Origin of the sequence: Pseudomonas sp. B7(2017) (assembly GCF_002112745.1) — a bacterium.
GTDB classification, from domain to species: Bacteria; Pseudomonadota; Gammaproteobacteria; order Pseudomonadales; family Pseudomonadaceae; genus Aquipseudomonas; species Aquipseudomonas ekonensis.
This window is the reverse complement of record NZ_NEIP01000017.1, coordinates 57480-113609: the sequence shown is the minus strand read 5'-3', so window position 1 is coordinate 113609 and position 56130 is coordinate 57480. Positions and strand designations below refer to the sequence as shown.

The window sequence follows — 56130 nt, the reverse complement described above, 5'->3', positions numbered from 1 at the left end:
TGATCGACGCCGCTGGAGGGCGCAACGTTCTCGACGACGTCGAAGCGAGCTGGACCCGGATCAACTGGGAAACCGTGGTCGAGCGCAATCCGCAGGTAATCGTCATCGTCGACTACAGCGAAATCACCGCCGAGCAGAAGATTGAATTCCTGCTGAAGAACAAGGCCCTGCAATCGGTGGACGCGATCAAGAACCAGCGCTTCATCGTCATCCCCTACGTGCAGGCCACGCCGGGGATCGACAACGTGCTCGCGGTTGAAACCCTGGCCAAAGGGTTCCACGGCGAATGATCAGTCGTCGTTACGGCTGGCTGCTGATCGCCCTCGGCGCGGCGCTGCTGGTGTCATGCGTGGTGTCACTGGGCTTCGGCCCTGCGCGGGTGCCGGTGGACGTGGTGTGGCGGATCCTGCTGCACAAGCTGTTCGCCGTCGGCGTGCCCGACTGGAGCGCCGGCCAGGAGCACATCGTCTGGCTGATCCGCGTGCCGCGCATGTTGCTCGGTGCGCTGGTCGGGGCCGGACTGGCATTGATCGGTGCGGTGCTGCAGGCGGTCACGCGCAATCCGCTGGCCGATCCGCACCTGCTCGGCGTCACTTCCGGTGCAACCCTCGGCGCAGTGATCGTGGTGCTGCACGTCGGTGAAATCGTCGGTCTGCTGACCTTGCCGATCGCCGCGTTCATCGGCGCGTTGTCGAGCATGTTTCTGGTACTGGGCATCGCCAACCGTCAGGGTCGGCTGGACAGTGATCGCCTGCTGCTGTGTGGCGTGGCGGTGTCGTTCGTGATGATGGCGATCGCCAATCTGCTGCTGTTCATGGGCGATCATCGAGCCAGTTCGGCAGTCATGTTCTGGATGCTCGGCGGCCTCGGTCTGGCGCGTTGGGATTTGTTGGCGGTGCCGGCGCTCAGCGCCCTGCTCGGGTTGATCCTGCTGCTGGGCATGGCCCGACCGCTGAACGCCTTGATGGCCGGCGAACAGACGGCCGTCACCCTCGGCCTGAACGCCCGGTCGGTGCGTCTTCGGGTGTTCGTGATTGCTTCGCTGATGACCGGGGTGCTGGTGTCGATCAGCGGCTCCATCGGCTTTGTCGGACTGATGGTGCCGCACATCGCCCGGCGTCTGATCGGTGCAGAACATCGGCGCCTGCTGCCGGTGTGCGTGTTGCTCGGCAGTGTGTTTCTGGTGTGGGTCGACGTCGCCGCACGCACGCTGATCGCTCCCGAAGACCTGCCCATCGGCATCGCCACCGCGGCCCTCGGCGGACTGTTCTTCATCGGCCTGATGCGCCGCCGCTGAGCCTGCCTTAGACTGCGCACCCGATTTTTCTCAGGATGAGCGTCATGTTGAAAACAGCTGTTGTCGCGTTGCTGTTTGTGGGATCCAGCGCGGTGCTGGCCGATACGACCGTCGATGTCTCGAAGGTCTACGGCAAGATCAAATTCGTCGACAGCTTCCCCGATTACAAGGTGAAGGTCGTGGACTCGTTTCCCGATCTCAAAGTGAAGAGAGTCGACTCGTTCCCGGACTCGGCCGGCAAATGGAAAACCGTCGACAGCTTTCCCGACTACAAAATCCAGATCGTTGATTCCTTCCCTGATTTCACCATCAAGTACGTCGATTCGTTCCCCGGCGTGAACTGAGTTGCAACCGACACCGCTGCCGCCTGGCGGCAGCACCACGATGAAGCACTTCCTTGCACCACACCCTGCCGCCTGTCCCCTCCTGGTGCGCCGCCTCTGCGCGCAACCGCTCTAGACCGACATTTTCCTGCCCGATCCAGACCGGGCACAGCCCTTGCAAAACACCCTTCAGTCGTCCGCATCTGCCAACCATAAAAAACTTTAACGTTCATGGAGATCGCACAATGAAGCGTCGCAGTTTGATCAAGGCTTTCACACTCTCGGCAAGCATTGCCGCGATGGGCATGACCTGGACGGCCCAGGCCGCCGAGACCATCAAGGTCGGGATTCTGCATTCGTTGTCCGGCACCATGGCGATCTCCGAGACGTCCCTCAAGGACATGGCGCTGATGACCATCGACGAGATCAACGCCAAGGGCGGCGTCAACGGCAAGCTGCTGGAGCCGGTGGTGGTGGACCCGGCGTCGAACTGGCCGCTGTTCGCCGAGAAGGGCCGGCAGTTGCTGACCCAGGACAAGGTGGCAGTGGTGTTCGGCTGCTGGACCTCGGTGTCGCGCAAATCGGTGCTGCCGGTGTTCGAGGAGCTCAACGGGCTGCTGTTCTACCCGGTGCAGTACGAAGGCGAGGAAATGTCGCCGAACGTGTTCTACACCGGCGCCGCGCCCAACCAACAGGCGATCCCGGCGGTCGAGTACCTGATGAGCGAGGACGGCGGCGGCGCCAAGCGCTTCTTCCTGCTCGGCACCGACTACGTCTACCCGCGCACCACCAACAAGATCCTGCGCGCGTTCCTGCATTCCAAGGGCGTGGCCGACAAGGACATCGAAGAGGTCTACACCCCGTTCGGCCACAGCGACTACCAGACCATCGTGGCCAACATCAAAAAGTTCTCGGCCGGCGGCAAGACCGCGGTCGTCTCCACGGTCAACGGCGACTCCAACGTGCCGTTCTACAAGGAACTGGCCAACCAGGGCCTGAAGGCCACCGACGTACCGGTGGTGGCGTTCTCGGTGGGCGAGGAAGAACTGCGCGGCATCGACACCAAGCCGCTGGTGGGCAACCTTGCGGCGTGGAACTACTTCGAGTCCGTCGAGAACCCGGTGAACAAGAAATTCGTCGATGACTGGAAAGCCTACGCGAAGAAACACAACCTGCCGGGCGCCGACAAGGCCGTGACCAACGACCCGATGGAAGCCACCTACGTCGGCATCCACCTGTGGGCCCAAGCGGTGGAGAAAGCCAAGTCCACCGACGTCGACAAGGTGCGCGAAGCCCTCGCCGGCCAGACCTTCGCCGCGCCGTCAGGCTACACCCTGACCATGGACAAGACCAACCACCACCTGCACAAGCCAGTAATGATCGGCGAGATCCAGCCGGACGGTCAGTTCAACGTGGTCTGGCAGACCGAAGGCCCGGTCCGCGCCCAGCCGTGGAGCCCGTTCATCCCGGGCAACGACAAGAAGCCGGAGTATGCGGTGAAGAGCAACTGACCCCTTGAACGTCAGGCTTGGGCACGACGCCTGAGCCTGACACCGATCCTGTGGGAGCTGGCTTGCCAGCGATGGCATCACCTCGGTTCGCCAGGTGCACCGAGTCGCCTGCATCGCCGGCAAGCCAGCTCCCACACAATCCAAGCAAGGCGCCTCTCTATGCCCACTGCCCTTATCCGCTTGATCCTGGCCGTCGCACTGTTGCTGCCGATGGCCACCCACGCCGGGGATGCCGAAGACTTCGTCGCCGCCAACCCCGCGCAACAGGCCAAACTGCTGGAAGCCTGGGCCGCGCAGCCCGATCCGGCGCGCATCGAACTGCTCGGCGCCCTGCAGCAAGGCGAACTGACCGTCGCCGGCCAGACCAAGACCCTGCGCCTGAACAACCGCCTGCGGGGCCTGACCGACACCGCCCTGGCCAGTCACCAGTTGCTCGCCGCCGACGCGAAGATCCGCCTGGGCGCTGCGCAGCAATTGCAGAAGAGCGCCAAGCCCGCCCAACTGAACTTCCTCGACCGGCAACTGGCCGGCGAAACCGATGAGCACGTCCACGCCGCCCTGAGCCTGGCGTTGGCCAACCTGCAACTGGCGGACGCCGACCCGGCGGTGCGCCTGGCCGCCGTGCGCCTGCTCGGCGAGACCGGCGACCCGCTGGCCCGCACCCGCCTCGAAGGCGTGCTCGAACCCGGCGCCGAAACCGACGCCGGCGTGCGCACGGCGGCCGAAACCAGCCTGGGCCAGGTCAAGCGCAAGCTGCTGGTGGGCGACCTGCTCGGCCAGGCGTTCAGCGGACTGTCCCTGGGCTCGATCCTGCTGCTGGCGGCGCTGGGCCTGGCGATCACCTTCGGCCTGCTCGGCGTGATCAACATGGCCCACGGCGAAATGCTGATGCTCGGCGCCTACTCGACCTACGTGGTGCAACTGCTGATCCAGCGCCACGCGCCGCAGGCCCTGGAGTTCTATCCGCTGATCGCGCTGCCGGTGGCGTTCTTCGTCACCGCCGCCATCGGCATGGCCCTGGAGCGCACGGTGATCCGTCACCTCTACGGCCGGCCGCTGGAAACCCTGCTCGCCACCTGGGGCATCAGCCTGATGCTGATCCAACTGGTGCGCCTGGCGTTCGGCGCGCAGAACGTCGAGGTGGCCAACCCGGCGTGGCTGTCCGGCGGGATCCAGGTGCTGCCGAACCTGGTGCTGCCCTACAGCCGCATCGTGATCATCGCCTTCGCGCTGTTCGTGGTGGCGCTGACCTGGCTGCTGCTGAACAAGACGCGCCTGGGCCTGAACGTGCGCGCCGTCACCCAGAACCGCAGCATGGCCGCCTGCTGCGGCGTGCCCACCGGACGGGTCGACATGCTCGCCTTCGGCCTCGGCTCGGGCATCGCCGGCCTCGGCGGCGTGGCGCTGAGCCAGATCGGCAACGTCGGGCCGGACCTGGGCCAGAGCTACATCATCGACTCGTTCCTGGTAGTGGTGCTCGGCGGCGTCGGCCAACTGGCCGGCAGCGTGTGCGCCGCCTTCGGCCTCGGTGTGGCCAACAAACTGCTCGAACCGCAGATCGGTGCGGTGCTCGGCAAGATCCTGATCCTCGCGCTGATCATTCTGTTCATTCAGAAGCGTCCGCAAGGCCTCTTCGCTCTCAAGGGACGGGTGATCGACTGATGAACCAGCCACTGTTGCTCACGGCCACGCAAAAGGCCGGCCCTACCATCACCCTCGCCGTCGGCGCCGCGGCGTTCGCCCTGTTGATCGCCCTGGCGCTGCTGTCGCTGCTGCCGGCGGACAGCGCGCTGCACGTCTCGGCCTACACCCTGACGCTGGTCGGCAAGATCCTCTGCTACGCCGTCGTCGCCCTGGCGCTGGACCTGGTCTGGGGCTACGCCGGCCTGCTGTCCCTGGGCCACGGCCTGTTCTTCGCCCTCGGCGGCTACGCCATGGGCATGTACCTCATGCGCCAGGCCGCCGGGGACGGCTTGCCGGCGTTCATGACGTTCCTGTCGTGGAACGAGTTGCCCTGGTACTGGAGCGGCACCGACCACTTCCTCTGGGCCCTGTGCCTGGTGGTGCTGGCGCCGGGGCTGCTGGCGCTGGCGTTCGGCTTCTTCGCCTTCCGTTCGCGGATCAAGGGCGTGTACTTCTCGATCATGACCCAGGCCCTGACCTTCGCCGGCATGCTCCTGTTCTTTCGCAACGAGACCGGGTTCGGCGGCAACAACGGCTTCACCAATTTCCGCACGATTCTGGGCTTCGGCATCACGGAACCCGGCACCCGCGCGGCGCTGTTCCTGGCTACGGTGCTGTTGCTGGCGGCGAGCCTGTTCATCGGCTGGAAGCTGGCCCGGAGCAAGTTCGGCCGGGTGCTGACCGCCCTGCGCGATGCGGAGAACCGCCTGATGTTCTGCGGCTACGACCCGCGCGGCTTCAAGCTGTTCGTCTGGGTGTTGAGCGCGGTGCTGTGCGGATTGGCCGGCGCCCTGTACGTGCCGCAGGTGGGGATCATCAACCCGAGCGAGATGTCGCCGACCAACTCCATCGAAGCCGCGGTGTGGGTCGCCCTCGGCGGGCGCGGCACCCTGATCGGCCCACTGTTCGGCGCCGGCCTGGTCAACGGCATGAAGAGCTGGTTCACCGTGGCCTTCCCCGAATACTGGTTGTTCTTCCTCGGCGCGCTGTTCATCGGCGTGACCCTGTACCTGCCCAAAGGCGTGATCGGCCTGCTGAAAAAACGAGGTGAGCCATGAGAGTGACCGCCAGCGCCGAGTTCATGCTCGAACCGGCCTTCTTCCCGCCCCTGGAACCGAACCGCGACGCCGGCACCGGCCGCGATGCCCTGGGCCTCGGCCAGCGTGTCGGCCCGGGGCTCGACACCCGCCACGGCACGATCCTGACCCTGGAAGACATCAGCGTCAGCTTCGACGGCTTCAAGGCGCTGAACGACCTGAACCTGTACATCGGCGTCGGCGAGCTGCGCTGCATCATCGGCCCCAACGGCGCGGGCAAGACGACGCTGATGGACGTCATCACCGGCAAGACCCGCCCCACCCGCGGCAAGGCCTGGTTCGGCGAAACCCTGGACCTTGCGCAGATGAGCGAGGTGCGGATCGCCCAGGCCGGCATCGGCCGCAAGTTCCAGAAGCCCACGGTGTTCGAAGCCCTGAGCGTGTTCGAGAACCTGGAGCTGGCGCAGAAGACCGATAAGTCGGTGTGGGCCAGCCTGCGGGCGCGCCTGAGCGGCGAGCAGAAAGACCGCATCGCCGAGGTGCTGGAGACTATCCGCCTGAGCGCCTCGGTCAACCGGCCGGCGGGCCTGCTGTCCCACGGCCAGAAGCAGTTCCTGGAGATCGGCATGCTGCTGATGCAAGACCCGCAGTTGCTGTTGCTCGACGAACCGGTGGCAGGGATGACCGACGCCGAGACCGAGTTCACCGCCGAACTGTTCAAGTCGCTGGCGGGCAAGCATTCGCTGATGGTGGTAGAGCACGACATGGGCTTCGTCGGCGCCATCGCCGACCGCGTCACCGTGCTGCACCAGGGCAGCGTGCTGGCCGAAGGGTCGCTGGAGCAGGTGCAGGACAACGAGCGGGTGATCGAGGTGTACCTCGGTCGCTGAACCTTGCGAATACAAATCCTGTGGGAGCTGGCTTGCCGGCGATAGCGGTGGGTCAGGCACCCGCCATGTCGAATGTGCCGGCCCTATCGCTGGCAAGCCAGCTCCCACAGGGGCAGAGTGATACTCAAGGAACTTGAAGATGCTGCAAGTCGACAAGCTGCACCAGTACTACGGCGGTAGCCACATCCTGCGTGGCCTGAGCTTCGAGGCGAAGGTCGGTGAAGTCACCTGCCTGCTCGGGCGCAACGGCGTGGGCAAGACCACGCTGCTCAAGTGCCTGATGGGCCTGTTGCCGGCCAAGGAAGGCACGGTGAGCTGGGAAGGCCGGGCGATCACCGCGCACAAGCCGCACCAGCGGGTGCACGCCGGCATCGCCTACGTGCCCCAGGGCCGGGAGATCTTCGCGCGGCTGACCGTGGAGGAGAACCTGCTGATGGGCCTGTCGCGCTTTCCCGGCCGCGAGGCCAAAGAGGTGCCGGCGTTCATCTACGAGCTGTTCCCGGTGCTGCAGCAGATGAAGCAGCGGCGCGGCGGCGACCTGTCCGGCGGCCAGCAGCAACAGCTGGCCATCGGCCGCGCCCTGGCCAGCCGCCCGCGCCTGCTGATCCTCGATGAGCCCACCGAAGGCATCCAGCCGTCGGTGATCAAGGAAATCGGCGCCGTCATCAAGCGGCTCGCCGCCCGCGGCGACATGGCGATCCTGCTGGTGGAGCAGTTCTACGACTTCGCCGCCGAACTGGCCGACCAGTACCTAGTGATGTCCCGCGGCGAGATCGTGCAGCAGGGCCGCGGAGAAAATATGGAGGCCGAGGGTGTGCGCGGGCTGGTAACGATCTAGTCTGTAGCGTCCCGGCGATCATCGAAGAACATGAACTCACCCGTCCCCACCGCCCTGTTCACCCCGAGCTGGCACGCCGAGCTGGAGCTGGCCTACGCCCGCTTCGGCGACTGCACCCGCCCCACACGGCGCCGCCACCTCGGCCCGCTGCGCGTGCAGAAGCACCTGTACGCCGAAGGGCCCGAGGTCTGCCAGCACATTATCGTGCACCCGCCGGGCGGCATCGCCGGCGGTGACCGGCTGAACATCGGCGCCCATGTCGAACGGGACGCCTGGGCCCAGATCACCAGCCCCGGCGCGGCCAAGTGGTACCGCGCGGCCGGGCCGGCCTTCCAGCGGCTCGACCTGCGCGTCGGCCCCGGGGCGACCCTGGAATGGCTGCCCCAGGAGACCATCGTCTACAGCGCCGCCCAGGCCGAACTCACCACCTCGATCGACCTTGAGGACGACGCCCGCCTGTTCTACTGGGACGTGGTGGCGCTGGGCCGCCCGGCCGCCGGGGAGCGCTTCGACCGCGGCCACTTCCAGGCGCACCTGGACATCCGCCGCGACGGTCGGCCGCTCTGGCACGAACGCCAGCGCATCGCCGGCGGCGACGGCCTGCTGGACTCGCCGATCGGGCTGGACGGCCATCCGGTGTTCGCCACATTGCTGGTCACCGGCGAGATCGACGCCGGGCTGCTGGAGCGCTGCCGCGCCCTGGACCCTGGCGTGCGCGGCGACCTGACCCAACTGCCGGGGTTGCTGGTGGCCCGCTGCCTGGCCGCCGAGGCGCTGCAGGCCCGCGCCTGGCTGATCGGCCTGTGGCGCCTGCTGCGCCCGGTGCTGCTGGGCCGCGAGGCCGTGCCGCCACGGATCTGGAACACCTGAATGAAGCTTTTGTGCGGGAACGGGCTCGCTCCCGCAAGGATCGGCATCCGCCGCTCCGACACCTTTTCGAACTGCCCTGACGGATGTCTACGATGGACCTGACCCCACGCGAAAAAGACAAGCTGCTGATCTTCACCGCCGGCCTCGTCGCCGAGCGGCGCCTGGCCCGCGGCGTGAAGCTCAACTACCCCGAAGCCATGGCCTACATCTCCGCCGCGCTGCTCGAAGGCGCCCGCGACGGCCAGACCGTGGCCGACCTGATGCACTACGGCACCACCCTGCTGACCCGCGAGCAGGTGATGGAAGGCATCCCGGAAATGATTCCGGAGATCCAGATCGAAGCGACATTCCCCGACGGCACCAAACTGGTCACCGTCCACCAACCGATCGCCTGAGGCCGCGCCATGACCTACACCCTGCGCGATGCGCTGCACGCCGACCTGCCGGCGATCCGCGACATCTACAACGACGCCGTGCTCAACACCACGGCGATCTGGAACGAACAGGCGGTGGACCTGGGCAACCGCCAAGCGTGGTTCAGCGCCCGCCAGGCCCAGGCCTACCCGATCCTGGTGATCACCGACGCCGACAACACCGTGCTCGGCTACGCTTCCTTCGGCGACTGGCGGCCGTTCGACGGTTTCCGCCACACCGTCGAGCATTCGGTCTATGTGCGCAGCGACCAGCGCGGCAACGGCCTGGGGCCGAAGTTGATGACGGCGCTGATCGAACGGGCGAAGGCCTGCGGCAAGCACGTGATGGTCGCCGCCATCGAAAGCGGCAACGCGGCGTCGATCCGCCTGCACGAGCGCGCCGGCTTCATCGTCACCGGGCAGATGCCGCAGGTGGGCACCAAGTTCGGCCGCTGGCTCGACCTGACGTTCATGCAACTGACCCTCAATCCCGGCGCGCAGCCACCGGCCGCCCACAAGGAGTGACACCGATGAACCCCGCCCAACTGCGACGCGTCAATGCCGAAAGTTTTGCGCACTACCGCCAGGGCCTGATCGACCTGCTGCTCGACGCGGTGGGTTACGGCGCCAGCGTCGGCTTCATGGCCGGCCTCGACGCCGCCCAGGCCCGTGCCTATTTCGACGATGTGCAGGACAGCGTGAACAAGGGCAGCGTCCTGCTGTGGGTGGTGGTCAAGGACGAGCAGGTGCAGGCCAGCGTGCAACTGAGCCTGTGCCAGAAGGCCAACGGCCTGAACCGCGCCGAGGTGCAGAAGCTGCTGGTGCGCGAAAACGCCCGCCGCCGCGGCCTCGGCCAGCAACTGATGGACGCGCTGGAGCAGACCGCGCGCCAGCACAGGCGCGGCATGCTGTACCTCGACACCGAGGCCGGCTCGCCGGCCGAAGACTTCTACCGGGCGCAGGGCTACACCAAGGCCGGGGAGATTCCCGACTACGCCTGCGGCCCGGACGGCACCTACCGCCCGACGGCCCTCTACTACAAGATCCTGCAAGGAGCGAACGGATGATTCCCGGCGAATACCAGATCCGGCCCGGCGACATCGAACTCAACGCCGGCCGCCGCACCCTCAGCCTGACGGTGGCCAACCGCGGCGACCGGCCGATCCAGGTCGGCTCGCACTACCACTTCTTCGAGACCAACGACGCCCTGGCCTTCGACCGCGCCGCCAGCCGCGGCATGCGCCTGAACATCCCGGCCGGCACCGCCGTGCGCTTCGAGCCTGGGCAGAGCCGCGAGGTGGAGCTCGTCGAGCTCGCCGGGCTGCGCCGGGTGTTCGGGTTCGCCGGCAAAGTCATGGGCGACCTCGACTGAGGCCCTGTGGCGAGGGAGCTTGCTCCCGCCCGGGTGCGCAGCGCCCGCAATCCGGGCAACGCGCAATGGGTGAAGACAATCATCGGCAGGTTTTGGGGCTGCTGCGCAGCCCGACGGGAGCGCGCTCCCTCGCCACAACACATTCGTGCAAGGAACTGGAATGAAGATCTCGCGTCAAGCCTACGCCGACATGTTCGGCCCCACCGTCGGCGACAAGGTGCGCCTGGCCGACACCGAGCTGTGGATCGAAGTCGAGCAGGACTTCACCACCTACGGCGAAGAAGTGAAGTTCGGCGGCGGCAAGGTGATCCGCGACGGCCAGGGCCAGAGCCAGCGGCTGGCCGCCGAGGTGGTCGACACCGTCATCACCAACGCGCTGATCGTCGACCACTGGGGCATCGTCAAGGCCGACGTCGGCCTCAAGGACGGGCGCGTCAACGCCATCGGCAAGGCCGGCAACCCGGACATCCAGCCCGGTGTCACCTTCGCCATCGGCGCCGGCACCGAAGTCATCGCCGGCGAAGGCATGATCCTCACGGCCGGCGGCATCGACACCCACATCCACTTCATCTGCCCGCAGCAGATCGAAGAGGCGCTGATGAGCGGCGTCACCACCATGATCGGCGGCGGCACGGGACCGGCCACCGGCACCAACGCCACCACCTGCACCTCGGGGCCGTGGCACCTGGCGCGGATGCTCCAGGCCGCCGACGCGTTCCCGATGAACATCGGCCTCACCGGCAAGGGCAACGCCAGCCTGCCGGAGCCGCTGATCGAGCAGGTCAGGGCCGGCGCCATCGGCCTCAAGCTGCACGAGGACTGGGGCACGACCCCGGCGAGCATCGACAACTGCCTGAGCGTCGCCGACCGGTTCGATGTGCAGGTGGCGATCCACACCGACACCCTCAACGAGTCCGGCTTCGTCGAGACCACCCTCGGCGCGTTCAAGGGCCGCACCATCCACACCTACCACACCGAGGGCGCCGGCGGCGGCCACGCGCCGGACATCATCAAGGCCTGCGGCTTCCCCAATGTGCTGCCGAGCTCGACCAACCCGACCCGGCCGTTCACCCGCAACACCATCGACGAACACCTGGACATGCTGATGGTCTGCCATCACCTGGACCCGAGCATCGCCGAAGACGTGGCGTTCGCCGAAAGCCGCATCCGCCGCGAAACCATCGCCGCCGAAGACATCCTCCACGACCTCGGCGCGTTCTCCATGATCAGTTCCGACAGCCAGGCCATGGGCCGGGTCGGCGAGGTCATCACCCGCACCTGGCAGACCGCCGACAAGATGAAGCGCCAGCGCGGCCCGCTGCCCCAGGACGGCGAAGGCAACGACAACTTCCGCGCCAAGCGCTACATCGCCAAGTACACGATCAACCCGGCGATCACCCACGGCATCAGCCATGAGGTAGGTTCGGTGGAAGTGGGCAAATGGGCCGACCTGGTGCTGTGGCGTCCGGCGTTCTTCGGGGTCAAGCCGACGCTGATCCTCAAGGGCGGCGCCATCGCCGCCAGCCTGATGGGCGACGCCAACGCGTCGATCCCCACGCCGCAGCCGGTGCATTACCGGCCGATGTTCGCCAGCTACGGCGGCTCGCTGCACGCCACCAGCCTGACTTTCATCAGCCAGGCCGCCCACGAGGCCGGATTGCCCGAGGCCCTGGGCCTGAAAAAGGCCATCGGCGTGGTCAAGGGCTGCCGCGACGTGCAAAAGACCGACCTGATCCACAACGACTACCTGCCGGCCATCGACGTGGATCCGCAGACCTACCAGGTCAAGGCCGACGGCGTGCTGCTGTGGTGCGAACCGGCGGACACCCTGCCGATGGCGCAGCGGTATTTCCTGTTCTGATCCGGTGCTCCGCAGGGGCTGTGGCGAGGATCCCGGGGGACGGCTTTGCCGTCCAGCGGGAGCAAGCGCCCTCGCCACAGCAATTCATCCCGTTTTTCGCCAGACGGACTACGCTTCGAGACGCTCCCCTGTGAATCGCATCAGGTAACCGTTCATGCGTCTTTCCGAATTCATCGTGGCCAACGTCGATCCCATCGTCGAAGAGTGGGAGACCTTCGCCCGCACCATCACCCCGGCGGCCGACTACCTGGACAGCCCGGCCCTGCGCGACCACGCCCGCTCGCTCCTGCTGGCCGCCGCCCGGGACATGGACAAACCGCAGACCGCCGACGAACAGGCCGACAAGTCCAAGGGCGAAGGGCCGCCCAAGACCCCGAGCCTGGACCAGGCCGGCGCCAGCCATGGCGAAATGCGCCACTCGGTGGGCTTCGACCTGGTGCAGATGACCTCCGAGTTCCGCCACTTGCGCGCCTGCGTGATCCGCCTGTGGGTCGACAGCCTGCAGACGCCGGACCGCACCGGCCTGCGCGACATGATCCGTTTCAACGAAGCCATCGACGAAGCCCTGGCCGAGTCCACGGCGGCCTACGCCGAACAGGTCAACCGCTCGCGGGACATCTTCCTGGCCATTCTCGGCCACGACCTGCGCGCGCCGCTGCAGGCCGTGACCATCTCCACCGAAATGCTGCTGCGCAAGGCCGCGCTGCAGGACGACGCCCTGCCCTTCGTGCAGAACATCAAGGACGGTTCGCGGCACATGGCGGCCATGGTCAGCGACCTGCTGGAACTGGTGCGCAGCCGCCTGGGCAAGAGCCTGCCGATCGAACCGGCGCCGATGGACCTGGCGGACACCGCGCGGGCGGCCATCGCCGAGGCCTTCGCCGGCAATCCGGACAGCGACACGATCCTGAAGGTCGAGGGCGACACCCACGGGGTGTGGGACGCCGGACGGCTGGCCCAACTGCTGCAGAACCTGATCGGCAACGCCTTGCAGCACGGCACCGGCCCGCAGGGCGTGGTGGTGAGCCTGCACGGGGAAGCCGACAGCGTGCGCCTGACCGTGCACAACCACGGCGAGCCGATCTCAGAGGACGCCATCGGCACGATTTTCGACCCGCTGGTGCGCAGCGCCGACGAAGTGCTCGGCCAGACGTCCACCAGCCTCGGGTTGGGGCTGTTCATCGTCAAGGAAGTGGTGACCGCCCATGGCGGAACCATCGAGGTCAGTTCGAGCGGGGAGGAAGGGACGCTGTTCAGCGTGGTGTTGCCGAGGAAGGCTTGACCTGAGAGTCCGCGTGACCGTTCATCGCGGGCAAGCCCGCTCCCTCAGGGGAATGCGGTCAACAGTGGCATCGGGCTCGCTCAGGGCTGCGAGCCGACGAAGAGGCCGATGAAGTCAGCGCAAGGATCACTCGGCCACCAACCGCGCCAGGCGCTGGCGCAGCATCCGGTTCTCCGCCCGCAGCGCCTTCACCTCCTCCAGCAGCTCCATCGCCAGCGCCACCCCTTCCCACTCAAGCTCCAGGTCGCGCCGCAGCTTGGCCGCGCGCCGGGCCAGGGTCAGTTCGACATCGGTGAAGCGCCACTCCCGGGGCTGCGCGCCCTGAGGTTCGAGGATGCCGTGCTCGACGATCTCGATCACGTAGGCGTCCGTCAGGTCGGTCGCCTCACAGAATTCTGCCATGTCCAGTTGAACGATCAGGGGGCTGCTCATGCCGGGCTACTCCGTCGCTGGGTTCAGAAGTTCTCTCGCGGGTTGAAGGCGGCTTTCTTGGCCAGTTCCTGCCACAGGGCCTTGACGTCGTCGCCCGTCGCCTTCGGCATCACGGCCTTGAGCTGGACGAACAGGTAACCGCGCTCGCCGGCCTTGTTCTTCAGGCCGTGGCCCTTGGCGCGCATGCGCTGGCCGTTCTGGCTGCCGGCCGGCACCTTGAGGTTGATCTTGCCGGTCAGGGTCGGCACCGCCACCTCGGCGCCCAGCGCCAGTTCCCACGGCGCCAGCGGCAGGGTGATGATCAGGTTGTCGCCTTCGACGTCGAACTTGGGGTGCGGCGCGAAGCGGATGGTCAGGTACAGGTCGCCGTTGGCCCCGCCGCCGACGCCCGGTGCGCCCTGGCCCTTGAGGCGGATGCGCTCGCCGTCGGTCACCCCCGCCGGGATCTTCACGTTAAGGCTCTTGCTGGTGTTGCTGACGTGCTGGCCCGCCGCGTTGTGCTGCGGCACCTGGAAGGTGACTTTCTTCGACTCGTTCGACAGGGTCTCCTCAAGGAAGATCGGCAGTTCCATTTCCACGTCCTGCCCCCGGCGCCCGGCGCTGCGCGATTGCCGGCCGCCACCGCCGAAGCCGGGGCCGCGGTTGCCGAAGATCGAGCTGAAGAAATCGGAAAAGTCGCCGCCGTCGGATCCGCCGCCGAAGCCGCCGCGGCTCTGCCAGCCCGGAGGGCCCTGGAACGGCTGGCCGTGCTGGCCGTAGCGGCGCAGGTCGTCGTACTCGGCGCGCTTGTCGGCGCTCTTGAGCGCCTCATAGGCTTCCGAGGCGTCCTTGAACTTGGCCTCGGCGTCCTTTTCCTTGCTGACATCGGGGTGGTACTTGCGCGCCAGCTTGCGATAGGCGGCCTTGATCGCCTTGTCGTCCGCCGTCGGCTCCACGCCGAGTATCTTGTAATAGTCTTTGAAGTCCATCTAAGGAGTCACCATCGTCATCGGTTTCGCGCCAGTGTCAGCTTGCGCCGATTCGCGCAGGCCGGTTTGACCGATCTCAACTTTGTGACCGATCGGCGCAGCAGAAGTTTATCGGCAGTGGACGGCGGTTCTTGCGACCGCCGGTGATCTGCCGGCCCATGCCAGCAAGTTTGGGGCGATGCGCAGGCTTTCAAGGCATCCGGGCGGCAAATTGCGGATGACCGGCCTTCGAATCTGCCGCGCACTGGCATACACTGCGCGGCCGTTTTTTTGACCGGAACCGAAAGACATGAAAGACGCCTCTCCAGCCCGTGCCTGCGGCATCGACTTCGGCACGTCCAACTCCACCGTCGGCTGGCTGCGCCCCGGCATGGAAACGATGATCGCGCTGGAAGACGACAAGATCACCCTGCCGTCGGTGGTCTTCTTCAATATCGAAGAACGCCGTCCGGTGTACGGGCGCCTGGCGCTGCACGAGTACCTGGAAGGCTACGAAGGCCGCCTGATGCGCTCGCTCAAGAGCCTGCTCGGTTCCAAGCTGATCAAGCACGACACCAGCGTGCTGGGCACGGCCATGCCGTTCAAGGACTTGCTCGGGCTGTTCATCGGCCAGCTCAAGGGCCGCGCCGAGGCCTCCGCCGGCCGCGAGTTCGAGCAGGTGGTGCTGGGCCGCCCGGTGTTTTTCGTCGACGACGATCCGCTGGCCGACCAGGAAGCCGAAGACACCCTGGCGGAGGTGGCGAAGAAGATCGGCTTCAAGGACGTGTCCTTCCAGTACGAGCCGATCGCGGCGGCGTTCGACTACGAGTCGACCCTGGAACGGGAAGAACTGGTGCTGATCGTCGACATCGGCGGCGGTACGTCGGACTTCTCCTTGGTGCGCCTGTCGCCCGAGCGCCGGGGTGTGGACAACCGTCACGACGACATCCTCGCCACCGGCGGCGTGCACATCGGCGGAACCGACTTCGACAAGCAGTTGAGCCTGCAGGGCCTGATGCCGCTGTTCGGCTACGGCAGCCGGATGAAGAGCGGCGCGTTCATGCCCACCAGCCACCACATGAACCTGGCGACCTGGCACACCATCAACTCGGTGTACTCGCAGAAATCGACCCTGGCCCTGGGCAGCATACGCTACGACATCGAGGACACCGGCGGCATCGACCGCCTGTTCAAGCTGATCGAGCAGCGCGCCGGCCACTGGCTGGCGATGGAAGTGGAAGAGACCAAGATCCAGCTGACCCACAGCGACAGCCGCCAGGTGGCGCTGGACCGGATCGAGGCCGGGCTCAACGTGGAACTGACCCGGACGCTGTTCGAGTCGGCCATCGACCCCCAGCTTGAGCGCGTGCGCGCCAGCGTCACCCAACTGCTGGCCGACGCCGGCGTGGCGGTGGGCCAGGTCGACACGGTGTTCTTCACCGGCGGCTCCAGCGGCATCCCCGCGCTGCGCAACAGCGTCGCGGCGATGCTGCCCAACGCGCGGCATGTGGAAGGCAACATCTTCGGCAGCATCGGCAGCGGGCTGGCGATCGAGGCGATGAAGCGCTACGGCGCGATGAACTGACCCCACTGCCCTCGCCACAACTGACCGGGCAAGCCAGCCAGGCTCGCCCGGTCAGACCATCCCCGCGAGCTTCAGCTCGCTCTTCAGGTACGCATAGTAGATCGGCCCCGCCACCACCCCCGGCAAGCCGAACGCCGCCTCGAACACCAGCATCGCCAGCAGCAGTTCCCAGGACTTGGCGCTGATCTGCCCGCCGACGATGCGCGCGTTGAGGAAGTATTCCAGCTTGTGGATGAAGATCAGGTAGCCCAGCGCCGCGATCGCCACCCAGATCGACAGCGACAGGCCGACGATAGTGATCAGGGTGTTCGACATCAGGTTGCCGATCACCGGCAGCAGGCCGAGCAGGAAGGTCAGCACGATCAGGGTCTTGGTCAGCGGCAACTTGATGCCGAACAGCGGCAGGATCACCGCCAGGAAGATCCCGGTGAAGAAGGTGTTGAGCAGGGAAATCTTGATCTGCGCGAAGACGATGTTGCGAAACGCCTGGACCAGCAGGTGCAGGCGGTCGAACAACGCGGCCGCCAGCGGCTTGCGCTTGGTGACGTCCGGCACCCGCTGCAGGGCGATGATCGCGCCGAGCACCATGCCGATCAGCAAGGTCACGAACATGTGCGCCGCGTCCTTGCCCACCAGTTGCAGATCGGCCAGGTGCTTGCTCATCCACTCGCCGATGGCCACCCGGAACTCAGCGGCGCTGGCCGGCAGGTAGGCGTCGACGAAGGGCGGCAACTGGCCCCGCGCGCGGTCGACCACGCCCATGAACTTGTCGAGGGAAGCGCCGGGGTTCTCCGCCTCATGCAGCAGGAAACTGATGGCGCCGGCGAAGATCAGCGCCAGCACGCTCACCACCAGCGTGCCGAGCAGCGCCACCGCCAGCCAGCGGGCGCGCCGGCCTTCGATCAGCCGCTGCAGTTGCGGGGTGAGCATGTTGACCAGTTCGAACACCAGCAGCCCGGCCAGCAGGCTGGGCAGCAGACGCAACGGCAACACCAGCAGCAACCCGCCGAAAATGATGATCCAACTGGCCCACAACACGACATGACGCTCAGAAAACGTTGGCATACAGCCTCAAAACGAACGGCGTAAAAGGATTGGCAGTCTGCCAGCGATCCGGGGTGAGCACTAGGGATATGCACATCGCCAGCAGGCTGGTTCCCACAGGGGGAGGTTGGATGCCAGCCTCTGCGTTCTCCTTGCCACGGGCGGCGATCCGATTAAGTCCGCACGCCCGCCGCAAGCCTCAGCCGATCATTTTTTCTTCAGGCAATCGCTCATGAAGGTCTTGCGCGCATCGCCGGTCAGGGCCTTGGTCGCCGCATCGGCGTTGCAGGTCTTCATCTTCTGCTGCTGCGGGGTCAGGGCCTTGGCGTCGTTGGCCGCCGGCGCCGCTTTCAGGCAGGTGCTCATGAAGGCCTTGCGCTCGTCGCCCTTGAGGCTCTTGGCCGTGGCGTCGGCGTTGCAGGTGGTCATCTTGTTCTGTTGCGCCGTGGCGGCGAACCCTTGGGAGCACAGCAGCAGGCCGATCATCAGCAAAGGGACACGCAACATCTTCATGGAGTTTTCTCCTGGTCGCCGCACCGACGGGTGCGGCCTCTCCGGCAGTGTAGTCAAAGCTTGTTACACCTTCCTGCCGTCCAGGTGGCTACGCCGGTACTGCTCCGGCGTGCACCCGGCCTGGCGGGCGAACATGGCGATGAACGCCGAGCCGCTGCTGTAGCCGAGGTCGAAGGCGATTTCCTGCACGCTGCGCGGGCTCTCCAGCGCTTCGATGGCCGCCAGGTAACGCAGGCGCTGGCGCCATTCGCCGAAACTCATCCCCAATTCGCGCACGAACTGCCGCGCCAGGGTGCGCTCGCTCACATGCACCTGCTGCGCCCAGTGCGCCAGGGTCTGGTTGTTGCCGGGCTCGGCCTGCAGCGCGTCGAGGATCGCCAGCAAGCCCGGGCTGCTGGCGTAGGGCAGGTAGCACTCGTGCACCGGCGCCTGGCGCAACTGGTCCACCAGCACCTGGGCCAGGCGCCGGTCGGCGTCGAGGTCGGGGATCTTCACGTCGCGGGCGGCGAAGTCCTTGAGGATCGCCTTGAGGATGTCGCTGATCGCCAGGGTGCAGGCCCGCGCCGGCAGGTCGGCGCACACCGAAGGGGCCAGGCACACCGCCCGGTAGTTGACCGGCTGATGGCTGTAGAAACTGTGCTCGACCTGCGGCGGCACCCACACCGCGTACTGCGGCGGAGACATGAAGCGGCTGCCGTCGACGTCCATGTGCAGCACGCCATGGGCCGCGTACTCCAGCGTGCCCCAAGGGTGGCGGTGCGGCGCGGCGTATTCGTGGGCGTTGAAGTCGGCGTAACGGAAGTACACCGCCGACGGCAGTTCGCTGAAATCCAGCAGGTCGATGTGTTTGCTGCTCATGCTGTCCGTCATCAGGGGCAGGTTGTCCGGTTCGCAGTATAGGGCTGGATCCGGACAGAGGATAATTGGCCATCCTTCAACGTTTCGGTTTTTCCCCATGCAATACGCGTTTCCCCTGCTGGCGATCTTCATCTGGGCCGGCAACACCGTGGTCAACAAGCTCGCGGTCGGTGCGATCTTCCCCGCCGAGATCGGCTTCTACCGCTGGCTGCTGGCCGGGCTGTTCTTCACGCCTTTCATGCTCAAGGGCGTGATCGCCCACTGGCCGCAGATCCGCCCGAACCTGGGCAAGATCTTCGTGCTCGGCGTGCTGGGCATGGCGGTCTACCAGAGCCTGGCCTACTTCGCCGCGACGATGACCAGCGCCACCAACATGGGCATCATCCTGTCGCTGATGCCGCTGATGTCGCTGGCCATGGCCATCGCCAGCCTCGGCCAGCGCCTGACCGCCGGGGCGCTGGTGGGTGCGGTGCTGTCGTTCGCCGGCGTGCTGGTGGTGGTGTCGTCGGGCAGCCTCGGCGCCCTGCTGCAGCACGGCGTGAACCTGGGCGACGCGATGATGCTGGTCGCCACCCTCGCCTACGCGGTCTACAGCACCTTGCTGAAGAAGTGGCAGCTGCGCCTGCCGCCGCTGGTGCTGCTGTACCTGCAAGTGCTGGTGGCGGTGGTGGTGCTGTTTCCGCTGTACGCCGCCTCGCCGAAGACCGGCCTGACCCTGCACAACCTGCCGCTGGTGCTGTACGCGTGCCTGCTGGCCTCGATGCTCGCGCCGCTTGCTTGGATGCAGGCCGTGCAGCGCTTGGGCCCGAGCCGCACGACCCTGTTCTTCAACCTGCTGCCGCTGATCACGGCGCTGATCGCCGCGGCGGTGCTCAAGGAGCAACTGGCGATGTACCACCTGGTGGGCGGGCTGCTGACGCTGGGCGGGGTGATTCTCTCCGAGCGCTGGACCACCGTGATCGGCAGCAGGGCGAGCCTGGCCTGATCCCTCACCACACATCAGAGCCCGGCGGCCTTCAGGCGCGCCGCATGCTCGACGAACAGCCGCACCGGATCCGCGCCCTTGCCCACCAGCCCCAGCGACTGGTTGACGATGTCGAAGTGATCCATCGGGTAGTCGTCGCCGATCACCGTGCCCAGGTGCGAGCTGCAACGCCCGACCATGCCGTCGCACTGCCCGGCCTCGCGCACGAAGGTTTTGGCGAACAGCCGGCAGCTGCGGTGGGTGCCGTCGAACAGGTTGCCGCCCCGGTCGGTCTTGCCTGGCTGCAAGGTGCCGGACCAGGAGTAGTAGCGCACGCCGTCGACGACCTCCGGCCCCTGCCCGCCCCAGGTTTCGGGCAGCCCCTGTGGATAACTCCGGTTGAACAGCGCCACGCCCTCGGTCGTGAGCGACTGGTGCGACGCGTGGATGTCCACCGGCAGCTTCGGCCCGCGGTAGCCGGTCTCCAGCACACCCATCAACCAGCCGACGAACCGCAGCAGCACCTCCAGCAGTCGGCCCCGGGCGCTGTCCGCCGGGTAGTGGCGTTCGAGGTAGTCCGCCAGCTCCGAACCATGGTTGGGCCCGGCCACGGACGTCACCGACGCCACCCGGTCCGGCCGTTTGGCCGCCGCGTAGCGGGCGGTCAGCGAACCCTGGCTGTGGCCGATCAGGTTGACCTTCTCGGCGCCGGTGTCGCGCAGGATCTCGTCGATCCGCGCCAGCAACTGCTCGCCGCGCACTTCGGTGGAGTTGAGCGGCGACACCTGCACGGCGATCACCGTGGCGCCGCCCCGGCGCAGCGCAGACACGATCCCGTACCAGTACGGGTACAGCACCAGGCGAATGAACCCGAGCATGCCCGGCACCAGCACCAGGGGATATCGGGTGGCCGAGGCTTGCGACATGGGCGGACTTCCTTGTGAAGGTTGAGGGGATGCGGGGCCAGCAAAACGCCCGCCCAGCATCCGCGCCGAAGATGACAACTCAACCGGCAGCCTACTTCAGCCCCGCCACCCCCGCCACAATCAGCCCCACCGACAGCAGCTTGACCAGGGTCAGGCTCTCGCCCAGCAGCACGCCCCCGAGCAGCACCGTGCCCAGCGACCCGATGGCCGTCCAGACCGGGTAGGCGACGCTCACCGGCAGCTCGCGCATCGCCAGCGTCAGGAAATACACCCCGCCCACCGCCGCAGCCACCGTGATCAGCGACGGCCACAAACGGGTGAAGCCGTCGGCGTACTTCATGCCCATGGCGAACGTGACTTCGAACGCCGCCGCGACCATCAACAACAGCCAGGCCACCTAGAACGCCCGGGCCAGGCCGAGCAGGCGCTGCTCGGCCTCGGCCACCGACACCGCGAAGGTGCGTTCGGCGGATTCCTCGCCCTCGGCCGCCACCACCGTGACGTCGTTGATGCCGATGAAGCCCAGCGCTGTGCGCAGCCACGGATCGGCGTGGTTCAGGGCCTCCAGCTCGCCGCCCGGGCCGAAGCCGAAGCCGCCGCGGGTGGTGACGATCAGCGCTTTCTTGCCTTGCAGCAGCGGCGTGTACTGGGCGATGCCGTTGTCCAGCGTGTGGTCGAAGGTCAGGCCCAGCCGCACGATCTGGTCGACCCAGGCCTTGAGGCCGCTGGGCACGTTGAAGTTGTACATGGGCGTAGAGATCAGCAGCAGGTCATGGTCGAACAGCTCGCCGACCAGTTGGTCGCTGAGCGCCAGGTCCGCCTGCATCGTCAACGGCCGCGCCTCGGGCTCCGGATAGAACGCCGCCGCGACGAACGCCTCGTTGACCGCCGGGATCAGCGCCCGGCCGACTTCGCGGCGGGTCACCTGGGCCTGCGGGTGGCGCGCCTGCCAGGCACTGAGAAACCCCTCTGCCAAGCGCCGCGAATGGGAACGCTCGCCCCGTGGGCTGGCATGGATCGCAAGAATTTTGCTCATCTGTATATCCTCCGGACTAGAATCGAACTGCTTGTGGCTTGCAGCTTGAGGTTCGCAGCCGCCTCTCTTCAAATGAGCAAAAATCAGTCTGGATGAATCCATTTCATCCATGGAGTGTTCCCATGTTCGCCTCGTTGCCGTTGACCGCCCTGCGCGCGTTCGAATCCGCCTCGCGCCTGCTGAGCTTCAAGGCCGCCGCCGAAGAGCTGGCGGTGACGCCCACGGCGATCTCGCACCAGATCCGTTCCCTGGAGGACTGGCTGGGCGTCGCCCTGTTCGAGCGCCTGCCGCGCCAGGTGCGCCTGACCGAAGGCGGCGAGCGACTGTTCCGCAGCCTCCACGGCGCCCTGCTGGAGGTGGCGCAGAGCGTCGACACCCTGCGCCCGCAGCGCAGCGGCAGCAGCCTGACGCTGTCCACCACCGCCGCGTTCGCCGCGCTGTGGCTGGTGCCGCGCCTGGGCCGCTTCTATGCCCGCCACCCGAACATCAACGTGCGCCTAGACACTCACTGCGAAGTGATCGACCTGCACCAGGACGCCAGCGTCGACCTGGTGCTGCGCTACAGCCTGGACGACTACCCGAACCTGTACGGCCTGTGCCTGTTCGACGAGTCGTTCGGGGTGTACGGTTCGCCCGAGCAGGTGGCGCTGGCCGCCCGGCGCACCCCCGCGCTGATCAGCGTGCGCTGGCACAACTCGAAGCTGTACGCCCATGGCTGGGAGGCCTGGTGCGCGATGTCCGGCGAAAACTGGCTGAAGCAGCAGCCGGCGATCCGCGAATACGACGAAGAGCATTACGCCCTGCAAGCCGCCATCGCCGGGCAGGGGCTGGTGCTGGCGAGCAACATCCTGGTGTCGGAGAGCGTCGCCGGCGGCCTGCTGGTGCCGTACAAGGGCACCGTGCAGGTCGACGGCGCCGGCTACAGCGCCCTGTGCGTGCCGGGGCGCGAGCGGCATCCGCCGGTGAAGGCATTCTTCGCCTGGCTGCAGGAGGAGGCCCGATTGTCGGGACACCTGCCGCGCTGAAATCCGATAAAACTTTTTGCCTCGCCCGACACTCACAACCTGGGAAGCGACCGCGTCGGCAGAACGCGGCGCACAAACGGATTAGCCTCCAGGAGACCGACATGAGCGACCTGCATTTATCGGATGTGCAAACCCTGCGCGAACGCGCACGGCAACATGTGGAAAACGGCGCCGTCACCGAAACCTACAGCGCCGACCGCCAGGAAGTGCTGCGCCTGCTCAACGAATCGCTGGCCACCGAACTGGTCTGCGTGTTGCGCTACAAGCGCCATTACTTCATGGCCAACGGCCTGAAGGCCAATGTGGCCGCCGACGAATTCCTCGAACACGCCACCCAGGAAGCCGCCCACGCCGACCGCTTGGCCGAACGCATCGTGCAGTTGGGCGGCGAGCCGGAATTCAACCCCGACCTGCTGTCGAAGCTGTCCCACGCCCAGTACGTGGCCGGCAAGACCCTCAAGGAAATGGTCTACGAGGATCTGGTGGCCGAGCGGATCGCCATCGACAGCTACCGCGAAATCATCCAGTACCTGGGCGAGAAAGACCCCACCACCCGACGCCTCTTCGAAGACATCCTGGCCCAGGAAGAAGAACATGCCGATGACATGGCCGACATCCTGAAAGACCTGTAGCGCCAGCACCGCACCCGAAGACCTGTAGGAGCCAGCCTGCTGGCGACGGCGTCACTCGCAGCACCGCAAGCCACTGTTTTGCCTGGCTATGCGCCGCGCTTGCTGACGTCATCGCCAGCAGGCTGGCTCCTACAGTTTTGAGCTGCAGGCCCTACGGCTTGGTGGGCTTGACGGTGACAGGCGCCTTGCCCGCCTTCATCTGCTCCAGCAACGGCGCGCACTGGTTCGGCTCCCCGCCGCTGGGCGCCACCAGCGCCAGCAGGCCCGCCGCCGGCGCCGCGATCACGCCCAGCGCCACCATCCCCGCCCCGCGCAGCATCAACGGCACGGCCTTGACCCCGGCGTCCGGCTTGATGAACTTGCCGCGCACGTACAGCGGCGAACGCAGCGAGATCAAGCGCCAACCCTTCGACTCCGGCGTGACGGTCAGGTCCAATTGCTCGGTGGCCATGTTCGCCGTGCCGTCGATGTAGACGATGGCGTTCTCGGTGTCGAACACGAACAGCCGCGTGGTGGCCAGGCCGGTTTTGATGTCGAAGTCCGCCGCCGCGCAGTTGATCTTCACTTCCTTGTCGCCGAACACCTTGCCGACCACATAGTTGCCGACGTTGAGTCCCGCCAGCTCCATCAGTTCGCGGCTGATGGCGCCGTCGTTGATCAGCATCTTCAGGTTGCCGTTGGCGCCGCCCAAGAGCTTGGCCACCGAGTTGCCGCGGCCGCTGAGGTCAGCGTCGCCGTTGAGTTCGCCGAAGCTGGTCTTCATCGGCTCGAAGGTCGGGAACAGCTGCTTGAGCTTGAACTTGCGCGCCGTCAGCTTGGCCCGGCCCTCCAGCGGCTCGCTGCGCCCGTTGAGGCGGATCTGCGCGTCCAGGTTGCCGCCGGCCACGCCGAAGCGCAGCGGTTCCAGGCTCAGTTCGCCGTCGTTGAGCTTGAGGTGGGTGTAGAGGTCGCTGAACGGCAGTTTCTCGCTGTGGACGATGCGCTTGCCGGTGAATTCGACATCCGCGTCCATGTCGCGCCAGCGCTCGGTCTTGAACTCCTCGACCGGCAGCACCTTGTCCGCCGGCTGCTTGCTCTCGCCGCCCCGGGCCTTTTGCTTGGCGTTGGAGTCGGCGCCGATCAGCGGCGCCAGGTCGCTGAACAGCAGTTGATTGGACAGCAGCGCGCCGCTGAGCTTGGGACGCGGCTGGCTGGCGACGTAGGCCAGGTCGCCGTGGATGTCGCTGCTGCCGATCTTGCCGTTGAACTGCTCATAGCGGAACTGCGCGCCGCCGGGCTCGTGCAGCTTGGCGATGAGGTGGCCGTCGGTGGCATAGGGCGGGGTGTCCGGCAAGGTCACGCCGGTCAGCGGGTAAAGGTTGCCGAGGCTGGTGCCGGCCAGTTTCAGGCGCAGGTCCAGGGCGCCGAGGTTGAGCGGGTCGGTGAGGGTGCCCGCCAGCTCGACGCTGGTTTCGCCGATCTTCGCCTGGGCCTGCAGCGGGAACGGCTTGGCGGCGTCCTGCAGGGCCAGCAGTCCGCCGATCTTGCCTTGCCCGGCGAGCGCCTGGCCGTGATACTGGCCGGTGACTTTCAGGCCGAACGCGTAGTCCTGCGGCGCGGCGCCCTTGTCCTGGGCGGTCTTCGCCGCTTTTTCGCCGACGATGTCGCTGAACGGGATCGGCTTGCCCAGCGGATCGATCAGCACATCCAGCCGGGTCTTCAAGTGTTGGTCGTCGAGGGTGACGTGGCCCTTGTCGAAACCGATGGCGCCGATGTCCACCACCCAGTTCGACGGTTCGGCGTCCGGATCCTTCGGATCGAACGTGAATGTCCAGTTGGCGCGGCCGTCGGCCAGCCGCTGCAATTGGGCTTCGGGCCCGGTCAGGTCGATGCGCGGGATCACCACCCGCTGCGCCAGCAACGCCAACGGCGATAGGCGCAGCTCGACGCGCTTGAGGGTGACCATCTGCGGCTGCTTCGACCAGTCCGGGTTGCCCAGGCTCAGATCCTCGGCCACCACGTGCGGCCACGGCACCCAGGCGCGCCAGCCGCCCTCGTCCGGCTCGCGCCGCCAGACCACCGACAGATCGCCGTTGATGGCGAACGTACGGTGCAGTTCCTCCGAGACCTTGGCGTTGAGCGGCGGCTTGATCCGGTTCCAGTCGAAAAACACGATGATCAGAACCAACACCGCCAGCAGCAAGGCAAGGGTGGCGAAGGTCCAAGTAACGATCTTTTGGGTGCGCGTCATTGCACAAAGCTCCTGAAGACGGCGGCGGGCCACAAGAGGCCCTACATGGAATCTACGACTGGCAAACCGGACGCAGGTTTAATCGAAAGGCTGTCGGCGGCGGAAAAAACGCGCCGATCCTGACCGATCGGTCGAGGAAGCGTTACCGCCCCCGCACTTTTGCGAGGCAAGAGTGGGTGGAAAATACCCACCGCGGTGCAAAACCGATCGGCTGAAAGGCCCGGGCTAGAGCCTCCCGTCCGAACAATCAATTCTGTTGATTATTACCATTGTGTTTATGAACTTTTATATCGACTTATCGAGAGTAGCATTGCCCTCGTACCCACTTTATCGCCCTCCCAAGGAGCAACCCATCATGAAACGCCAATTACTCTTCAGCCTTACCCTGTCCATGCTGGCCAGCACCGCTTTCGCCCTGCCGGCCGCCGACCAAGCCACTCCGCAAGCCAAGGCCAGCCATTCGGTGTTCAGCCAGACCGTGGCCGCCGACGGCTCCGACCGCACCCCGCAAGGCCAGACCCTGGCAGAAAACGGCCGTAACCGCCTGGAAGAGAAAGGCCTGGTGCAAGACGGCTACGACAAGACCCCTCAAGGCCAGTTCGTCGCAGAAGGCGGCCGCGACCGTCTGGAAGAGAAAGGCCTGGTTCAGGACGGCTCCGACCGTACCCCACAAGGTCAAACCCTGGCAGCCGACGGTTCCGACCGCACTCCACAAGGCCAGACCCTGGCAGCTGACGGTTCCGACCGCACCCCACAAGGCCAGACCCTCGCAGCTGACGGCTCCGACCGCACTCCACAAGGCCAGACCCTGGCGGCTGACGGTTCCGACCGCACCCCACAAGGCCAGACCCTCGCCGAAGGCGGTGGTGACCGTGTGATCGAACGCAACGCCGCGCTGAGCTGAGCCCATGACGGCCCGGAAAAAAAGCCCGATCAACCGATCGGGCTTTTGACTTTTCGGCCCCAGGCACCCAAGTCCCTGCCCCTTCCTGCGCAACATCCCCGCCATCGTTCGACGCCGGCAAAGCCGATTTGCTAGAGTGCGGCGCTTGTCCTGCCCAGAACCCACCTTTGATGCTGCCCCGCGCCGAACAGAAACAACAGACCCGCAACGCCCTGATGGACGCTGCCCGCCACCTGATGGAAAGCGGCCGAGGATTCGGCAGCCTGAGCCTGCGCGAAGTCACGAAAACCGCCGGGATCGTGCCCACCGGTTTCTACCGGCATTTCGCCGACATGGACGAACTGGGCCTGGAACTGGTGCGCGAAGTCGGCCAGACCTTCCGTGAGACCATCCGCCTGGTGCGCCACAACGAATTCGTCATGGGCGGCATCATCGATGCGTCGGTGCGCATCTTCCTCGACGTGGTCAGCGCCAACCGTTCGCAGTTCCTGTTCCTGGCCCGCGAGCAGTACGGCGGATCGCTGCCGGTGCGTCAGGCCATCGGCCGCCTGCGCGAAGGCATCAGCTCGGACCTGGCGGCGGACCTTTCGCTGATGCCCAAGCTCCAGCACCTCAACGCCGCGGCGCTGAGCGTGATGGCCGACCTGATCGTCAAATCGGTGTTCGCCACCCTCCCGGACATCATCGACCCGCCGGCCGACGCCTTGCCGGAACACCTGACGCCGCAGGCGAAGATCACCCAGCAGCTGCGCTTCATCTTCATCGGCCTCAAGCACTGGCAAGGCCTGGGCAGCACCGAATAATCCCCGCCGCTCCGCCCTTCTGCTCTGGGAGCCAACCTGCTGGCAATGGCGCCCGCCATGACGCCGTAGCCCGGATCAATACAGTTGCCTCCAAAAACGCGGCATCACGGCCTTCATTTGGTGCATGTAAAAAACTTCACGCACCAAAACGCCTCACATTTCTGCAACATCTTGAAACATCCACTACGCTCCGACAGGGTTTTCCTACGCCTCGGCCGATTGGCAAGCCCCTTGCTCTAGCCTGAGCATTGTCCACTGCCGGAAGCGCTCCAATGCTGGTGATCCATCGCCGAATCGCCCCTCAGCCCGCCTGGGCCGCCGAGCTGCACCTGACCTTCGAGGCCCGCAGCAAGAGCCGCCTGCGCTGTTTCAGTGCCGACGGCGAGGACGTCGGGCTGTTCCTGGAGCGCGGCCAGCCGCCGCTGCACGACGGCGAATGCCTGGAGGCCCAGGACGGCAGGATCGTGCGGGTCTGCGCCCGCCCCGAACAACTGCTGCACGTCACCTGCGCCAGCGCCTTCGAACTGACCCGCGCGGCCTATCACCTGGGCAACCGTCATGTCGCCCTGCAAGTGGGCGACGGCTGGCTGCGCCTGCTCGACGACTACGTGCTCAAGGCCATGCTCGAACAGCTCGGCGCACAGGTCCAGGCCATCGAAGCGCCGTTCCAGCCGGAGCACGGCGCCTACGGCGGCGGCCATCACCATTCGCACCACGGTGACGCGGACTTCAACTACGCGCCGAAACTCCACCAGTTCGGCGTGCGCCTGTGAACCCGGCCTGGGCGCTGCTGCGCCTGGCCAGCCCGCAGTTGCCGATCGGCGGCTACAGCTATTCCCAGGGGCTGGAAATGGCGGTGGACAACGGCCGTGTCGGCAGCCCCGACAGCGCCCGGCGCTGGATCGGCGACCAACTGCTGCTGAACCTCGCCCGGTTCGAGGCGCCGCTGCTGCTCGCCCACTGCCAGGCCGCCGCCGACGAACGCTGGGACGACCTGCTGCACCTTGGCGACGCCCACCGCGCCAGCCGCGAGACTCGCGAGCTGCACCTGGAGAGCCGGCAGATGGGCTATTCGCTGCAGCAATTGCTCAGCGGCCTGCCGGAGCTGGATGCCCCGGCCCGGATCGTGCTCGAGCGCTGCGCTGAACCGCACCTGGCCCTGGGCTGGGCCTTGGCCGCCCGCGCCTGGCGGATCAGCCCCCAGGACGCACTCGCCGCGTGGCTGTGGGCCTGGCTGGAAAACCAGCTGGCGGTATTGATGAAAACCCTGCCGCTGGGCCAGCAAGCCGCCCAGCGCCTGACCAGCGAACTGCTGCCGCTGCTGCAACAGGCCCAGCAGGACGCCACCCGCATCGACCCCGAACGCCTCGGCAGCGCCGCGTTCGGCCTGTCCCTGGCGTGCATGGCCCATGAGCGCCAGTACAGCCGTCTGTTCCGTTCCTAGGGCCTTTCAATTTGGAGAACCGCATGAACACACAACCTTTGCGCGTCGGCATCGGCGGCCCGGTCGGCTCCGGCAAGACCGCCCTGACCCTGGCCCTGTGCCTGGCCCTGCGCGAGCGCTACAACCTGGCCGTGGTCACCAACGACATCTACACCCGCGAAGACGCCGATTTCCTGGTGCGCAACCAGGCGCTGGCACCGGAACGCATCATCGGCGTGGAGACCGGCGGCTGCCCGCACACGGCGATCCGTGAGGACGCCTCGATCAACCTCGAAGCGGTGGATCAGCTGAACCGGCGCTTTCCGGGGCTGGACCTGATCTTGGTGGAATCCGGCGGCGACAACCTGTCCGCCACGTTCAGCCCCGAGCTGTCGGACCTGACTATTTACGTGATCGACGTCTCGGCCGGCGACAAGCTGCCGCGCAAGGGCGGCCCCGGGATCTGCAAGTCCGACCTGCTGGTGATCAACAAGATCGACCTGGCGCCGCTGGTCGGCGCTTCGCTGGAGATGATGAACAGCGACACCCAGCGGATGCGCAACGGCAAGCCGTTCGTGTTCAGCAACCAGAAGACCGGCCAGGGCCTTGAGGAGATCATCGCCTTCATCGAACGCCAAGGGCTGCTGACGGCGGCCTGATTCATTCAACGACAAGGAAGCTTATCCATGACGCTCAAACGCATTTTCGCTGCCGCAGCCCTGCTGCTCGCCCCGGCCCTGGCCTTCGCCCATCCGGGCCACGGCGACAGCGGTCTGGTGGCCGGCATCAGTCACCCCACCGGGGGCCTCGACCATTTGCTGGCGATGCTGGCCGTCGGCCTGTGGGCCGCCCAGCAACGGGGCGCGGCCCGCTGGGCACTGCCGTGCACCTTCGTCGGCACCATGCTGATCGGCGGCCTGCTCGGCTTCGAAGGCCTGGAACTGCCGGCGCTGGAAAGCGGCATCGCCGCCTCGGTGCTGGCGCTCGGCCTGGCCGTGGCGCTGGCGGTGCGTCCGCCGCTGGTGATGGCGGTGGCGGCGACGGCGCTGTTCGCCCTGTTCCATGGCGTGGCCCATGGGCTGGAACTGCCGGACATGTCGAGCCCATGGGCGTATGCCGCCGGCTTCGTCGTGGCGACGGCGGCGCTGCATGCGGCGGGCTATGGCGTGGTGCGCGCGCTGCCTCAGGCCGCGGCGCCACTGGTGCGGCTGGCGGGTGCGGCGTCGGCGGCGACCGGGGCGTGGCTGTTGGCGGGTTGATCCTAGCGGCCGGATCGGGCCTCATCGCCAGCAGGGCTGGCTCCCACAGGTTTCGGGCTTGCGCTGAACCCATGCGGGAGCCAGCCCTGCTGGCGAAGGCGGCCTGACAGACACCGCGCAACTCAGGCCGAGCTCTCTGCTACCATGTCGCGCAATCGCCCCAGCCGTGACGACGTCCGCCCATGCCGCAAGCTTCCCGTTCCGCCTCCCTGCCTGAATTGACCGCCCTGTTCGGTCAGGTGCAACAGCACTTTCTCGACGTGATCGTGCCGCTCTGGCAAGGCCCTGGCTGGAACGCCGACCTGGCGCTGCCCTTCGAGGCGCTGGACGCCGCGCACAACCCAATGCCGCCGCAGCGCTACCGGGCGATGGCCTGCGCACGGCAGCTGTACCTGTTCGCCGGCCTGATCGGCCAGGTCGAGGGCGCCGAAGCCCATGCAGCGGCGCTGTTCCGCTCGCTGCAGCGGCACTTCCACGACGCCGAGCACGGCGGCTGGTTCTACAGCATCGACCCGCAGGGCAAACCGCTGGATCGGCGCAAGGACCTCTACACCCACGCGTTCATCCTGTTCGCCTGCGCCCATTACTGGGACAAGGTGCGCGAACCGCTGGTGGAATCGACCCTCGACGCCGCCCTGGAAATCATCGCCCGGCGCTTCGCCACCGGTGACGGCCTCTACGAAGCCTGCCTCGAACCGGACTGGATCACCCTGGAGACCGGCCCGCTGCAGAACCCGCTGATGCACCTGGCCGAAGCGTTCCTCGCCACCTTGGCCGTGCGTGAAGACGCCGCCGTGCGGCAGGCGCTGACCGAGTTGTGCACAGCCATGCACGCGCGCTTCATCGACCCGCAGCAGAGTGTGCTGCTGGAGAAGCCGCTGGGCGCTGTGGATAACTGGTATGAGCCGGGGCATCAGTTCGAGTGGTATTTCCTGCTCGCCTCTTCGCCGCTGCTGCGTGGCTCGAAGCTACATGGTGCGCTGGAACAGTCGTTCGCGTTCACCGAACGGCACGGCGTGGAACCCGCCACCGGCGCTGTGCTGGCGATGCTGGATCCGCTGCCGGAACGTCCCGCGAAGGACTCGACCCAGCGCATCTGGGCCCAGGCCGAATACCTGCGGGCGCTGACCTTGCGGGCGGACGGCGAAGCGGCGGTGCTGCGCCAGTTGCAGGCATTGCAGCAACGCTTCCTGCATGAGGGCGGCTGGCACGAGTGCCGCGACGCCAACGGCGACGTCAGCCGCAAGGACATGCCGTCCACCACGCCGTATCACCTGGCGACCTGCTACCGCGGGCTGGCCGACTATCTGCGCTGACGTTCAGTCCTCTATCGCAAGCAGGCTCGTTCCCACACCGGATCTTCGCGACACCGAAGACCTCATGTGGGAGCGAGCCTGCTCGCGAAGAACGATGACGCGGTCTTAAGCCTTGTTGCGCTCGATGGCGAACCCGGCCCAGCTCTGGCTCACCGGCATCAGCTCCAGACGGTTGATGTTGATGTGCGCCGGCGCGTTGAGCACCCAGAAGATGGTCTCGGCGATGTCCTGCGGCTGGATCGGCTCGGCGCCGGCGTAGGTGGCGTCGTAGCGCGCCTGGTCACCGGCGAAGCGCACCAGCGAGAACTCGCTTTCGCACAGGCCCGGCTCGATGTTGCTCACGCGCACGCCGGTGCCTTGCAGGTCGCAGCGCAGGTTCAGGGAAAACTGCTTCACGAACGCCTTGGTCGCGCCGTACACATGGCTGCCCGGGTACGGGTAGTTGCCGGCGATGGAGCCGAGGTTGACGATGCCCGCGCCGCGGCCGTGGGCGATCAGGCGCGGCAGCAGCAGCCGGGTGCTGTACATCAGGCCTTTGACGTTGGTGTCGACCATGGTGTCCCAGTCGTCGAGGTCGCACTTGGGTGCCGGATCCACGCCCAGCGCCAGCCCGGCGTTGTTGATCAGGCCACGCAGAGTGGCGAAGGACGGCGGCAGGTTGGCGATCGCCTCTTCCATGGCCTTGCGGTCGCGCACGTCCAGCACCAGGCCGTGCACTTCGGTCTGTTTCGACAACTCTGCGCACAGGGCCTTGAGGCGTTCTTCACGACGGCCGGTCAGCACCAGTTTCCAGCCGGCCTCGGCAAAACGTCGGGCGCAGGCTTCGCCGAAACCGGAGGTCGCGCCGGTGATAAACAGGGTGTTGGACATCGTGTTCTCCTTGCTTCGGCCGCCGTGGGCGGCCCTTGGAATGGACAATCAGCGGGCAGCATGCCCGGCCTTTACCCTGTGGGCAACCTCCACTCCCTGTACAAAAAACGCTCAATCGCCTGAACACCCCAGCCGTCGTGGCCTGTAGCCGGATGCCCGCACGTTATCCACAATCCCTTCCACAGTTTCCGGGGGCAACTGATCCGGCGCAAAGCCACGCCGCACAAGGCTTTGCGGGCCAAATGCAAAGTTTTTCCCTTGACCCTGGACAAGCACTTGTGCCGCATCGGGCATCCTGCACGACCGCCCGGTCACTACCATGATTGCGCGAGGCCAGTAACCACGGCCCTCTGCGGCGTCTTTCCAGAGATTGCCCACAGAGTTATCCACAGGCTTGCGCACACCCCGACGGGCCCTTTGCCGGGCTGACAAAAAGGTTGACAAACGGGTCATCGCCCCAGCAAAAAATCGCTGATCAAAAAACACCCATCGAGCTGCAAGCCACGGTTTAAAAGGCTTTCAGCCAGCTACTCCCACGTTATGCACAGCCGGTTCCACAGCCGGTGGGGACAAGTCAAAACTGTGCAAAAACAGCCGTTTGCAGCGTCTTTATGTCGCGCTTCGGGAGGTTGGGATTTTGGTTTTCCACAATTGAGGCGTCATCGAAAGTCAACTGCGGGAGCGAACCTGCTCGCGTCAGCGACCTGCGAGGTCGAATGTGCCGCCGCCATCGCGAGCAGGCTCGCTCCCACAGGGTTCAAGGCACCGTCCGGGCATGAAAAAGCCCCGGGGCTTGCGACCCGGGGCTCTGTCTTGCTGTGGAAAACTCAGTGCCCGCCCAGGTAGGCGTTGCGCACCTCCTCGTTCACCAGCAGTTCCTGGCCGGTGCCGCTGAGGCGGATCTCGCCGTTGACCATCACGTACGCCCGGTCGGACAGCTTCAACGCGTGGTTGGCGTTCTGCTCGACCAGGAAGATGGTCATGCCGGTCTTCGCCAGTTCGCGCAGGGTGGCGAAGATCTGCTTCACCACGATCGGCGCCAGGCCCAGGCTCGGCTCGTCGAGCAGCAACAGCTTGGGCCGGCTCATCAGCGCGCGGGCGATGGCGAGCATCTGCTGCTCGCCGCCGGACATGGTCATGGCCCGCTGGCTGCGCCGCTCCTCGAGCCGCGGGAACAGCTCGAACATGCGCTGCATGTCTTCCTTGGCATGCTTGTCGCCGATCGGGATGGTGCCCATCAGCAGGTTTTCCTCGACGGTCATGTCGGGGAACACCCGCCGCCCTTCCGGCGACTGCGCGATGCCGTTGGAGGCGATGTAGTGGGACGACTTGTGGGTGATGTCCACGCCCTGGTAGAGGATCTGCCCGGACTCCGCCCGGGGCTGGCCGAAGATCGACATCAGCAGGGTGGACTTGCCGGCGCCGTTGGAGCCGATCAGGCTGACCGTCTCCCCTTCGTTGATGTGCAGCGAAACGCCCTTGAGGGCCTGGATCGGCCCGTAGTACACGTTCAGGTCCTTGAGTTCGAGGATCGGTCGGCTCATACCACTTCCTCTTCGTCGGCGCCCAGGTAGGCGGCAATCACTTTCGGATCGTGACGGATGTCTTCAGGGCCGCCCTCGGCGATCACCACGCCGTGGTCCAGCACCACAATGTGGTCGGAAATGCTCATCACCATGCCCATGTCGTGTTCGATCAGCACCACGGTCAGATCGTGCTCGTCGCGCAGCAGCCGGATCATCGCGCTCAGCGCTTCGGTTTCCTGAGGGTTGAGGCCGGCGGCCGGTTCGTCGAGGCAGATGATCTGCGGCCGCGTGCACATGGCCCGGGCGATCTCCAGGCGGCGCTGCTGGCCATAGGACAGTTCACCGGCCAGGCGGTTGGCGCAGTCCACCAGGTCCACCACTTCGAGCCAGTAGAACGCGCAGTCCAGCGCGTCGCTCTCGGCCTTGCGGTAGCCCTTGGTGTTGAGGATGCCGGACAGCATGTTGCGGTTGACCCACATGTGCTGGGCCACCAGCAGGTTCTCCAGCACCGACATCTCCTTGAACAGGCGGATGTTCTGGAAGGTGCGGGCCAGGCCTGCGCGGTTCACCAGGTGGGTGCCGCCGAACATCTTGTAGTACAGGCGGCTGGCGAAGGTCTTCGGCGAGACGAAGTCGGTCGGCTTGAACGACTCGCCCAGCAATTGGATGACGTTGGTCTGCCGCCCGCGCACGTTGAGTTCGATCTTGCCGCCGGAGGCCTTGTAGAACCCGGTCAGGCAGTTGAACACGGTGGTCTTGCCGGCGCCGTTGGGGCCGATCAGGGCGAAGATCGAATTGCGCTTGACCTTCAGGCTGACGTCGTTCAACGCCTTGATGCCGCCGAAATGCATCATCAGTTTCTCGACAGAGAGCACGACTTCACTCATGGCGCAGCCCTCTCATAGTGAATGGCACCTTTGCGTGGGGTGACGCCGGTGCGGCTGATGCGGATCAGCCCCCGAGGTCGCCAGATCATCATCAACACCATCAGGATGCCGAACAGCAGCACACGGTATTCGGCGAAGCTGCGCAGCAGTTCCGGGGCGACGGTGAGCACGAACGCGGCGATCACCACGCCGATGGTCGAACCCATGCCGCCGAGCACCACGATGGCGAGGATCAGCGCCGACTCGAAGAAAGTGAACGAGGTCGGGTTGACGAAGCCCTGGTACGTGGCGAAGAACACCCCGGCCAGGCCGGCGGTGGAGGCGCCGATGGTGAACGCCGAGAGCTTGACCAGCACGTGGTTCAGGCCCATCGAGCGGCAGGCGATCTCGTCCTCGCGCAGGGCTTCCCAGGCGCGGCCCACCGGCATCTTGACCAGCCGGTGCTTGATGTACAGCACGGCCAGCACCACCAGGAACAGCACGGCGTAGATGAAGTAGTACTTGATGTCCGGGTTGTAGGCGATGCCGAAGAACTCGTGGAACGGCACCCCGCCGTCCTTCGCCCGCTTGCCGAACTCCAGGCCGAAGAAGGTCGGCAGCGGCGCCGGCATGCCGTTCGGGCCGCCGGTCAGGGACAGCCAGTTGTTGAGGATCAGGCGGATGATCTCACCGAAGCCCAGCGTCACGATCGCCAGGTAGTCGCCGTGCAGGCGCAGCACCGGGAAACCGAGGATGCACCCGGCGAGGCCGGCGGTGATCGCCGCCAGCGGCAGCACGGTCCAGAAGCCCAGCCCCAGGTACTGGTAGCCGAGCGCCAGGCCGTAGGCGCCGATGGCGTAGAACGCCACGTAACCCAGGTCGAGCAAGCCGGCCAGGCCCACCACGATGTTCAGCCCCAGCCCCAGCAGCACGTAGATCAGGCCGAGGATGACCACGCCCAGCAGGTAGGAGTTGGAGAAGAACGGCAGCGCCACGGCGACGACGATCATCAGCGGGATGATCCAGCGCAGCCGCGACTTGTAGTCCGGCGGCAGCACGTGCACGCCGGAGCCGGTGCTCTCGAAGCCGTCGAGGATGCGCAGGCCCCTGGGCGTCTGCAGGAACAGGCTCAGGGCGAAGCGCCCGGCCATGACGATGGCGATGATCCACGCCACGCGGGTGGGTTCCAGGTTGAAGCTGTAGCCGTCGAGCACGACGCCGACGATCGGGCCGAACACGATCAGGGCGATCAGGCCGGCCAGGATGGCCTCGACCACACTCTTTTTCACATCAATGGATTTGGCAGTGGTTGAAGACATCGCTTACACCTTCGACACAAGAGGACGGCCCAGCAGGCCCTGAGGCCGGAAGACCAGGACAAGCACGAGCAGCGAGAAGCTGAACACGTCCTTGTAGTCGGAGTTGACCAGGCCCGAGAACAGCGACTCGGAAATGCCCAGGATGATCCCGCCGAGCATCGCGCCAGGCAGCGAACCGATCCCGCCGAGCACGGCGGCGGTGAACGCCTTGATGCCGATGACGAAGCCTGCGTAGAAGTCGAAGGTGCCGTAGTTCATGGTGATCAGCACGCCGGCCAGGGCCGCCATCGCCGCACCGATGATGAACACGTAGGAAATCACCCGGTCGGTGTTGATCCCCAGGATCGAGGCCATCTTGCGGTCTTGCTGGGTGGCGCGGCACATGCGGCCGAGCTTGGTGTACTTGATCACGTAGGTCAGCAGGCCCATGCCGATGAACGCCGCCACCAGGATGAAGACCTTGGTGTAGGTGAGCTGGACGAAGCCGGTGCCGACGTCGATCCGCCAAGCGCCGGTGAGCAGCGTGGGCACGCCTTGCTGGCGGGCGCCCTGGCTGATCTGGGCGTAGTTCTGCAGGATCAGGGAAATGCCGATGGCGCTGATCAGGGGCGCCAGCCGTGTGGAGTTGCGCAGGGGCTTGTAGGCGATGCGTTCGATGACCCAGCCGTACACCCCGGTGACCACGATGGTGAAGACCAGGGTGCCGAGCATCAGCAGCGGGAAGGATTCGATACCGAAGTAAGCCAGCAGTGCCAGACTGATCGCCGCGAGGTAAGCGGAGATCATGTAAACCTCGCCGTGGGCGAAGTTGATCATGCCGATGATGCCGTAGACCATTGTGTAGCCGATGGCGATCAGGCCGTAGACCGACCCGAGGGTCAGGCCGTTGACCAGTTGCTGCAGGAAAATACCATCCATAACGCAATCTCACGCAGTGAGAACCTGCACGCCCGAGGGCGCGCGGCTCTTCTAGGAAAAATACAGATTTACGTCGGAGCAGGGTCAGGCGCGACCGGTCCGGTCACCCGCATCCCCTGTGGGAGCTGGCTTGCCAGCGACAGCGGCAGGACACCCATCCGTCCGCCATCGCGGGCAAGCCCGCTCCCACAAGGATCTGTGGAGTCAACCGATCGCGTCCGCGCTTATTTCTGTTTTTCCAGCTGGTGGTATTTGCCGGTCGCGTCCCACTGGTAGACCACGTAGTCGGACACCTTCAGGTCGCCCTTCTTGTCCCAGGCCTTCTCGCCCATGACGGTCTTCACCGGGTTGGCCTTCAGCCACTCGGCGGCCTTCTCGCCGCTGTTGGACTTGGCGCCGTTGAACGCGGCGGCCAGGGTCTGGACCGAGGCGTAGGCGTACAGGGTGTAGCCCTCAGGCTCGGTGCCGGCCTTGCGGAAGGCGTCCACGACGGTCTTGCTGTCCGGCAGCAGGCGCGGGTCGGCGCCGAAGGTCATCAGCACGCCGTCGACGTACTGCGGGCCGCCGGCGGTGGTCACCAGTTCGTCGGTCACGATGCCGTCGTCGGACATGAACTTCACGTCCTTCAGGCCTTCGGTGCGCAGTTGCTTGACCAGAGGGCCGGCTTCCGGATGCAGGCCGCCGAAGTAGACCACGTCGGCACCGGCCGCGCGGATCTTGGTGACTACGGCGCTGAAGTCTTTTTCGCCGCGGGTCAGGCCTTCGTACAGCACCGGCTTCACGCCGCGCTTCTCCAGCTGGGCCTTGGTGGCGTCGGCGAGGCCTTGGCCGTAGGTGTCCTTGTCGTGCAGCACGACGACCTTCTTGCCCTTGAGCACGTCGACGATGTAGTCGCCGGCCACGATGCCTTGCTGGTCGTCACGGCCGCACATGCGGAACATGGCGCTCAGGCCGCGCTCGGTGACCTGCGGGTTGGTGGAGCCTGGAGTGATCGCGATGATGCCGGCTTCGTCGTAGATCTCCGAAGCGGGGATGGTGGAGGAGGAGCAGAAGTGACCGACCACGCCGGCGACCTTCTGGTTGGTGAGGTCCTTGGCGACCGTCACGGCCTGCTTCGGCTCGCACGCGTCATCGCCCTTGACCAGCACGATCTTCTCCCCGTTGACGCCGCCCGCCGCGTTGATCGCGTCCGCCGCCGCCTGTGCCCCCTTCATGTACTGCTCGCCGAATGCCGCGTTGGCACCGGTCATCGGGCCCGCCACACCGATCTTCACATCAGCTTGTGCAAACGCAGAGACACCCAGCGCAGCAGCCACTGCGAGGGCCAGGAAGCCTTTCTTGTAAAACGTCTGGGACATGAGGTGGTGCTCCAAGGTTTTTTTTAGTTGGCACTGCGACTTCACTTCACGAAATGCTCAGAGCAAGGGCCGTGCCATCGGTTTTTTATTCTTCAAAAAGTCGCTGCTTTCTTGTTATTTCGACTGTTTCGTTCCCATTTTCATTGGGCGTGCAACCGTCTAAACCGCGGAAGGTGAAACCAAGGTTTTTTTGAGGCGCAACCTTCGCGCGCCATCATTGCAACCGCGGCGCCAAACGACGTGCAACCCACCTGTAACAGCCCGCGTCACCGAACTGCACACTGCTGGTGCGGGACTGCTACGGCCCGCACCATTACAGGCTAGTCGCTGCGCCGGAAAGCGCCGCGTGGAGCAACAAATTTCAACACTCAGATGACGATGCGCAGGCACTGGCCCGCGTGATACAGCGAGAACCCGGCCTCGTACAGGCAACTGCGCAGGCCCACGCCCGCCAGAGGCTGCATCGGTGCGAAGGGGATCGGCAGGGCCTGAGGATTTCCGTTACACAGATAGTCGGCGAAGGCCTTGCCGACCACGGTGCCGGTGGTGACGCCGCGGCCGTTGTAACCGGTGACGGCCACGATGCCGGGCGCCGGCTCGAACAGGCGCATCAGGTGATCGGGGGTGAAGGCGATGCGCCCGGTCCAGGTGCATTCCCATTCCACCGGTTTGAGGTTGGGGAAGTAGTGCCGCTGCACCCGGTCGGCCCAGGCCTTGAGGAACCACGCCGGCTTCTGGTTGCCGTTGCCCAGGCTGCCGAGCAGCAGCCGGCCGTCCTTGTCGCGGCGGATGCTGCTCAGCACCTGGCGGGTGTCCCACGAGCCCTGCCCGCCCGGCAGGATTTCCTGGGCGGCGTCCTCGGTCAGCGGCACCGAAGCGACCTGATAGTAGTAGCCGGGGAAGAAATTGCGCTTGAGCTCAGTCCAGTCGCCTTCGGTGTAGGCGTTGGAGGCGATCACCACCTGCTCGGCCAGCACCGAGCCTTGCTCGGTCTGCACCGACCATTTCGCCCCTTGCCGTTCCAGCCGGACGACCGGCGAATGGTCGAACACCTGCCCTCCGAGGCCCGCAACCGCCTTGGCCAGCCCCGTGACATAGCCCATCGGATTGAGCGTGCCGGCGCGGCGGTCGAGCAGCGCGGCGGCGATCTTGCGGGTGCCGGTGGCCCGTTCGCAGGCCTGACCGGTGAGCAGTTCCACCGGCGCGCCCCGGCGCTTCCATTGTTCTTCGCGGCTGCGCAGGTCCGCCTCGCCCCGGGCGTTGTGCGCCATGTGCAGGGTGCCTTCGCGGCGCAGCTGGCAATCGATGGCGTACTTGTCCACCAGGCTGAACACCAGCGCCGGCGCCGCCCCCAGCATGCGGTTGAGCTGGCTGCCCACCGCCTCGCCGAACCCGGCCTCGATCTCGTCCGGGGGGATCCACATCCCGGCGTTGACCAGCCCGACGTTGCGCCCCGAGCCGCCATGGCCGGCACGGTGGGCTTCGAGCACGCAGACGCGCTTGCCCTTCTCCAGCAGATGCAGGGCCGCCGACAACCCGGTGAACCCGGCGCCGACCACACACACATCGACCTTGACCTCACCCTTGAGCGCCGCGTTGTCGGGCCTTTGCGGCGTGAGGGTTTCCCACAGACATTCTTCGCGTAACGGCATTGCCAGACTCCAACAGAAACCCAACAAACACACTGTCCAGAATGTGGCAGCCAGCCTGCCGGCGAAAGCGGCACATCAGCCAACATCGATGTTGACTGACCCGCCGCCGTCGCCGGCAGGCCGGCTCCCACAGGGGATCGTCATCTCACCGACGGTTCAGTCGAAGGTGATGCCCTGGGCCAGCGGCAGCTCCAGCGAATAGTTCACGGTGTTGGTCTGGCGGCGCATGTAGGCGCGCCAGGCGTCGGAACCCGACTCGCGGCCGCCGCCGGTCTCCTTCTCGCCGCCGAACGCGCCGCCGATCTCCGCGCCGCTCGGGCCGATGTTGACGTTGGCGATGCCGCAGTCGCTGCCCACCGCCGACATGAACTTCTCGGCCTCACGCACATCGGTGGTGAAGATGCACGACGACAGGCCTTGCGGCACGGCGTTGTTCAGGCGCAGGGCCTCTTCGAAATCCGTGTAGCCGACCACGTACAGGATCGGCGCGAAGGTCTCGCTGCACACCACGTCGCTCTGCTCCGGCATTTCGACGATGGCCGGCGACACGTAGTAGGCGTTGGGGAACTGCTCCTGCAACTGGCGCTGACCGCCGAACACCCGGCCGCCCTCGCTCAAGGCCTGCTCCAGCGCATCCTGCATGTTGTCGAAGCTGTGCTTGTCGATCAGCGGGCCGATCAGGTTGCCTTCCAGCGGATGGCCGATGCGCACCTTCGAATACGCGGCCTTCAGGCGGGTGACGATTTCCTCTTTCACCGATTCGTGGGCGATCAGCCGGCGCAGGGTGGTGCAGCGCTGGCCGGCGGTGCCGACGGCGCTGAACAGGATGGCGCGCACGGCCATGTCCAGATCGGCGCTCGGGCCGAGGATCATCGCGTTGTTGCCGCCCAGTTCGAGGATGCTGCGGGCGAACCGCGCCGCGACCTTCGGCGCCACTTCACGGCCCATGCGGGTGCTGCCGGTGGCGCTGATCAGCGCCACGCGCGGGTCGTCCACCAGCGCCTCGCCGGCGTCGCGGCCGCCGATCACCACCTGGCTCAGGTGCGCCGGGGCGTCGCTGAAGTTCTTCGCCACCCGCTCGAACAGCGCCTGGCAGGCCAGCGCGGTGAGCGGGGTCTTCTCCGACGGCTTCCACACCACCGGGTTGCCGCAGACCAGCGCCAGCGTGGTGTTCCACGCCCACACCGCGACCGGGAAGTTGAAGGCGCTGATCACCCCGACCACGCCCAGCGGATGCCAGGTCTCGCGCATGTGGTGGCCCGGACGCTCGGACGCGATGGTCAGGCCGTACAGCTGGCGCGACAGGCCGACGGCGAAGTCGCAGATGTCGATCATCTCCTGCACTTCGCCCAGGCCTTCCTGGGTGATCTTGCCGGCTTCCCACGACACCAGCTCGCCGAGGTCGGCCTTGTGCGCGCGCAGCACTTCGCCGAACTGGCGCACCAGCTCGCCGCGGCGCGGGGCCGGCACCTGGCGCCACAGCGCGAACGCATGATCGGCGCGACTGATGTGCTGCTCGACTTCGGCCGGGCCTTCCCAGTTCACGGCGGCGATGCGGCTGCCGTCGATGGGCGAATGCACCGGCACTTTGCCGTTCTGGTACAGGGCCGGGTTCACACCAAGACGATCAAGCAATGCGGCAACCATGGGTCACTCCTCAAGCGGAAACTGAATGTGGGCGGCCGCGCTGAAGCGGCCGTGCAGGCCTTTAGTTGTAGCCTCAGGGCGGCTGTGCAACAAACGACCTTTACGCGAGATATCATTCCGTTTATTCATGCTGCGTCATGCCAGCCAGAGAATGCCGGCCAGAACACAAGAAAAAGGATTGCCCATGCTCAACAAACGCCACCTGCCGTCGATCACCGCGCTGCAGTGCTTCGAGGCCGTGACCCGGCACCTGAGCTTCACCCGGGCCGCCGAGGAACTGAACCTGACCCAGAGCGCCGTCAGCAAGCAGGTGGCGCAACTGGAGGAATTGCTGCAGCACCTGCTGTTCCGCCGGGTGCGCCGGCGCCTGCAGATGACCCCGGCCGGCGACCTGTACCTGGTGGAGGTGCGCAAGATCCTCACCCAGGTGGAGATGTCCACCCACTACCTGCGTTCCTACGGCGGCGAGACCGAAGTCCTGCGGGTGTCCACCCCCTCAACCTTCGGCGCCCGCTGGCTGGTGCCGCGCCTCAAGGGCTGGCGGCTGCGCCATCCGTCGATCCACCTGGACCTGTGCAACGAACACGAGGCCGACGACCTGCTGCAAGGGCGCAGCGACCTGGCGTTCTACTTCGGCCAGGGCTCGCGGCCCGGCACCGAGTGCCTGAAGCTGTTCGGCGAAGAGCTGGTGCCGGTGTGCGCGCCGGGCAGCCTGCCGGCCACGCCGTTCACCGACCCCACGCAACTGACGGACCTGGTGCTGCTGCAGAACGCCTCGCGCCCCCAGGCCTGGCACGACTGGTTCGACAGCCAGGGCCGCCAGACCGAACACAGCTACCACGGCCCGCGCTTCGAAACCTTCTATATGTGCATCCGCGCCGCCCAGGTCGGCTGCGGCGTGGCGCTGCTGCCGAGGTTCCTGGTGGAGGAAGAGCTGGCCGACGGCAAACTGGTCATCCCGTGGCCCCACGCGATGCCCAGCACCGACGCCTACTACCTGGCCTACCCGGAGCACGCGGCGGAAGTGCCCAAGGTGCGGGATTTCGTGAAATGGATGCTGGAACAGGTCGACAGCCCGGATCCGCTTGCGCCTTGACCCGCCGCGGCAACGTGCCTCGCCCGGCAAATTTTGCTGGCGTTTCCTGCCGCCGATGTGCGCCACTAGCGCCATCGATTGATGCCGTGCCACCGCACGGCCCGCCCGGAGACCGTTTATGAGCGAGAGTGTGTTTGCCGATCGCATCGTGCAGAACCTGCTCGACACCGACTTCTACAAGCTGACGATGATGCAGGCGGTGCTGCACAACTACCCCAACGTCGAAGTCGAATGGGAGTTCCGCTGCCGCAACGCCGAGGACCTGCGCCCGTACCTGGCGGAGATCCGCTTCCAGATCGAGCGCCTGGCCGAGCTGAGCCTGAGCGCCGACCAGTTGAGCTTCCTGGAGCGCATTTCCTTTCTCAAGCCGGACTTCCTGCGCTTTCTCGGCCTGTTCCGCTTCAACCTGCGCTACCTGCACACCGGCATCGAAAACGGCGAGCTGTTCATCCGCCTGCGCGGGCCGTGGCTGCATGTGATCCTGTTCGAAGTGCCGCTGCTGGCGATCGTCAGCGAAGTGCGCAACCGCTACCGTTACCGCGACATCACCCTGGAGCTGGCACGCGAGCAGCTGTACCGCAAGTTCGACTGGCTCAACGCCAATGCCTCGACCGAGGAGCTTTCGCAGTTGCAGGTGGCCGACTTCGGCACACGCCGCCGGTTCTCGTACCGCGTGCAGGAAGAAGTGGTGAACGTGCTCAAGCACGACTTCCCCGGCCGCTTCGTCGGCACCAGCAACGTGAACCTGTCCCGGGAACTGGACATGAAGCCGCTGGGCACCATGGCCCACGAATGGATCATGGCCCACCAGCAACTCGGCCCGCGGCTGATCGACAGCCAGAGCGCCGCCCTCGACTGCTGGGTGCGCGAATACCGGGGCCTGCTGGGGATCGCCCTGACCGACTGCATCACCACCGACGCGTTCCTCGGCGATTTCGACCTGTACTTCGCCAAGCTCTTCGACGGCCTGCGCCATGACTCCGGGGATCCGGTGCTGTGGGGCGAAAAATGCATCGCCCACTACCACCGGCTCGGCATCGACCCGATGAGCAAGACCCTGGTGTTCTCCGACAGCCTGACCTTGCCCAAGTCGCTGGAGATCTTCCGGGCGCTGCACGGGCGGATCAACGTGAGCTTCGGCATCGGCACCAACCTGACCTGCGACATTCCAGGTGTCGAACCGATGAGCATCGTGCTTAAAATGACCGCCTGCAACGGCCAACCGGTGGCGAAGATCTCCGACGAGCCGGGCAAGACCCACTGCAAAGACCCGAATTTCGTCGCCTACCTGCGACACGTTTTCCAGGTTCCTGCCGTTTCCAGCCTATCTAGCAAGGAGTGAATTCATGCAAGCCGTACAGCGTGAGATTGCTGAACAGCTCAAGGTCCAGCCGCCGTTCGCGGACCACAAGGCCCTCGAGGCGGAAGTCGCGCGCCGCGTCGCCTTCATCCAGGACTGCCTGGTCAACGCCGGCCTCAAGACCCTGGTGCTGGGCATCAGCGGCGGCGTCGATTCCCTGACCGCCGGCCTGCTGGCCCAGCGCGCCATGCGTGAGCTGCGCGAGCGCAGCGGCGACGACGGCTACAGGTTCATCGCCGTGCGCCTGCCCTACGACGTGCAGTTCGACGAGCACGACGCCCAGGCCTCGGTGGACTTCATCGACCCCGACGAGCGCCACACGGTCAACATCGGTCCTGCGGTGAAATCCCTGGCCGGTGAAGTGGCGGCGTTCGAAGGCAAGCAAGCGGTGCAGAAAGACTTCGTGCTCGGCAACACCAAGGCGCGCATGCGCATGGTGGCCCAGTACACCATCGCCGGCGCCGCCCATGGCCTGGTGATCGGCACCGACCACGCGGCAGAGGCGGTGATGGGTTTCTTCACCAAGTTCGGCGACGGCGCCTGCGACCTGGCGCCGCTCAGCGGGCTGGTGAAGAACCAGGTGCGGGCGATCGCCCGCAGCTTCGGCGCGCCGGAACCGCTGGTGGAGAAGATCCCGACCGCCGACCTGGAAGACCTGGCGCCGGGCAAGCCGGACGAGGCGTCCCACGGCGTGACCTACGTCGAGATCGACGCCTTCCTGCACGGCGAGCCGGTGCGCCAGGAAGCGTTCGACATCATCGTCAACACGTACAACAAGACCCACCATAAGCGGGTAATGCCGTTTGCCCCGTGAGTGACGAACGATCCGGCTGACTTCATCGCGAGCAGGCTCGCGCCCCCAAGGACAACGCCAAGCCTGTGGGAGCGAGCCTGCTCGCGATGAACGATGACGCGGTCAACGGTCGGACACATTAAAAAGCCCGCCAGGGAGTCGATCCCCGGCGGGCTTTCTTTTGGCCTGAACGTCGGTCGCTGCCGACGGCCCCTGCGCCGTCACTTGACGGTGACGGTGCCCTTCATCATCGAGATGTGGCCCGGGAACGAGCAGAAGAAGCCATAGGCTTCACCGGCGGTCAGCTTGGACACGTCGATGGTCAGCGAATCCTTCTCGCCGGCGCCGATGATCTTGGTGTGGGCGATGACGCGGGCGTCGCCCTCTTTCAGGTAGTTCTTGTCGATGCCGGCGGCCAGGCCGTCGGTGGCGATCGGCTGCATGTCGGCTTCTTTGCTGATCACCAGGTTATGGCCCATCACGTTCTTCGGCAGGCTGCCGGAGTGGGTCAGTTCGACGGTGAAGGTCTTGCAGCTCTTGTCGATTTCAATGGCCTTGGTGTTGAAGGACATCTGGTCGGTGGAATCTACGGTGGTTTTGCACTCTGCAGCCATCAGTTGGCCGCTGGCCAGGGCCAGCAGGGATACCGCAACAACTTTGGAAAACATGGTGAATCTCCAAGGCAGGGTTAACAGAAACAAGAGTGGTTGGAAGACTGCCTGAAATCTTCGCAAGTTCCTATGACCTGAGTCAAAGATTGTATACAACTTTCAGGCTATGACACTCATCGAAACAATCTACCGGCCAGAACCACGGCCCGGGCCTATGATCGGCCCATCCCACTGAAACGGAGTGCCGATCATGTTCTTTAACGGTTTGCTGCGCAGCCTGCTTGCCGCCTACGCCTGCGGTGCCAGCGGTACCTGTGAAACGCCGGAACGCGAAGTCTAGTCCTTGGACTGCGGCCCCGCTGCCGCTACCCTGTGCGACTGATCGACACAGGAGCAAGGCATGTCTCTCACTTCCGTTTGTGTATTTTGCGGCGCCAACGCCGGCACCGACCCGGCGTACACCGAAGCCGCCGTCGCCCTCGGCCGGGCATTGGCCGAGCGCAAGTTGACCCTGGTCTACGGCGGCGGCGCCGTCGGGCTGATGGGCATCGTCGCCGATGCCGCACTGGCGGCCGGCGGTGAAGTGGTCGGGATCATCCCGCAGGCCCTGATGGACAAGGAAATCGGCCACAAGGGGCTCACCCGCCTGGAAGTGGTCGACGGCATGCACGCCCGCAAGGCGCGGATGGCCGAGCTCAGCGACGCGTTCATCGCCCTGCCCGGCGGCCTCGGCACCCTGGAAGAACTGTTCGAGGTCTGGACCTGGGGCCAGCTCGGCTACCACGGCAAGCCGCTGGGCCTGATGGAAGTGAACGGTTTCTACAGCAAGCTCACCGCGTTCCTCGATCACCTCGTCGGCGAAGGCTTCGTCCGCGCGCCGCACCGGGACATGCTGCAGGTCAGCGATTCGCCGCAGGCACTGCTCGACGCCCTCGACCGCTGGCAGCCGACCGTCGCCCCCAAGTGGGTGGACCAGAAGCCGAAGTGAGGCTTCACGCCAGGAGTCGCTCCCCCATGGCCATGCAAGGTGCCAACCCTGTGGGAGCCAGCCTGCTGGCGATAGCGCCAGTGAGGGCGCCGCAAACTGCGGCTCCCGCACTGGACAGGTGAACCCCACCGCATCGCGGTCAATCCAGCGGCATCACCGTGACCCGCACCTCCGGGTCATGGCTGCCCCCGCCCAGAATCACCCCGCGCAACGGCGACACATCGGAGAAGTCCCGACCCCAGGCCAGGGTGATGTGCTCCAGCGCCGGCTGCACATTGTTCGTCGGGTCGAAGTCCACCCAGCCCAGCACCGGGCAAAACACCGACACCCAGGCGTGGGACGCGTCGGCGCCGATCAGCCGGGGCTGGCCCGGCGGCGGCCGGGTCAGCAGGTAGCCGCTGACGTAACGCGCCGCCAACCCCCGGGAGCGCAGGCAGGCCAGCATCAGGTGGGCGAAGTCCTGACAGACCCCGCGCCGCCGCTCCAGCACTTCCACCAGCGGCGTCGCGACCTGGGTCGCTTCGGCATCGAAGGTGAACTCGCTGAAGATTTTCTGCATCAAGGCCTGCACCGCCCAGAGCATGGCCCGCCCCGGCGTGAAGCAGCTGTCGGAGAACTCGACGAAGCGGCGCTTGAGGTGCACATAGGGCGATTCGAACCGATAGCGGCAGGCTTCCAGCACGTGGGGCAAGAGCGGCCGGCCGCTGTAGGCCAGCGCGGCGCACGTCGCCTCCCAGGCCGGGGACAAGGCAAAGTCCATTGCCGGTCGCGCCAGTACCTCGACCATCAGCCGCGCACTGACCTGCAACTCGTCATGGGGCCGCTCGAACGCCAGGCGCGTCAGCGGGTTGCCGAACACGTCCAGCTCGTCCCGGCGGGCGGTCGGCTCCGGGCTGATCAGCAGACGCTGCTCGGTGCAGCGCTGCCAGGCACACTCGCGGGGCCACAGATGGGCCAACTGCTGTGCCAGCGAAACCGGGCTGTCGTAGCGGTAGCAGGTGTCGTGGAGGACTTGGTAGCGGGCATTCATCAGACGGACACCGTGCGCTGGCTGACATCGTCGACATGGGCGAAATGGCGCAGGGCCAGGCGATCGGACACCTGCGCGCTGACATCGGCGATCTCTTGCAGCAGGTCGGCCAGCCCGTCGAGCGCGGCGCGCACGCTGGCCTCGCCGAACAGCGGGTTCTCCAGGCAGCCGAGGTCGATGCGCGCCAGACGCTCGGCCAATGGCGCCAACCCGGCTTCCCTCGGTGCACCGAAATCATCGTTCAGCCGCTTGACGGTGCGGGCCACCAGCTTCAGCTGGAACAGCACCGCGTGGGGGTTCTGTTCGTCGAGCAGCAACAGGTCGAGCACCGGGATCAACTGCGCCACCGCCAGGTAGCGTGAACGGTAGGTGATGCTGCTGTTGCCCAGCTCCAGCAACCACTCAAGCCCCGCCTGGTCGAACGCGCCGGCGCCCCGCAGGAACGCCGCCAGGCTGGCGCTGAGGAACTGCAATCGCTCGATCCGCCGCCCGATCATCAGGAAGCGCCAGCCCTCGTCGCGGGTCATGTCGTCCAGGGCGAATCCGGACAGCGCCGCCAGCGAGGTCACCAGCCGGTTGAGGAAATCCAGCAGCTCGCCGAAGTCCGGCTCGTCGCCGTCCAGTTCGGCGGCCTCGCGCTGCAGCTCCACCAGCGCCTGCCAGTTTTCCCGCGACAGCTTGCCGCGCACCTGGGACGCCGCCCATTGCAGGCGCTGCAGGTTGGCGCGCAGGCTGAACGACCAGTCTTCGCCGAGCAGCGCCGCCAGCAGGCGCTGCGGCAGTTCGCCTTCGTCCGGCAGCAGCATCAGCCGTTCGCCGAGGTCCACGGCGGCCTGCAAGGCCTGCGGATCGTCGCCGTCGATGTAGCGCGCCAGCACGATCCGCAGCAGCCGCGCACTGTCGTCGCAGCGCTCGCAATAGCGGCCGAACCAGAACAGGTTCTCCACCACCCGCGACGGCAGGTAGGGGTCGCGCCGCACCAGGTCGTGCACGCCGATGCTGCGTTGGGCCTTCCACTGTTCGCCGCTCGGCGGCCGGTCGCCCAGCACCCAGGTGTCCTTGCTGGCGCCGCCGCGCTGCATCGACACCACTTCGGCGTCGGCCTCGGCGGCCACCCGGGTCAGCCCGCCCGGCAACACCCGGTAGCCCTCGCGGCTGGCCACCGCGTACAGGCGCATGCCGATGGCCCGCGCCTGCAACTGGCCGTCCTCGGCCTGCCAGACCGGCGCCTGGGACAGCTGCGCCAACTCTTGCGCGACATAGGCATAAGGCCGCGCCTGCATGCGCTCGGCGAGGGCCTGGCGCTGTTTTTCACTCAAGTCGCGGCCGAACACGGGCGTGAAGCTCTGTGAAGGAAAGGCCGGCTTGATCAGCAGCTCCGGCAGTTTTTCCAGGGCCTGGGCCAGCACCGGCGCCTCACCGCACCACCAGGTGGCGATGGACGGCAGGATCAGTTCTTCGCCGAACAGGTGCTGGCTGATCTTCGGCAGGAACCCCAGCAACCCCGGCGACTCCAGCACGCCGCTGCCCAGCGCGTTGGCCACCAGCACCCGCCCGCGGCGCACCGCCTCCAGCAGGCCGGGCACGCCGAGGGCCGAGTCGGTGCGCAGCTCCAGCGGGTCGCAGAAATCATCGTCGAGCCGGCGCATGATCGCGTGCACCCGACGCAGGCCGCTGAGGGTCTTGAGGTACACCGTGGCGTCGCGCACGGTGAGGTCGCCGCCCTCCACCAGCGGATAGCCGAGCTGCCGCGCCAGGTACAGGTGTTCGAAATAACTTTCGTTGAAGCGCCCCGGCGTCAGCAGCACCACCAGCGGAGTCTCGCTGTCGCCCGGCGCCTGGCGCACGAGGGTTTCCTGGAGCGTGCGGAAGAAGCCCGCCAGGTGCTGCACCCGCAGATCCCGGTACAGCTCGGGGAAGGCACGGGACACGATGGTGCGGTTCTCCAGCGCATACCCGGCCCCGGACGGCGCCTGGGTGCGGTCCGCCGTGACCCACCAGCGGCCGTCCGGCGTGCGCGCCAGATCCGCCGCGTACAGATGCAGGAACGCCCCGTCCGGAGGCGAAATGCCCTGACAGGGCCAGAGGAAGTTGTTGTGGCCGAACACCAGCTCCGCCGGCAGCAGCCCTTCGCGGATCAGCCGCTGCGGGCCGTACAGGTCCGCCAGCACCGCATTGAGCAGCCGCGCCCGCTGGGCGATCCCGGCCGACAGCCGCTGCCATTCGTCGGCGGCGATCACATGGGGCAGCAGGTCCAGCTCCCACGGGCGGTCGGCGCCCTTGGGGTCGGCATAGACGTTGTAGGTGACACCGTTCTCCTGGATCTGCCGCGCCAGCAGCGCCTGACGCTGCGCCAGCTGCTGCGGCGTGCTGCGCTGCAGCTGGTCGAACAGCCGGCGCCAGTGCGGACGCACCGCGCCGCTGCCGTCGAGCAGTTCGTGGTAGGTGCCCGCCGTCAGCGGGTAGCGGTCAAGCAGGTCTGGCATGGAGAGCTCGGCAACCGGCAAGGAACGGTCAGACTAACGCAGGCACGTGACACCCGGATATACGAAAAGTCCGAGCGTCGCGTACGGTTCAGAAACGTCGCAAATCGAGAGTCAGCGGAAACTCGTCATCCGTTTCCACCTCCGCTATCGGAATGTTCCCCGGCGTGTGCCCGATGCGGAAGAAACGCGCCAGGCGCCGGCTCTCTGCCTCGTTGGCATTGACCGGCAATGTCTCGAAATTGCGCCCGCCCGGATGGGCGACATGGTACTGGCAGCCGCCGAGGGAACGCTGCGCCCAGGTGTCGACCAGGTCGAACACCAACGGTGCGTGCACGCCGATGGTCGGTTGCAGGCAATTGGCCGGCTGCCAGGCGCGGAACCGCACTCCGGCCACGTACTCGCCGACCCGCCCGGTGGGGTGCAGCGGCACCGCAACGCCGTTGCAGGTCAACCGATGCCGCTGCGGCATCCATCCGCAGACCTTGACCTGCACGCGCTCCAGCGAAGAGTCGACGTAACGCACCGTACCGCCCTCTTCGCCCAGCACATGCCAGGGTTCGAGGGCCTGGTGCAGCTCCAGTTCGACGCCGTTGACGGCATAGTCGCCGAGCTTGGGGAAGCGGAACGCCTGATGCGCCGCAAACCATTCGGCCCGCAACGGATAGCCGGCCCGGTCGAGGTCGTCGATGACCTCGGCGAAATCCTGCGCGATGAAGTGCGGCAGCATGAAGCGGTCGTGCAGCTCGGTGCCCCAGCGCGCCAGTTTCGGCGGCGCATAGGGCTCGCGCCAGAAGCGCGCCACCAGCGCCCGCAGCAACAGTTGCTGGATCAGGCTCATGCGCGCATGGGGCGGCATCTCGAAGGCGCGCAGCTCCAGCAGGCCCAGGCGTCCGCTGGCGCCGTCCGGCGAATAGAGCTTGTCGATGCAGAACTCGGCGCGGTGGGTGTTGCCCGTGACGTCGATCAGCAGGTTGCGCAGCAACCGGTCCACCCGCCACGGCGGGCATTGCTCACCCGGCGCCGGCATCTGCTTAAAGGCGATCTCCAGTTCGTACAGGGCGTCGTTGCGCGCCTCGTCGACCCGGGGCGCCTGGGACGTCGGGCCGATGAACAGGCCGGAAAACAGGTACGACAGCGACGGGTGGTTGTGCCAGTAACTGATCAGGCTGCGCAGCAGGTCCGGACGGCGCAGGAACGGCGAGTCGGCCGGCGTCGCCCCGCCGAGGACGAAATGGTTGCCGCCGCCGGTGCCGGTGTGCCGCCCGTCGATCATGAATTTCTCGGTGGACAGCCGGGTCAGCCGCGCCTGCTCGTAGAGGAACTCCGTGCGCTCGACCAGTTCGTCCCAGGTGGCGGACGGTTGGACGTTGACTTCGATCACCCCCGGATCCGGGGTGATGCGGAAGTTGGCCAGGCGCGGGTCGGCCGGCGGCTCATAGCCTTCCAGCAACACCGGGCAGTTGAGCTCCTGGGCGGTAGCCTCGATGGTCGCCACCAGTTCCAGATACTCTTCCACCCGCTGCAACGGCGGCATGAACAGGTACAGGCGCCCGCCCCGCGGTTCGGCGCACAGCGCGGTACGGGTCAGCCAGTCGGCGGACGCATCCACCGCCGGCCGGCGCTCGTCAGCCTCGGCGGGCTCGCCGTGCCGGTTGAGCTGCGCGGTGTCCGGAAGGTCGGGGAAGTCCTGGTTCGGGTCGTTGGGATGGACGTACGGATACTCCGCCGCCTTCACCCACGGCTGCGACGCCAGCGGCAGGCGGTAGCCCAGCGGCGAATCCCCCGGCACCAGCCGGCAGTGGTCGTCGCGCAGGTACCAGCGCCCGCTCTGCCACTGGTCGCCCTTGGCGGTACGCGCCAGCGGCAGCACCTGGCCGATCACCTTGCCCAGCCCCTTGCTGAAGACCTTGCGCAGGCGCGCCCGCTCCAGCGGATCCTCCAGCCGCGGATCCTCGGCGCTGACGTTGACCGGCAAGGCGCCCTCGCGCCACAGGTAATGGAGATGGTCTTCGTAGGCCGCGAACACGAACCGCGCCGGCAACCTCAAGCGTTCGGCGACGCTCGCCAGAAAGCGCCCGGCCAATGCGCTGTCGGCGCCGTAGTCCTGCCGCTCGTCGGCGATCAGCGCGCTGTTGCGCCAGACCGGCACGCCGTCGCGGCGCCAATGGCAGTTCAGCGACCAGCGCGGCAGCTGCTCGCCGGGATACCACTTGCCCTGCCCGAAGTGCACCAGCCCTTCGGGGGCGTAATGTTCGCGCAGGCGCCGGAACAGCTCGGCGGAGAGCCGGCGCTTGTCCGGGCCGAGGGCGGCGGTGTTCCATTCGGCGCCGTCGGGGTCGTCGATGGAGACGAAGGTCGGCTCGCCGCCCATGGTCAGGCGCACATCGCCTGCGAGCAGGTCGGCGTCGACCCGCCGCCCCAGCGCGTGGATCGCCTGCCACTGCCCGTCGGTGTAGGGCTTGGTGACCCGTGGCGTTTCCAGGATCCGCTCCACGGTCATTTCGTGGCTGAACTCGCACCCGCAAGGCTCCACCATCCCGCTGACCGGTGCCGCCGACGACGGATCGGGACTGCACGCCAGCGGAATGTGCCCCTCGCCGGCGAACAGCCCGGAGGTGGCGTCCAGGCCGATCCAGCCTGCGCCGGGCAGGTACACCTCGCACCAGGCGTGCAGGTCGGTGAAGTCCGCCTCGGTGCCGGACGGGCCGTCGAGGCTTTTCACATCCGCCGTCAGTTGAATCAGGTAGCCGGAGACGAAGCGCGCCGCCAACCCGAGATGACGCAGCAGCTGCACCAGCAGCCACGCCGAGTCGCGGCAGGAGCCGGAGGCGCGTTCGAGGGTCTCTTCCGGGGTCTGCACGCCCGGCTCCAGGCGGATCAGGTAGTTGATGTCCTGGCTCAGACGTTGGTTGAGCGCCACCAGGAAATCCACGGCCGGCAGCGGCGTGCGGTCGATGCCGTCGAGGTAGGCCTTGAACGTTGGCGTCAGCGGCAGGGTTTCGAGGTACGGCGCCAGCTCCTTGCCCTCGTCGGCCCCATAGGCGAAGGGGATCCGTTCGGCGTAGGGCTCAAGGAAGAAGTCGAACGGATTGAACACCGCCATCTCCGCCAGCAGGTCGACTTCGACCCGCAACGTGTCGGTCTTTTCCGGGAACACCAGCCGCGCCAGGTAGTTGCCCTGGGGATCCTGCTGCCAGTTGATGAAATGCTGCCTGGGCGTGACCTTCAGCGCATAGGACAGGATCCGCGTGCGGCTATGGGCGGCCGGGCGCAGACGGACGATCTGCGGCCCGAGCTCGACGGCGCGGTCGTAGCGGTAGTGCGTGACGTGGTGCAAGGCGACTTGAATCGACACGGCGTGCCTCCTGCGGGCCTGGGCGTAGTCAACGGCGCGCAAGACTTGTGCCATGCGGGGGCTTGGGCGCCGTTGCGAAAATGCACAGGGCAGTACAGCACCGAAATCGGGCGGCGGGCGGAAATGGGCCGGGGAAATTGCGCCTGAATGTGGCAGGCCTGTGGATAACTGCAGTCTGTACCGGCCTCATCGCCAGCAGGCTGGCTCCCACAGTGTTCGCGTCGGGCACAACATCACTGAACACCGCTGAACCTGTGGGAGCGGACTTGCCCCGGGCGGCGACCCGACGAAGGGGCCGGAACGGCAACAGGTTTCTTGTGGCCGGAATGCAGAACGCCAACCCGAAGGTTGGCGTTCTGTTCAGCTCACATGCGCATCAGCGCGGCACCACCGGCTTGCGCGCAGGCTTGGGCCCCTTGCCCTTGGCGGCGTCCTTGCGCTCCTTGGCCGCCTGCTGGTTGCGGGCGAACGCTTCGGCCTTGGCCTTCTCGCGCTTGTCCCACGGGTTGCCGCCGTCGCTGCCGCGGGGCGGCAGGCCGGTGTGCTGGGTGAGGATCTTGGTGGTCTTGTCCTTGGCGACCTTGTGGCTGCCGGCCGGCGTCGAGTTCTTGCGCCGGGCGCTCTGGTAGCTGTCGGTGGCCGGCTGGTGCGCCGGGATCAGCTGATGCTTGCCCGAACCGATCAGGTCGCCCCGGCCCATGCGCAGCAACGCTTCGCGCAGCATCGGCCAGCCCTTCGGATCGTGGTAGCGCAGGAACGCCTTGTGCAGGCGGCGCTGCTCCTCGCTCTTGACGATGGTCACGCCGTCGCTCTTGTAGGTGACCTTGCGCAGCGGGTTCTTGCCCGAGTGGTACATCGCGGTGGCGGAGGCCATCGGCGACGGGTAGAACGCCTGCACCTGATCGGCGCGGAAGCCGTTGCCCTTGAGCCACAGGGCCAGGTTCATCATGTCTTCGTCGGTGGTGCCCGGGTGGGCGGCGATGAAGTACGGGATCAGGTACTGCTCCTTGCCCGCTTCCTTCGAGAATTTCTCGAACATGCGCTTGAAGCGGTCATAGGTGCCGATGCCCGGCTTCATCATCTGGTTGAGCGGGCCTTCCTCGGTGTGCTCCGGGGCGATCTTCAGGTAGCCGCCGACGTGGTGGGTCACCAGCTCCTTGACGTATTCCGGCGACTCGACCGCCAAGTCGTAGCGCAGGCCGGAGGCGATCAGGATCTTCTTCACGCCCGGCAGCGCACGGGCGCTGCGGTACAGCTGAATGAGCGACGAGTGGTCGGTGTTCAGGTTCGGGCAGATGCCGGGGAACACGCAGGACGGCTTGCGGCACGCGGATTCGATCTCCGGGCTCTTGCAGGCGATGCGGTACATGTTCGCGGTCGGGCCGCCGAGGTCGGAGATGACCCCGGTGAAGCCCGGCACCTTGTCGCGGATCTCTTCGATCTCGCGGATGATCGACTCTTCCGAGCGGTTCTGGATGATCCGCCCTTCGTGCTCGGTGATCGAGCAGAAGGTGCAGCCGCCGAAGCAGCCGCGCATGATGTTCACCGAAAAACGGATCATCTCGTAGGCCGGGATCTTTTCCTTGCCGTACGCCGGGTGCGGAATGCGCTGGTACGGCATGCCGAACACGTAGTCCATTTCCTCGGTGGTCATCGGAATCGGCGGCGGGTTGAACCAGACGTCGGTCTCGCCGTGACGCTGCACCAGCGCACGGGCGTTGCCGGGGTTGGTCTCCAGGTGCAGCACGCGGTTGGCGTGGGCGTACAGAACCGGGTCGTTGCGCACCTTCTCCATGGACGGCAGGCGGATCACGGTCTTGTCCCGGGTCATCTTCGGGCTCGCCAGGATCTGCACGACCTTGGCTTCCTGCGGGTCTTCGACCGGGCCCTTCTCCTGCTCGATGGCGCAGGCGGCGGTGTCCTGGGTGTTGACGTACGGGTTGATGATCTTGTCGATCTTGCCCGGACGGTCGATGCGCGTGGAGTCGACCTCGTACCAGCCCTGCGGGGTGTCGCGGCGGATGAACGCGGTGCCGCGCACATCGGTGATGTCTTCGATCTTCTGGCCGTAGGACAGGCGCTGGGCGACCTCGACGATGGCCCGCTCGGCGTTGCCGTACAGCAGGATGTCGGCGCTGGCGTCGATCAGGATCGAGTTGCGTACGCGGTCTTGCCAGTAGTCGTAGTGGGCGATGCGGCGCAGCGAGGCTTCGATGCCGCCGAGCACGATCGGCACGTGCTTGTAGGCTTCCTTGCAGCGCTGGCTGTAGACCAGGCTCGCGCGGTCCGGACGCATGCCGGCCATGCCGCCGGGCGTGTAGGCGTCGTCGGAGCGGATTTTCTTGTCGGCGGTGTAGCGGTTGATCATCGAGTCCATGTTGCCGGCCGCGACGCCGAAGAACAGGTTCGGCTCGCCCAGCTTCATGAAGTCGTCCTTGGACTGCCAGTTCGGCTGCGCGATGATCCCTACGCGAAAGCCCTGGGCCTCAAGCAAGCGACCGATGATCGCCATGCCGAACGACGGATGGTCGACGTAGGCATCGCCGGTGACGATGATGATGTCGCAGGAGTCCCAGCCGAGCTGATCCATCTCCTCCCTGCTCATCGGCAGGAACGGCGCCGGCCCGAAACATTCGGCCCAGTACTTCGGATAGTCAAATAACGGCTTGGCTGCTTGCATGTCGATAACCGGTGTTGGCTTTCATGGAATTTCGCGGGCGCGGAATATAGCACAAATTTTGACCAATTCCGACGGCTGCGGTCGGAAATTGGCGCAGCCCCCATCGCCGGCAGGCCGGCTCCCACAGGGAACTGCATTCCAGGGCGGGAGCCAGCCTGCCGGCGATGGGGCCAGATCAGGCGACGGAGGCGTTATTCGTCGTCGTCGAAGTTGTAGCTGCCCGGCGCCAGGTTCTCGAACCGGGTGTACTTGCCGATGAACGCCAGCCGGATGAAGCCGATCGGACCGTTACGCTGCTTGC

General features: G+C 66.2%; 53 protein-coding genes (2 of these 53 running past the window's edge). 30 read left to right on the top strand and 23 right to left on the bottom strand.

What is annotated here, in order from left to right:
* The 15 genes from CAG29_RS23980 to CAG29_RS23910 all read left to right on the top strand — a co-directional run.
* Positions 1–290, top strand: the end of a protein-coding gene (locus CAG29_RS23980; protein ID WP_085695235.1) for an ABC transporter substrate-binding protein. It extends 658 nt beyond the left edge of the window; the window shows 290 of its 948 coding nt (coding positions 659–948); its start codon lies beyond the left edge, outside the window; its stop codon occupies positions 288–290.
* Positions 287–1297, top strand: coding sequence for an iron ABC transporter permease (locus tag CAG29_RS23975; RefSeq protein WP_085582766.1), 1011 nt, complete (start codon positions 287–289; stop codon positions 1295–1297). Before CAG29_RS23980 ends, CAG29_RS23975 begins: the two co-directional genes overlap by 4 nt.
* 44 nt (positions 1298–1341) lie before the next feature.
* Entirely contained in the window at positions 1342–1641 is a 300-nt protein-coding gene (locus CAG29_RS23970) for a hypothetical protein (protein WP_085582768.1), read from the top strand.
* Positions 1642–1865: 224 nt separating this feature from the next.
* Complete coding sequence (gene urtA / locus CAG29_RS23965; protein ID WP_085582770.1) at positions 1866–3131, top strand: urea ABC transporter substrate-binding protein; 1266 nt, start codon at positions 1866–1868, stop codon at positions 3129–3131.
* 159 nt (positions 3132–3290) lie between these two features.
* On the top strand, positions 3291–4793 hold the full coding sequence (gene urtB, locus CAG29_RS23960) for an urea ABC transporter permease subunit UrtB (RefSeq protein WP_085582772.1): 1503 nt from the start codon (positions 3291–3293) through the stop codon (positions 4791–4793).
* Complete coding sequence (gene urtC, locus CAG29_RS23955; RefSeq protein ID WP_085630904.1) at positions 4793–5872, top strand: urea ABC transporter permease subunit UrtC; 1080 nt, start codon at positions 4793–4795, stop codon at positions 5870–5872. Before urtB ends, urtC begins: the two co-directional genes overlap by 1 nt.
* Positions 5869–6741 (top strand): urea ABC transporter ATP-binding protein UrtD, encoded by an 873-nt coding sequence (gene urtD / locus CAG29_RS23950; protein ID WP_085695234.1) that lies wholly within the window; start codon positions 5869–5871, stop codon positions 6739–6741. The genes urtC and urtD overlap by 4 nt, the downstream gene beginning before the upstream one ends.
* Before the next feature lie 139 nt (positions 6742–6880).
* A complete protein-coding gene (urtE, locus tag CAG29_RS23945) occupies positions 6881–7579 on the top strand; it encodes an urea ABC transporter ATP-binding subunit UrtE (RefSeq protein ID WP_085640626.1) in 699 nt (232 codons plus the stop codon).
* Positions 7580–7609: 30 nt separating this feature from the next.
* Entirely contained in the window at positions 7610–8449 is an 840-nt protein-coding gene (locus tag CAG29_RS23940) for an urease accessory protein UreD (RefSeq protein ID WP_085582780.1), read from the top strand.
* 92 nt (positions 8450–8541) lie between these two features.
* Positions 8542–8844 (top strand): urease subunit gamma, encoded by a 303-nt coding sequence (gene ureA, locus CAG29_RS23935; RefSeq protein WP_085582782.1) that lies wholly within the window; start codon positions 8542–8544, stop codon positions 8842–8844.
* Between the two features lie 9 nt (positions 8845–8853).
* Entirely contained in the window at positions 8854–9387 is a 534-nt protein-coding gene (locus CAG29_RS23930; RefSeq protein ID WP_085582784.1) for a GNAT family N-acetyltransferase, read from the top strand.
* 5 nt (positions 9388–9392) lie between these two features.
* On the top strand, positions 9393–9929 hold the full coding sequence (locus CAG29_RS23925) for a GNAT family N-acetyltransferase (RefSeq protein ID WP_085582786.1): 537 nt from the start codon (positions 9393–9395) through the stop codon (positions 9927–9929).
* Positions 9926–10234: an urease subunit beta gene (locus CAG29_RS23920; RefSeq protein WP_085582788.1), complete on the top strand. Its 309-nt coding sequence runs from the start codon at positions 9926–9928 to the stop codon at positions 10232–10234. The genes CAG29_RS23925 and CAG29_RS23920 overlap by 4 nt, the downstream gene beginning before the upstream one ends.
* Positions 10235–10394: 160 nt before the next feature.
* Positions 10395–12095: an urease subunit alpha gene (ureC, locus tag CAG29_RS23915; RefSeq protein WP_085630912.1), complete on the top strand. Its 1701-nt coding sequence runs from the start codon at positions 10395–10397 to the stop codon at positions 12093–12095.
* A 154-nt stretch (positions 12096–12249) separates the two neighbouring features.
* A complete protein-coding gene (locus CAG29_RS23910) occupies positions 12250–13377 on the top strand; it encodes a sensor histidine kinase KdpD (protein ID WP_085582792.1) in 1128 nt (375 codons plus the stop codon).
* Positions 13378–13503: 126 nt separating this feature from the next.
* Here CAG29_RS23910 and CAG29_RS23905 read toward each other — a convergent pair whose 3' ends face one another.
* Positions 13504–13809, bottom strand: a complete 306-nt coding sequence (locus CAG29_RS23905; RefSeq protein WP_085582795.1) for a chaperone modulator CbpM — start codon at positions 13807–13809, stop codon at positions 13504–13506.
* 23 nt (positions 13810–13832) lie between these two features.
* On the bottom strand, positions 13833–14777 hold the full coding sequence (locus CAG29_RS23900) for a DnaJ C-terminal domain-containing protein (RefSeq protein ID WP_085582797.1): 945 nt from the start codon (positions 14775–14777) through the stop codon (positions 13833–13835).
* Between the two features lie 289 nt (positions 14778–15066).
* Between CAG29_RS23900 and CAG29_RS23895 the strand changes: the two genes are divergently transcribed.
* A complete protein-coding gene (locus CAG29_RS23895; RefSeq protein ID WP_085695233.1) occupies positions 15067–16341 on the top strand; it encodes an Hsp70 family protein in 1275 nt (424 codons plus the stop codon).
* A gap of 51 nt (positions 16342–16392) precedes the next feature.
* Here the strand turns inward: CAG29_RS23895 and CAG29_RS23890 are convergent, their stop codons facing one another.
* The 3 genes from CAG29_RS23890 to CAG29_RS23880 form a co-directional block, all read right to left on the bottom strand.
* Positions 16393–17406, bottom strand: a complete 1014-nt coding sequence (locus CAG29_RS23890; protein WP_085582801.1) for an AI-2E family transporter — start codon at positions 17404–17406, stop codon at positions 16393–16395.
* Positions 17407–17592: 186 nt separating this feature from the next.
* The gene (locus CAG29_RS23885; RefSeq protein ID WP_011332224.1) at positions 17593–17898 is read right to left on the bottom strand and encodes a PsiF family protein; all 306 of its coding nucleotides are present in this window, start codon (positions 17896–17898) and stop codon (positions 17593–17595) included.
* A gap of 63 nt (positions 17899–17961) precedes the next feature.
* On the bottom strand, positions 17962–18756 hold the full coding sequence (locus tag CAG29_RS23880; protein ID WP_085582803.1) for a helix-turn-helix transcriptional regulator: 795 nt from the start codon (positions 18754–18756) through the stop codon (positions 17962–17964).
* 97 nt (positions 18757–18853) lie between these two features.
* Between CAG29_RS23880 and CAG29_RS23875 the strand changes: the two genes are divergently transcribed.
* Positions 18854–19741, top strand: a complete 888-nt coding sequence (locus tag CAG29_RS23875) for a DMT family transporter (RefSeq protein ID WP_085630916.1) — start codon at positions 18854–18856, stop codon at positions 19739–19741.
* 14 nt (positions 19742–19755) lie between these two features.
* On the opposite strand, the gene CAG29_RS23870 is transcribed toward CAG29_RS23875, so the two are convergent.
* From CAG29_RS23870 to CAG29_RS23860, 3 genes are all read right to left on the bottom strand, one after another.
* The gene (locus CAG29_RS23870) at positions 19756–20646 is read right to left on the bottom strand and encodes a triacylglycerol lipase (RefSeq protein ID WP_085582807.1); all 891 of its coding nucleotides are present in this window, start codon (positions 20644–20646) and stop codon (positions 19756–19758) included.
* 91 nt (positions 20647–20737) lie between these two features.
* Complete coding sequence (locus tag CAG29_RS23865) at positions 20738–21043, bottom strand: multidrug efflux SMR transporter (protein WP_085695232.1); 306 nt, start codon at positions 21041–21043, stop codon at positions 20738–20740.
* Positions 21044–21682 (bottom strand): FMN-dependent NADH-azoreductase, encoded by a 639-nt coding sequence (locus CAG29_RS23860; RefSeq protein ID WP_085582811.1) that lies wholly within the window; start codon positions 21680–21682, stop codon positions 21044–21046.
* A 92-nt stretch (positions 21683–21774) separates the two neighbouring features.
* Here CAG29_RS23860 and CAG29_RS23855 point away from each other — a divergent pair, with 92 nt between their 5' ends.
* Both CAG29_RS23855 and CAG29_RS23850 read left to right on the top strand, forming a co-directional pair.
* A complete protein-coding gene (locus CAG29_RS23855) occupies positions 21775–22707 on the top strand; it encodes a LysR substrate-binding domain-containing protein (RefSeq protein ID WP_170929979.1) in 933 nt (310 codons plus the stop codon).
* A 101-nt stretch (positions 22708–22808) separates the two neighbouring features.
* Positions 22809–23339 (top strand): bacterioferritin, encoded by a 531-nt coding sequence (locus tag CAG29_RS23850; RefSeq protein WP_085582815.1) that lies wholly within the window; start codon positions 22809–22811, stop codon positions 23337–23339.
* A gap of 151 nt (positions 23340–23490) precedes the next feature.
* Here CAG29_RS23850 and CAG29_RS23845 read toward each other — a convergent pair whose 3' ends face one another.
* Positions 23491–25569 carry an AsmA family protein gene (locus CAG29_RS23845; RefSeq protein ID WP_085695231.1) on the bottom strand — a complete coding sequence of 693 codons (2079 nt, stop codon included), beginning with the start codon at positions 25567–25569 and terminating at the stop codon, positions 23491–23493.
* Positions 25570–25924: 355 nt separating this feature from the next.
* Between CAG29_RS23845 and CAG29_RS23840 the strand changes: the two genes are divergently transcribed.
* The 7 genes from CAG29_RS23840 to CAG29_RS23810 all read left to right on the top strand — a co-directional run bounded on the left by CAG29_RS23840 (position 25925) and on the right by CAG29_RS23810 (position 31274).
* Positions 25925–26473 carry a hypothetical protein gene (locus CAG29_RS23840; RefSeq protein ID WP_085582819.1) on the top strand — a complete coding sequence of 183 codons (549 nt, stop codon included), beginning with the start codon at positions 25925–25927 and terminating at the stop codon, positions 26471–26473.
* 170 nt (positions 26474–26643) lie between these two features.
* Positions 26644–27276: a TetR family transcriptional regulator gene (locus CAG29_RS23835; RefSeq protein ID WP_085582970.1), complete on the top strand. Its 633-nt coding sequence runs from the start codon at positions 26644–26646 to the stop codon at positions 27274–27276.
* A gap of 272 nt (positions 27277–27548) precedes the next feature.
* Positions 27549–28049 carry an urease accessory protein UreE gene (gene ureE / locus CAG29_RS23830; protein ID WP_085582821.1) on the top strand — a complete coding sequence of 167 codons (501 nt, stop codon included), beginning with the start codon at positions 27549–27551 and terminating at the stop codon, positions 28047–28049.
* The gene (locus tag CAG29_RS23825) at positions 28046–28720 is read left to right on the top strand and encodes an urease accessory protein UreF (RefSeq protein WP_085630926.1); all 675 of its coding nucleotides are present in this window, start codon (positions 28046–28048) and stop codon (positions 28718–28720) included. Before ureE ends, CAG29_RS23825 begins: the two co-directional genes overlap by 4 nt.
* Positions 28721–28743: 23 nt before the next feature.
* Entirely contained in the window at positions 28744–29358 is a 615-nt protein-coding gene (ureG, locus tag CAG29_RS23820; RefSeq protein ID WP_085582826.1) for an urease accessory protein UreG, read from the top strand.
* A 27-nt stretch (positions 29359–29385) separates the two neighbouring features.
* The gene (locus CAG29_RS23815) at positions 29386–29958 is read left to right on the top strand and encodes a HupE/UreJ family protein (RefSeq protein ID WP_085695230.1); all 573 of its coding nucleotides are present in this window, start codon (positions 29386–29388) and stop codon (positions 29956–29958) included.
* Positions 29959–30140: 182 nt separating this feature from the next.
* Entirely contained in the window at positions 30141–31274 is a 1134-nt protein-coding gene (locus tag CAG29_RS23810) for an AGE family epimerase/isomerase (protein ID WP_085695229.1), read from the top strand.
* A gap of 105 nt (positions 31275–31379) precedes the next feature.
* Here CAG29_RS23810 and CAG29_RS23805 read toward each other — a convergent pair whose 3' ends face one another.
* From CAG29_RS23805 to CAG29_RS23765, 8 genes are all read right to left on the bottom strand, one after another.
* Positions 31380–32144, bottom strand: coding sequence for an SDR family oxidoreductase (locus CAG29_RS23805; RefSeq protein WP_085582832.1), 765 nt, complete (start codon positions 32142–32144; stop codon positions 31380–31382).
* 827 nt (positions 32145–32971) lie between these two features.
* On the bottom strand, positions 32972–33688 hold the full coding sequence (locus tag CAG29_RS23795; protein ID WP_085582834.1) for an ABC transporter ATP-binding protein: 717 nt from the start codon (positions 33686–33688) through the stop codon (positions 32972–32974).
* Complete coding sequence (locus tag CAG29_RS23790) at positions 33685–34557, bottom strand: ATP-binding cassette domain-containing protein (protein ID WP_085582836.1); 873 nt, start codon at positions 34555–34557, stop codon at positions 33685–33687. The genes CAG29_RS23795 and CAG29_RS23790 overlap by 4 nt, the downstream gene beginning before the upstream one ends.
* Positions 34554–35855, bottom strand: coding sequence for a high-affinity branched-chain amino acid ABC transporter permease LivM (livM, locus tag CAG29_RS23785; RefSeq protein ID WP_085582839.1), 1302 nt, complete (start codon positions 35853–35855; stop codon positions 34554–34556). The genes CAG29_RS23790 and livM overlap by 4 nt, the downstream gene beginning before the upstream one ends.
* Before the next feature lie 3 nt (positions 35856–35858).
* Positions 35859–36773: a branched-chain amino acid ABC transporter permease LivH gene (locus CAG29_RS23780; RefSeq protein WP_085582841.1), complete on the bottom strand. Its 915-nt coding sequence runs from the start codon at positions 36771–36773 to the stop codon at positions 35859–35861.
* Between the two features lie 224 nt (positions 36774–36997).
* A complete protein-coding gene (locus CAG29_RS23775) occupies positions 36998–38131 on the bottom strand; it encodes a branched-chain amino acid ABC transporter substrate-binding protein (RefSeq protein ID WP_085582843.1) in 1134 nt (377 codons plus the stop codon).
* Between the two features lie 368 nt (positions 38132–38499).
* A complete protein-coding gene (locus tag CAG29_RS23770) occupies positions 38500–39783 on the bottom strand; it encodes an FAD-binding oxidoreductase (protein ID WP_085640612.1) in 1284 nt (427 codons plus the stop codon).
* 156 nt (positions 39784–39939) lie between these two features.
* Positions 39940–41430 carry an aldehyde dehydrogenase family protein gene (locus CAG29_RS23765; protein ID WP_085582847.1) on the bottom strand — a complete coding sequence of 497 codons (1491 nt, stop codon included), beginning with the start codon at positions 41428–41430 and terminating at the stop codon, positions 39940–39942.
* 184 nt (positions 41431–41614) lie between these two features.
* Here CAG29_RS23765 and CAG29_RS23760 point away from each other — a divergent pair, with 184 nt between their 5' ends.
* The 3 genes from CAG29_RS23760 to nadE all read left to right on the top strand — a co-directional run bounded on the left by CAG29_RS23760 (position 41615) and on the right by nadE (position 44700).
* Positions 41615–42526, top strand: a complete 912-nt coding sequence (locus CAG29_RS23760; protein WP_085695228.1) for a LysR family transcriptional regulator — start codon at positions 41615–41617, stop codon at positions 42524–42526.
* Positions 42527–42644: 118 nt separating this feature from the next.
* Positions 42645–43868, top strand: coding sequence for a nicotinate phosphoribosyltransferase (gene pncB / locus CAG29_RS23755; RefSeq protein ID WP_085582851.1), 1224 nt, complete (start codon positions 42645–42647; stop codon positions 43866–43868).
* Between the two features lie 4 nt (positions 43869–43872).
* Positions 43873–44700, top strand: coding sequence for an ammonia-dependent NAD(+) synthetase (gene nadE / locus CAG29_RS23750; RefSeq protein ID WP_085582853.1), 828 nt, complete (start codon positions 43873–43875; stop codon positions 44698–44700).
* 200 nt (positions 44701–44900) lie between these two features.
* On the opposite strand, the gene azu is transcribed toward nadE, so the two are convergent.
* Positions 44901–45347: an azurin gene (gene azu / locus CAG29_RS23745; protein ID WP_085582855.1), complete on the bottom strand. Its 447-nt coding sequence runs from the start codon at positions 45345–45347 to the stop codon at positions 44901–44903.
* Positions 45348–45690: 343 nt separating this feature from the next.
* On the opposite strand from azu, the gene CAG29_RS23740 reads away from it, so the two are divergent.
* Positions 45691–46278, top strand: a complete 588-nt coding sequence (locus CAG29_RS23740) for a TIGR00730 family Rossman fold protein (protein WP_085582857.1) — start codon at positions 45691–45693, stop codon at positions 46276–46278.
* Positions 46279–46417: 139 nt separating this feature from the next.
* Here CAG29_RS23740 and CAG29_RS23735 read toward each other — a convergent pair whose 3' ends face one another.
* The 5 genes from CAG29_RS23735 to dnaB form a co-directional block, all read right to left on the bottom strand.
* On the bottom strand, positions 46418–47308 hold the full coding sequence (locus CAG29_RS23735) for a transglutaminase family protein (protein WP_085630940.1): 891 nt from the start codon (positions 47306–47308) through the stop codon (positions 46418–46420).
* A complete protein-coding gene (locus tag CAG29_RS23730) occupies positions 47308–49794 on the bottom strand; it encodes a circularly permuted type 2 ATP-grasp protein (protein WP_085695227.1) in 2487 nt (828 codons plus the stop codon). The genes CAG29_RS23735 and CAG29_RS23730 overlap by 1 nt, the downstream gene beginning before the upstream one ends.
* An 88-nt stretch (positions 49795–49882) precedes the next feature.
* Entirely contained in the window at positions 49883–53149 is a 3267-nt protein-coding gene (locus CAG29_RS23725) for a DUF2126 domain-containing protein (protein ID WP_085695226.1), read from the bottom strand.
* Between the two features lie 376 nt (positions 53150–53525).
* A complete protein-coding gene (locus CAG29_RS23720; protein WP_085630946.1) occupies positions 53526–55829 on the bottom strand; it encodes a YgiQ family radical SAM protein in 2304 nt (767 codons plus the stop codon).
* Positions 55830–56020: 191 nt separating this feature from the next.
* On the bottom strand, positions 56021–56130 hold the end of the coding sequence (gene dnaB / locus CAG29_RS23715) for a replicative DNA helicase (protein ID WP_085582867.1). The gene runs 1288 nt beyond the window's last position; 110 of the gene's 1398 nt are visible here — the last part of the coding sequence; its start codon lies beyond the right edge, outside the window; the stop codon is at positions 56021–56023.

Excerpts from the sequence above, each read along its gene's own strand:
- CAG29_RS23940 (WP_085582780.1), top strand. The coding sequence starts at position 7,610 with ATGAACTCACCCGTCCCCACCGCCCTGTTCACCCCGAGCTGGCACGCC.
- CAG29_RS23850 (WP_085582815.1), top strand. The coding sequence starts at position 22,809 with ATGAGCGACCTGCATTTATCGGATGTGCAAACCCTGCGCGAACGCGCA.
- CAG29_RS23760 (WP_085695228.1), top strand. The coding sequence starts at position 41,615 with ATGCTCAACAAACGCCACCTGCCGTCGATCACCGCGCTGCAGTGCTTC.
- urtE (WP_085640626.1), top strand. The coding sequence starts at position 6,881 with ATGCTGCAAGTCGACAAGCTGCACCAGTACTACGGCGGTAGCCACATC.
- CAG29_RS23970 (WP_085582768.1), top strand. The coding sequence starts at position 1,342 with ATGTTGAAAACAGCTGTTGTCGCGTTGCTGTTTGTGGGATCCAGCGCG.
- CAG29_RS23735 (WP_085630940.1), bottom strand. The coding sequence starts at position 47,308 with ATGAATGCCCGCTACCAAGTCCTCCACGACACCTGCTACCGCTACGAC.
- CAG29_RS23885 (WP_011332224.1), bottom strand. The coding sequence starts at position 17,898 with ATGAAGATGTTGCGTGTCCCTTTGCTGATGATCGGCCTGCTGCTGTGC.
- nadE (WP_085582853.1), top strand. The coding sequence starts at position 43,873 with ATGCAAGCCGTACAGCGTGAGATTGCTGAACAGCTCAAGGTCCAGCCG.
- CAG29_RS23805 (WP_085582832.1), bottom strand. The coding sequence starts at position 32,144 with ATGTCCAACACCCTGTTTATCACCGGCGCGACCTCCGGTTTCGGCGAA.
- CAG29_RS23875 (WP_085630916.1), top strand. The coding sequence starts at position 18,854 with ATGCAATACGCGTTTCCCCTGCTGGCGATCTTCATCTGGGCCGGCAAC.
- azu (WP_085582855.1), bottom strand. The coding sequence starts at position 45,347 with ATGTTTTCCAAAGTTGTTGCGGTATCCCTGCTGGCCCTGGCCAGCGGC.
- urtA (WP_085582770.1), top strand. The coding sequence starts at position 1,866 with ATGAAGCGTCGCAGTTTGATCAAGGCTTTCACACTCTCGGCAAGCATT.
- CAG29_RS23920 (WP_085582788.1), top strand. The coding sequence starts at position 9,926 with ATGATTCCCGGCGAATACCAGATCCGGCCCGGCGACATCGAACTCAAC.
- CAG29_RS23815 (WP_085695230.1), top strand. The coding sequence starts at position 29,386 with ATGACGCTCAAACGCATTTTCGCTGCCGCAGCCCTGCTGCTCGCCCCG.
- CAG29_RS23775 (WP_085582843.1), bottom strand. The coding sequence starts at position 38,131 with ATGTCCCAGACGTTTTACAAGAAAGGCTTCCTGGCCCTCGCAGTGGCT.
- CAG29_RS23855 (WP_170929979.1), top strand. The coding sequence starts at position 21,775 with ATGAATCCATTTCATCCATGGAGTGTTCCCATGTTCGCCTCGTTGCCG.
- CAG29_RS23930 (WP_085582784.1), top strand. The coding sequence starts at position 8,854 with ATGACCTACACCCTGCGCGATGCGCTGCACGCCGACCTGCCGGCGATC.
- urtD (WP_085695234.1), top strand. The coding sequence starts at position 5,869 with ATGAGAGTGACCGCCAGCGCCGAGTTCATGCTCGAACCGGCCTTCTTC.
- ureC (WP_085630912.1), top strand. The coding sequence starts at position 10,395 with ATGAAGATCTCGCGTCAAGCCTACGCCGACATGTTCGGCCCCACCGTC.
- CAG29_RS23925 (WP_085582786.1), top strand. The coding sequence starts at position 9,393 with ATGAACCCCGCCCAACTGCGACGCGTCAATGCCGAAAGTTTTGCGCAC.
- CAG29_RS23870 (WP_085582807.1), bottom strand. The coding sequence starts at position 20,646 with ATGTCGCAAGCCTCGGCCACCCGATATCCCCTGGTGCTGGTGCCGGGC.
- CAG29_RS23880 (WP_085582803.1), bottom strand. The coding sequence starts at position 18,756 with ATGAGCAGCAAACACATCGACCTGCTGGATTTCAGCGAACTGCCGTCG.
- CAG29_RS23780 (WP_085582841.1), bottom strand. The coding sequence starts at position 36,773 with ATGGATGGTATTTTCCTGCAGCAACTGGTCAACGGCCTGACCCTCGGG.
- CAG29_RS23740 (WP_085582857.1), top strand. The coding sequence starts at position 45,691 with ATGTCTCTCACTTCCGTTTGTGTATTTTGCGGCGCCAACGCCGGCACC.
- CAG29_RS23810 (WP_085695229.1), top strand. The coding sequence starts at position 30,141 with ATGCCGCAAGCTTCCCGTTCCGCCTCCCTGCCTGAATTGACCGCCCTG.
- CAG29_RS23840 (WP_085582819.1), top strand. The coding sequence starts at position 25,925 with ATGAAACGCCAATTACTCTTCAGCCTTACCCTGTCCATGCTGGCCAGC.
- CAG29_RS23770 (WP_085640612.1), bottom strand. The coding sequence starts at position 39,783 with ATGCCGTTACGCGAAGAATGTCTGTGGGAAACCCTCACGCCGCAAAGG.
- urtB (WP_085582772.1), top strand. The coding sequence starts at position 3,291 with ATGCCCACTGCCCTTATCCGCTTGATCCTGGCCGTCGCACTGTTGCTG.
- urtC (WP_085630904.1), top strand. The coding sequence starts at position 4,793 with ATGAACCAGCCACTGTTGCTCACGGCCACGCAAAAGGCCGGCCCTACC.
- CAG29_RS23905 (WP_085582795.1), bottom strand. The coding sequence starts at position 13,809 with ATGAGCAGCCCCCTGATCGTTCAACTGGACATGGCAGAATTCTGTGAG.
- CAG29_RS23730 (WP_085695227.1), bottom strand. The coding sequence starts at position 49,794 with ATGCCAGACCTGCTTGACCGCTACCCGCTGACGGCGGGCACCTACCAC.
- ureA (WP_085582782.1), top strand. The coding sequence starts at position 8,542 with ATGGACCTGACCCCACGCGAAAAAGACAAGCTGCTGATCTTCACCGCC.
- CAG29_RS23890 (WP_085582801.1), bottom strand. The coding sequence starts at position 17,406 with ATGCCAACGTTTTCTGAGCGTCATGTCGTGTTGTGGGCCAGTTGGATC.
- ureG (WP_085582826.1), top strand. The coding sequence starts at position 28,744 with ATGAACACACAACCTTTGCGCGTCGGCATCGGCGGCCCGGTCGGCTCC.
- CAG29_RS23975 (WP_085582766.1), top strand. The coding sequence starts at position 287 with ATGATCAGTCGTCGTTACGGCTGGCTGCTGATCGCCCTCGGCGCGGCG.
- CAG29_RS23835 (WP_085582970.1), top strand. The coding sequence starts at position 26,644 with ATGCTGCCCCGCGCCGAACAGAAACAACAGACCCGCAACGCCCTGATG.
- CAG29_RS23720 (WP_085630946.1), bottom strand. The coding sequence starts at position 55,829 with ATGCAAGCAGCCAAGCCGTTATTTGACTATCCGAAGTACTGGGCCGAA.
- CAG29_RS23900 (WP_085582797.1), bottom strand. The coding sequence starts at position 14,777 with ATGGACTTCAAAGACTATTACAAGATACTCGGCGTGGAGCCGACGGCG.
- CAG29_RS23795 (WP_085582834.1), bottom strand. The coding sequence starts at position 33,688 with ATGAGCCGACCGATCCTCGAACTCAAGGACCTGAACGTGTACTACGGG.
- CAG29_RS23845 (WP_085695231.1), bottom strand. The coding sequence starts at position 25,569 with ATGACGCGCACCCAAAAGATCGTTACTTGGACCTTCGCCACCCTTGCC.
- pncB (WP_085582851.1), top strand. The coding sequence starts at position 42,645 with ATGAGCGAGAGTGTGTTTGCCGATCGCATCGTGCAGAACCTGCTCGAC.
- CAG29_RS23895 (WP_085695233.1), top strand. The coding sequence starts at position 15,067 with ATGAAAGACGCCTCTCCAGCCCGTGCCTGCGGCATCGACTTCGGCACG.
- CAG29_RS23790 (WP_085582836.1), bottom strand. The coding sequence starts at position 34,557 with ATGAGTGAAGTCGTGCTCTCTGTCGAGAAACTGATGATGCATTTCGGC.
- livM (WP_085582839.1), bottom strand. The coding sequence starts at position 35,855 with ATGTCTTCAACCACTGCCAAATCCATTGATGTGAAAAAGAGTGTGGTC.
- CAG29_RS23860 (WP_085582811.1), bottom strand. The coding sequence starts at position 21,682 with ATGAGCAAAATTCTTGCGATCCATGCCAGCCCACGGGGCGAGCGTTCC.
- CAG29_RS23910 (WP_085582792.1), top strand. The coding sequence starts at position 12,250 with ATGCGTCTTTCCGAATTCATCGTGGCCAACGTCGATCCCATCGTCGAA.
- ureE (WP_085582821.1), top strand. The coding sequence starts at position 27,549 with ATGCTGGTGATCCATCGCCGAATCGCCCCTCAGCCCGCCTGGGCCGCC.
- CAG29_RS23765 (WP_085582847.1), bottom strand. The coding sequence starts at position 41,430 with ATGGTTGCCGCATTGCTTGATCGTCTTGGTGTGAACCCGGCCCTGTAC.